Annotated in this window: 36 protein-coding genes (2 of these 36 cut by a window edge); 24 read left to right on the top strand and 12 right to left on the bottom strand. The window is 70.7% G+C overall.

Annotated features, from left to right (window positions below; genetic code table 11):
• The 3 genes from MQV74_RS02785 to MQV74_RS02775 all read left to right on the top strand — a co-directional run.
• Positions 1-219, top strand: partial view of a sulfotransferase gene (locus MQV74_RS02785; RefSeq protein ID WP_242714395.1) — the end only. Its footprint begins 816 nt before the window's first position; the window shows 219 of its 1,035 coding nt (coding positions 817-1,035); the start codon falls outside the window, past its left edge; its stop codon occupies positions 217-219.
• 126 nt (positions 220-345) lie between these two features.
• Positions 346-834 carry a hypothetical protein gene (locus MQV74_RS02780; protein ID WP_242714394.1) on the top strand — a complete coding sequence of 163 codons (489 nt, stop codon included), beginning with the start codon at positions 346-348 and terminating at the stop codon, positions 832-834.
• A 90-nt stretch (positions 835-924) separates the two neighbouring features.
• Positions 925-1,725, top strand: a complete 801-nt coding sequence (locus MQV74_RS02775; protein WP_242714393.1) for a GNAT family N-acetyltransferase — start codon at positions 925-927, stop codon at positions 1,723-1,725.
• A 102-nt stretch (positions 1,726-1,827) separates the two neighbouring features.
• Here MQV74_RS02775 and MQV74_RS02770 read toward each other — a convergent pair whose 3' ends face one another.
• Positions 1,828-3,000, bottom strand: coding sequence for a serine hydrolase domain-containing protein (locus MQV74_RS02770; RefSeq protein ID WP_242714392.1), 1,173 nt, complete (start codon positions 2,998-3,000; stop codon positions 1,828-1,830).
• A gap of 219 nt (positions 3,001-3,219) precedes the next feature.
• Between MQV74_RS02770 and MQV74_RS02765 the strand changes: the two genes are divergently transcribed.
• Positions 3,220-3,912 carry a HalD/BesD family halogenase gene (locus MQV74_RS02765; protein WP_242714391.1) on the top strand — a complete coding sequence of 231 codons (693 nt, stop codon included), beginning with the start codon at positions 3,220-3,222 and terminating at the stop codon, positions 3,910-3,912.
• A 35-nt stretch (positions 3,913-3,947) separates the two neighbouring features.
• Here the strand turns inward: MQV74_RS02765 and MQV74_RS02760 are convergent, their stop codons facing one another.
• Positions 3,948-4,715 (bottom strand): hypothetical protein, encoded by a 768-nt coding sequence (locus tag MQV74_RS02760; RefSeq protein ID WP_242714390.1) that lies wholly within the window; start codon positions 4,713-4,715, stop codon positions 3,948-3,950.
• 245 nt (positions 4,716-4,960) lie between these two features.
• On the opposite strand from MQV74_RS02760, the gene MQV74_RS02755 reads away from it, so the two are divergent.
• Entirely contained in the window at positions 4,961-5,209 is a 249-nt protein-coding gene (locus tag MQV74_RS02755; protein ID WP_242714389.1) for a hypothetical protein, read from the top strand.
• 147 nt (positions 5,210-5,356) lie between these two features.
• Here MQV74_RS02755 and MQV74_RS02750 read toward each other — a convergent pair whose 3' ends face one another.
• A complete protein-coding gene (locus MQV74_RS02750; RefSeq protein WP_242714388.1) occupies positions 5,357-7,705 on the bottom strand; it encodes a hypothetical protein in 2,349 nt (782 codons plus the stop codon).
• A gap of 389 nt (positions 7,706-8,094) precedes the next feature.
• On the opposite strand from MQV74_RS02750, the gene MQV74_RS02745 reads away from it, so the two are divergent.
• A complete protein-coding gene (locus MQV74_RS02745; RefSeq protein WP_242714387.1) occupies positions 8,095-8,754 on the top strand; it encodes a DUF1707 SHOCT-like domain-containing protein in 660 nt (219 codons plus the stop codon).
• Between the two features lie 123 nt (positions 8,755-8,877).
• Here the strand turns inward: MQV74_RS02745 and MQV74_RS02740 are convergent, their stop codons facing one another.
• Positions 8,878-9,489, bottom strand: coding sequence for a DUF4360 domain-containing protein (locus MQV74_RS02740; RefSeq protein WP_308402372.1), 612 nt, complete (start codon positions 9,487-9,489; stop codon positions 8,878-8,880).
• A 595-nt stretch (positions 9,490-10,084) separates the two neighbouring features.
• Here MQV74_RS02740 and MQV74_RS02735 point away from each other — a divergent pair.
• Both MQV74_RS02735 and MQV74_RS02730 read left to right on the top strand, forming a co-directional pair.
• Positions 10,085-10,813: a tRNA-dependent cyclodipeptide synthase gene (locus MQV74_RS02735; protein WP_242714385.1), complete on the top strand. Its 729-nt coding sequence runs from the start codon at positions 10,085-10,087 to the stop codon at positions 10,811-10,813.
• 11 nt (positions 10,814-10,824) lie between these two features.
• Positions 10,825-11,340 carry a DinB family protein gene (locus MQV74_RS02730; RefSeq protein WP_242714384.1) on the top strand — a complete coding sequence of 172 codons (516 nt, stop codon included), beginning with the start codon at positions 10,825-10,827 and terminating at the stop codon, positions 11,338-11,340.
• Positions 11,341-11,351: 11 nt separating this feature from the next.
• Here MQV74_RS02730 and MQV74_RS02725 read toward each other — a convergent pair whose 3' ends face one another.
• Positions 11,352-11,816, bottom strand: coding sequence for a MarR family winged helix-turn-helix transcriptional regulator (locus tag MQV74_RS02725; RefSeq protein ID WP_242714383.1), 465 nt, complete (start codon positions 11,814-11,816; stop codon positions 11,352-11,354).
• 145 nt (positions 11,817-11,961) lie between these two features.
• Between MQV74_RS02725 and MQV74_RS02720 the strand changes: the two genes are divergently transcribed.
• The 3 genes from MQV74_RS02720 (at position 11,962) to MQV74_RS02710 (ending at position 14,684) form a co-directional block, all read left to right on the top strand.
• On the top strand, positions 11,962-12,546 hold the full coding sequence (locus tag MQV74_RS02720) for an isochorismatase family protein (protein ID WP_242714382.1): 585 nt from the start codon (positions 11,962-11,964) through the stop codon (positions 12,544-12,546).
• Between the two features lie 230 nt (positions 12,547-12,776).
• Positions 12,777-13,070, top strand: a complete 294-nt coding sequence (locus MQV74_RS02715) for a hypothetical protein (RefSeq protein ID WP_138957601.1) — start codon at positions 12,777-12,779, stop codon at positions 13,068-13,070.
• A 150-nt stretch (positions 13,071-13,220) separates the two neighbouring features.
• On the top strand, positions 13,221-14,684 hold the full coding sequence (locus tag MQV74_RS02710) for a WGR domain-containing protein (protein ID WP_242714381.1): 1,464 nt from the start codon (positions 13,221-13,223) through the stop codon (positions 14,682-14,684).
• Between the two features lie 67 nt (positions 14,685-14,751).
• On the opposite strand, the gene MQV74_RS02705 is transcribed toward MQV74_RS02710, so the two are convergent.
• Positions 14,752-15,924: an agmatine deiminase family protein gene (locus MQV74_RS02705; RefSeq protein ID WP_242714380.1), complete on the bottom strand. Its 1,173-nt coding sequence runs from the start codon at positions 15,922-15,924 to the stop codon at positions 14,752-14,754.
• A gap of 324 nt (positions 15,925-16,248) precedes the next feature.
• On the opposite strand from MQV74_RS02705, the gene MQV74_RS02700 reads away from it, so the two are divergent.
• Together MQV74_RS02700 and MQV74_RS02695 are read left to right on the top strand one after the other, a co-directional pair.
• Positions 16,249-16,830 (top strand): TetR/AcrR family transcriptional regulator, encoded by a 582-nt coding sequence (locus MQV74_RS02700; protein ID WP_242714379.1) that lies wholly within the window; start codon positions 16,249-16,251, stop codon positions 16,828-16,830.
• Between the two features lie 169 nt (positions 16,831-16,999).
• Complete coding sequence (locus MQV74_RS02695; protein ID WP_242714378.1) at positions 17,000-17,680, top strand: pyridoxamine 5'-phosphate oxidase family protein; 681 nt, start codon at positions 17,000-17,002, stop codon at positions 17,678-17,680.
• 121 nt (positions 17,681-17,801) lie between these two features.
• On the opposite strand, the gene MQV74_RS02690 is transcribed toward MQV74_RS02695, so the two are convergent.
• The 4 genes from MQV74_RS02690 to cynR form a co-directional block, all read right to left on the bottom strand.
• The gene (locus MQV74_RS02690; RefSeq protein ID WP_242714377.1) at positions 17,802-18,932 is read right to left on the bottom strand and encodes an NAD(P)/FAD-dependent oxidoreductase; all 1,131 of its coding nucleotides are present in this window, start codon (positions 18,930-18,932) and stop codon (positions 17,802-17,804) included.
• A gap of 138 nt (positions 18,933-19,070) precedes the next feature.
• The gene (locus tag MQV74_RS02685; RefSeq protein ID WP_242714376.1) at positions 19,071-19,304 is read right to left on the bottom strand and encodes a hypothetical protein; all 234 of its coding nucleotides are present in this window, start codon (positions 19,302-19,304) and stop codon (positions 19,071-19,073) included.
• Positions 19,305-19,512: 208 nt separating this feature from the next.
• Positions 19,513-20,448: a PhzF family phenazine biosynthesis protein gene (locus tag MQV74_RS02680; RefSeq protein ID WP_242714375.1), complete on the bottom strand. Its 936-nt coding sequence runs from the start codon at positions 20,446-20,448 to the stop codon at positions 19,513-19,515.
• Positions 20,449-20,479: 31 nt separating this feature from the next.
• Positions 20,480-21,373 carry a transcriptional regulator CynR gene (gene cynR, locus MQV74_RS02675; RefSeq protein ID WP_242714374.1) on the bottom strand — a complete coding sequence of 298 codons (894 nt, stop codon included), beginning with the start codon at positions 21,371-21,373 and terminating at the stop codon, positions 20,480-20,482.
• 124 nt (positions 21,374-21,497) lie between these two features.
• Here cynR and MQV74_RS02670 point away from each other — a divergent pair, with 124 nt between their 5' ends.
• The 3 genes from MQV74_RS02670 to MQV74_RS02660 all read left to right on the top strand — a co-directional run bounded on the left by MQV74_RS02670 (position 21,498) and on the right by MQV74_RS02660 (position 23,287).
• Positions 21,498-22,097 carry a carbonic anhydrase gene (locus MQV74_RS02670; RefSeq protein ID WP_242714373.1) on the top strand — a complete coding sequence of 200 codons (600 nt, stop codon included), beginning with the start codon at positions 21,498-21,500 and terminating at the stop codon, positions 22,095-22,097.
• 111 nt (positions 22,098-22,208) lie between these two features.
• Positions 22,209-22,679, top strand: a complete 471-nt coding sequence (gene cynS / locus MQV74_RS02665) for a cyanase (RefSeq protein ID WP_242714372.1) — start codon at positions 22,209-22,211, stop codon at positions 22,677-22,679.
• A gap of 110 nt (positions 22,680-22,789) precedes the next feature.
• Entirely contained in the window at positions 22,790-23,287 is a 498-nt protein-coding gene (locus MQV74_RS02660; protein WP_242714371.1) for a nucleoside deaminase, read from the top strand.
• Positions 23,288-23,352: 65 nt separating this feature from the next.
• Here the strand turns inward: MQV74_RS02660 and MQV74_RS02655 are convergent, their stop codons facing one another.
• Together MQV74_RS02655 and MQV74_RS02650 are read right to left on the bottom strand one after the other, a co-directional pair.
• Positions 23,353-23,820: a Dabb family protein gene (locus MQV74_RS02655; protein WP_242714370.1), complete on the bottom strand. Its 468-nt coding sequence runs from the start codon at positions 23,818-23,820 to the stop codon at positions 23,353-23,355.
• The gene (locus MQV74_RS02650) at positions 23,817-24,449 is read right to left on the bottom strand and encodes a TetR/AcrR family transcriptional regulator (RefSeq protein ID WP_242714369.1); all 633 of its coding nucleotides are present in this window, start codon (positions 24,447-24,449) and stop codon (positions 23,817-23,819) included. Before MQV74_RS02650 ends, MQV74_RS02655 begins: the two co-directional genes overlap by 4 nt.
• Positions 24,450-25,336: 887 nt before the next feature.
• Between MQV74_RS02650 and MQV74_RS02645 the strand changes: the two genes are divergently transcribed.
• From MQV74_RS02645 to MQV74_RS02610, 8 genes are all read left to right on the top strand, one after another.
• Complete coding sequence (locus tag MQV74_RS02645) at positions 25,337-28,609, top strand: hypothetical protein (protein ID WP_242714368.1); 3,273 nt, start codon at positions 25,337-25,339, stop codon at positions 28,607-28,609.
• Between the two features lie 37 nt (positions 28,610-28,646).
• The gene (locus MQV74_RS02640; protein ID WP_242714367.1) at positions 28,647-30,545 is read left to right on the top strand and encodes a hypothetical protein; all 1,899 of its coding nucleotides are present in this window, start codon (positions 28,647-28,649) and stop codon (positions 30,543-30,545) included.
• Between the two features lie 430 nt (positions 30,546-30,975).
• Positions 30,976-41,577, top strand: coding sequence for a non-ribosomal peptide synthetase (locus MQV74_RS02635; protein WP_242714366.1), 10,602 nt, complete (start codon positions 30,976-30,978; stop codon positions 41,575-41,577).
• 24 nt (positions 41,578-41,601) lie between these two features.
• Complete coding sequence (locus MQV74_RS02630; RefSeq protein ID WP_242714365.1) at positions 41,602-46,038, top strand: beta-ketoacyl synthase N-terminal-like domain-containing protein; 4,437 nt, start codon at positions 41,602-41,604, stop codon at positions 46,036-46,038.
• Positions 46,031-54,400, top strand: a complete 8,370-nt coding sequence (locus tag MQV74_RS41100; RefSeq protein ID WP_242714364.1) for a type I polyketide synthase — start codon at positions 46,031-46,033, stop codon at positions 54,398-54,400. Before MQV74_RS02630 ends, MQV74_RS41100 begins: the two co-directional genes overlap by 8 nt.
• Complete coding sequence (locus MQV74_RS02620) at positions 54,397-55,461, top strand: ketoacyl-ACP synthase III family protein (protein WP_242714363.1); 1,065 nt, start codon at positions 54,397-54,399, stop codon at positions 55,459-55,461. Before MQV74_RS41100 ends, MQV74_RS02620 begins: the two co-directional genes overlap by 4 nt.
• Positions 55,461-56,708: an ACP S-malonyltransferase gene (gene fabD / locus MQV74_RS02615; RefSeq protein WP_242714362.1), complete on the top strand. Its 1,248-nt coding sequence runs from the start codon at positions 55,461-55,463 to the stop codon at positions 56,706-56,708. The genes MQV74_RS02620 and fabD overlap by 1 nt, the downstream gene beginning before the upstream one ends.
• Positions 56,709-57,169: 461 nt before the next feature.
• A protein-coding gene (locus MQV74_RS02610; RefSeq protein ID WP_242714361.1) for an RICIN domain-containing protein crosses the window boundary here: on the top strand, positions 57,170-57,671 show its 5' portion. Its footprint extends 14 nt past the window's final position; the window shows 502 of its 516 coding nt (coding positions 1-502); the start codon lies at positions 57,170-57,172; its stop codon lies off the right edge, out of view.

The raw sequence follows: 57,671 nt of genomic DNA, 5'->3' as shown, positions 1-57,671 counted from the left end.
GCCTACGAGGACCTTCTCGACGCTCCCCGCGAAGAGCTGACCCGCCTGGCCGCATTCGTCGGCGTCGCACCGCTCCCGCAGTGGCTGGACGGCGCCTGCGCGCTGCTCGACCCCAGCCGGCGCGGCTCCGCCCGGACGCTGACGGACGCGGAGTTCGACGAGCTGAGGGAGAGCTGCGCCGAGGGCACCCGCGTCCTGGCGGGGCACCGGGGCCGGTGAGCGAGACGCGCGATCGCCTTTTGTAGGGCGGTTCTCGGACAGGGGCGGAAGATCCCGTTGCCCCGCCCACGCCCCCGTGTGACGGTCGGCTGGCACGTCCAGCGGATCGAAACGAAGGAGCAAGACATGAGCATGCAGCGGACCCGTCTGGTACCCGCCGTCGCGGCCCTGGTCGTCGGCGGCCTGCTGGCCACCGGCACGGCCTCGGTCGCGAGCGCGGCGGACACGACGGCGGCGCACGGCGCCACGACGGCACAGGGCCCGGCGACGGAACAGCGCGTCCTGCTCGGCTCCCTGCCGCCCGAGGAGCAGGAGCAGCTGCGGCAGATCGCCGCCGCGATCTGGCCCGACCAGGCCGCGGGCTGGGACATGAACACCGACGTCGCCGACGTGCTGTCCCAGGCCACCGGTGAGATCCTGCGCTGTTCCGAGGCGTTCGCGCTCGTGCCCAGACCCCCGGCGTTCCTGCCGGGGCTCAGCTACCTGCGCAACTACTGGAAGCAGCTGCGCGACTATTTCCTCGTCGTCAAGGAGAACCGCACCTACCGCATCTGTGTCGTGAACGTGGCCCGGAACTACCGGACCGCGATGGAGATGGCCTCCATGGGCATCTGACCCGGCGTCCGTCGGAGCTCGTCGGCTCCGTCGATCCCCTCGATACCTTGTCAGCGCCACCGCACAACGCCACTACGCAAGGGGTCACTGATGACGGATCGTACGGAGTCGGTCGAGTCGATGGAGCAGCTCGCCACGGTGTGGCGCGCCATGGTGCTCGACCGCGATGCGGGCGCCGATGTGCGGGACCTCCCGGGCATCGCCGTCCGCTGGGCCGACAGCCGGTTCGCCTTCTGGAACTGCGTCACGCTGACCGAAGTCGACGCGGACTCCGCGCTCGTGGAGGAGCGCCTGAGCCAGGCGGCGGACGTCATGCGCGCGAAGGAGCACCCCGGATTCCTGTGGCTCTTCGAGGACCTGCTCGGGGACGAGGCGCGCACGGGCGTGCGAACGGCCGCCGAGAAGGCGGGACTTGAGTACGCCTTCCCCGGCACCGGCATGGCCGGGGACTTCCTGCCCGTCCCGGACCCGTCCCACCCCGAGCTGACGTTCGTCCGCGTGACCACGGACGAACAGCTGGAGGCGTACGCGGATCTGAACTCGCGCGCCTACGGGTTCCCGCTGGAGGACGGCCGCGCCGGGCTCGTGGGCTCCGCGCTGTGGAAGAGCGAGGTGCACGCCTACCTGGGCGTCCGGGACGGCGTACCGGTGACGTGCGCCGCGACGGTGGCGGCGGAGGGGCGGCTGTTCGTCGTGCTCGTCGCCACGGACCCGGCGTGGGAGCGCCGGGGCTACGGCGAGGCGGTGACCCGGAAGGCCCTGCACGAGGGTGCCCGTGCCACCGGCCTCACCCGGGCCACCCTGCACGCGACGGCGGCGGGGGCGCCCGTCTACCCCCGCATCGGCTTCAGGCCGAACTCGCCGATCCACTTCTACGGCGTGAAGGGCTGACCCCGGGTCCGCCTCGCCCGCGCACTCAGCTGACCGCCCGCTTCACGAGCGCGGCGATCCGCTCCTCCTCGGCGGCGGTCAGCTCGGTGAGGGCGAAGGCGGTCAGCCCTTGGCGCAGAACTCGGCTTCGAAGACGTCCTCGTAGGGCTTGCCGTCCTCCAGCCAGTCGCCGTTGAGGTGGAAGGTCAGGGTGTGCTTGCCGTCGGCCGTCGTCGCCGTGCTGGTCAGGGAGCCCCAGACGATGCCGTCGTGGCCGTAGACCTTCACGCCGCAGGACAGGGTGCGGACGATCAGTCCGGCGCCGTAGTCGAAGAAGGTGCCCGTCTTGACCGTGTCCAGGAGCTCGCGCTGCTGGGCGGTCGGCAGCAGCTCACCCTTGAGCAGCGCGCTGTAGTAGCGGTTGAGGTCGCCCGTGGTGCTGATGATCTCGCCGGTCGCGCCCGACCACGCCGGGTTGTATTCCGTCGCGTCGTAGATCTCGGGCCCGGGGTTCGCCGCGTACAGCTTGGAGTACCCGATCGCGTACGGGGCGGGCATCTTCGGGTCGGTGCCGGGGAAGGTCGTCTCGCGCAGCTTCAGGCGCTTGACGATGCGCCGCTCGGCCTCGTGCGCGTAGGTGTTGCCCGTGACCTTCTCGATGACCATGCCCGCGAGCACGAAGTTGGTGTTGGAGTAGTTCCAGCTGGTGCCGGGCTCGAAGTCGGGCTTGTACTTGAGCGCGAGACCGACGATCCGCTGCGGCGTCCAGGTCTCGTAGCGGTGGGCGAGGAAGCCGGGGCCGTTCATGTACTCCCGCCACTCCGGCGTGGACACCATGTCGTGCACGCCACTGGTGTGGTTGAGGAGCTGACGTACCGTCACCTTGGTGCCGTCGTAGCCGTTGCCCTTGAGGACGCCCGGCAGCCAGCGCTCGACGGAGTCGTCCAGGCTCAGCTTGCCCTCGGCCTCCAGCTGGAGCAGGACCACGGAGATGAAGGACTTGGTGTTGCTGCCCGCCCGCAGGTGGTCCGCGGGGGTGCGCTTGCGCTTGGTCGCGGTGTCGGCGTAACCGGCGGACCCGAACCACTTGCCGCGCGGCCCGCTCACCTCGGCGGCCACGCCCGGCATTCCGGCCCGCTCGAGCGCGTTGAGGGCCTGCTGGGTCGCTTCGTGCCGACCCGACTCCTCGGCCGCGCTCCCGGTGCCGGTGGCGCAGGTGAAGGCCATGGCCGCGCCGATCGCCACGGCCACGCCCCGCAGAACCGCCCGCTTCTTCCGCGTCACACGCTTGGACATCTGTGTTCCCCCAGGGTCAACGAAGATCATTTGACGGAGGAAGTGTACGGGTGCGCGACGACGGGCGGGTGGCTGCGGGGGCCAGGGGGAGGGCTGACCGTGGGCCCTCGGCGTACCGGGCGAGGTGTTTCCGGTCGTTCCCGCGGCGCCCGGCGTGAACGGGGCACCGCCGGGGGAACGTCTTGGCGTCCCGGACGCCTCGACCGTGAAAGAGCAGCCATGACCCGTCTGTTCCACGCCGATGCCCTCGCGTGCCAGTACGACACGGGCGCCGCACGCACCCGCTTCGCGACGGACGGCTACCTCCCCCTGCCCGGTCTGCTCACCCGGCACGGGCTCGCGACCCTGCGCGCGGAGTCACGCAGGCTCGAACGGCGGGCGCGGCGCAGGGACTTCGCCATGGCCTGCATGGACGGCTCGCCCCGCCGCATGACGACGCTGGGCGGCCACGTCATCGCGCGGGAGTCACGGCTGATTCACCGCCTCTACGCGGACGGGGAGCTGCTGGCCCTGCTGGCGGCGGCCGTCGGCGAGAAGCCCACCGCCGTCCCGGAGGCACTGGAACGGCACGTCCTGAACATCCTGCACCGCCAGGACGACACCCACGGCGCACACACCGACGACTACCCCTACGCGCTGGTCGTCTTCCTCGAAGCGCCGCCGGACCCCGCCGACGGCGGCCTGGTCGAGTTCACTCCGCACACCACGGCCCTGACCGCCATGACCGGCACGGGCGCGCGCACGGCTCACCACGCGCCCGGCGACGCCTACCTGCTGCGCAGCGACACCACCGCCCACCGCGTCACACCGCTGACCCGATCCGGAGTACGGCGTACGGTGCTGAACTTCGCCTACGCCCGCTCGGACGCGGAAGTCCGCACCACCCCGTCCGCCCACGAGCTGTACGGCTGAGCACACGGGCGCGGCCACGGCTTTCGGCACGTCGGCTATGGCCGGTCCTGATCGTCAGGGGGTGCCGCGCGGTCGTCGACGGCGATGGTGACGGGCTGGTTGTCGGGGTGTGGTGTGGCGGCGAGGGAGCGCACGGTGGCGGCGACGCGCTCGTACAGGTGGTGGGCGATGGCCGCGGTACCGGGATCGACCCCAGGGGCGTGCTGGGTGTCACGGAGGCGTGTGAGGGTGGCGACGAGGCTGAGGCCGGACACGTCGACGGTCACGGTCCCGTGCTCCTCCTTGACGTCTCCGGGAATGTGGAAGTGGCGGTCCTGCCCGGCGTGCTCCACGAGGAACGCCCAGGTGTCCCGGTGTACTTGGAGCCTGGCGGCGGAGATGCCCGCGGCCTTGCGGAGGAGGTCCGTGTGAGCGGTACCGCTCTCGTCCTGACGGCCGTTGCCCGTGCCGTAGTCCTCTTCCTCGTCGTCCTCGTCGAGCCCGGGCGTGGGCGCGGACACGGTGGGAGGCCGCTGTGACGCGGGCCCCGCACGGTTGAGTTCGGTGAGGGCTGCGCGGATGGCGACGAGTTCGGTGTGGATCTGGGTGAGCGGGTCCCGGACGGTGCCGTTGCCGCGGTCGAGCCCGTCCCGGACGACGGACCGGATCTCGGTGAGCCCGGTGGCAATGGCGGCGTTGGCGTCCTGCCGGGCTTGGTCGACGGCGTGCTGCTGGCTGTCGACGCGCTGCCGCAACTCGCCGAGTTCACGCAGGATTCGCTGCAGCGGCTCGCTGTGGTCGGGCCCCTTGCTGAAGAACGGCATGTGCCCCCCCTGTACCTGGTGGAAAGGGCAAGCGTCGCGAGGGGCGGACACGTCGACAAGCGCGCGATCCGGCCAGGTCCGGCGGCGGTCCTCGTTCGTTCGGGTGCGCGGTGCCGGGATCGCCTGTGCGGAGGGGGCTTTTGCGGTTGGCTGAGGTCGTCTTGGCCGTAGCGGTGAGGAGGTGCGGGCCGGTGGATGCGGAGTCGGATCGCAGGTTGGCGGCGCTGGCGCCGGAGATTTCCGGGGTGACCGCCGCACTGATGCGGTCGGTGGCCGGAGCGGAGCCGCCGGAGCGGGTCCCCGCCGAGGCGTGGCGGGTGTCGGGGCGGGTCCTTGAGGAGCACGGCGTGGACGGCCTGCGCCTGCTGCTGATGTGCCTGACGGGGTGGGCCGTGGCACAGACCGAGCGGGTGGCGATGCTGCAGGGCCGGTCGCTGGATGCCGTCCTGGACGAGCTGGACGTGGCGCGGTACGAGATCCTCGACGAGGACTGAGGAGACCCGGGGCCCGGGAAGCGGGGTGGGCGGCGCAGTGCCTCCCGGCCGAACTGACCCGGGGCCTCCGGGGAGGTGACGCGACCCCTGCGCCAAGAGTGATGTACGGCTCAGCCTTTGGGCACCGCGCACCGGGGTCCGTCGCCGTCATTGCCGGGCGGAACTCTCCCCGGTCTCGTCCTGGGCGTACTTCTCCTTCATCTTCTTCACCCGGCGCTTGAACGTCTCCTGCGGGATGAACAGCTTGTCCGCCACGGAGTTGGCGGACACCGGGTGCTCACTCTCGAACATGATCCCGTACAGCGAGCGGTCGAATCCCTCGGTGAGCAGATTCTCCTTGGGATTCCACTTCTCGATCTCCTTCCCCTCCTTGCCCTGGTTCTTCGTCCTCAGCTCCAGCCAGCCGCTGCGGAATCCCTCGGGCATGGCCGCCTCGATCGCGTTCTCCGCCCCCGGAACCTCCTTCATGGGGCGCGCGAGCCTGCGCGTGTTCTGACCGGTCCTGCCGAGCTGTTTCGTCATGGCCTGAAGGGAGACGCGCAGTCGCTGCCGGATGGGGTGGATGAGTTCGGGGTCCGCCGCCGTCAGTTCCGCTATCTTCCGGCGCAGGGCGTCAGGGAAGACCGTCCCGAACTTCCCTCCGCCGTCCGTGCGTTGTTCGACCACCTTCCAGAACTCCGCACCGGCCGCCGTGCGCAACTGGGGCACGATGTTCCCTTCGAACCACGCCTGCCGCCTTTCCTGCTCCTCCCGCGCACGCTGTTCCCTGTTGTCGGGCGCGGACTCGAGGTCGCTCGTCCCGGCTGTCTCCTTGGTGTCCCGGAGGGACAGCTGGCGGAAGGTGGCTTCCAGGGCGCCCCGCGTGCCCGCTGCCGCGGCGGGGTCGTCGGCCTCGCTGGTGGACGGGGTGTCCAGCGGCCCCTTGAGTCCCGCGTTGCGCGGGTAGAGCCGCCCGGTCCTGCCGTCCGCCGTCGTGTACTTCTTGAGCTGCTTACGCTGTTCCACGCCGCCCTCGGCACCCATTTCGGGCTCGTGAACTCCCTCTGCGGGGAAGGCGGGTGCGGGCGTGGCTCCGCTGGGTGCCGCGGCGAACATGCGGCCGTGACGCAGCTGCTCGCCGAGGTGGCCGTCCACGGACTCGGTGTTGACCGCGGCCTGCCCCGGGAAGCTCTGCGTGGCGGTGTCGACGGCGTTGATGAAGTAGTGATTGCCCCTGTCGTTGTAGCGGATGTCGATTCCCATCTCGCTCTTGAAGTAGTTCAGAAGACCGAGGCAGGCCTGGCACGGTCGTTTCCGGCCGCGGATCAGCACGTCGCCCTCGGCGTTCTCACCGGTGATGTCCGCGTTGTTGAGCAACATCAGCAGCTTCTGCTCGGCGTGCTGCACACCGTCGGATCCGCTGTTGTACAGCAGGTACGCATATCCCGAAGCCTTGGCGGAGAGCAGCATGGCCAGGTGCTGCCGGTAGGCGGGATCCTCCGCGAGTTCATTGGAGACGTCGACCTTGCGGACGTGCTTCACGCTCCGCAGGGCCTGGAGCGTGCGGTTGTCCCGTACGAACGAACCGGACTGCGCGTCGGCGCCGCCGTCCGCGTCCATCGGTGTGCCCGGCTGTTCCCGCTCCGGTGGACGGAGGCCCTCACCGATCTTCAAGCGCGCCTGCCGGTCGCGGTAGGCGCGGTCGGGGTCCTGGCCCTTCGACGGCGCCCGCGCGGTGTCTCCGCCCTCGGTCCTGCGGCGCTTGCTGCGCGTGTGGCCGCTCGCCGGTGCCGGGCGCTTGCCCCGCTCCGCCGGCGCCTCCTCCGCTTCCTCCTCCAGGTCCGGCTCGTGGCCTGCGTCGTTGAAGTCGGTGGTCAGGACCTGCCGCAGCCGGTGGCCCGGCGCGTCCTGTGCGGTCGCCTTGCCCTGCTTGGCATCGTCGTCGAGGAGCCACTGGTGGAGCAGGTCCAGGGAGGCGTCCTGATTGGCGGTGATGACCAAGTGGCCGTTGTACAGCATGACCTGTACTTCCTGGTTCGGGTCACCCACCATCTGCACGCCCTGCGGCTTCGCCTGCTTGCCGTCCGTCTTCCGGCCCCTCTGCTGGGCTTGTTGTTCCTGGTGTTCGACGGCGTTGTACAGCGCCCGCGCGATGTGCCGGAGGCTCTGTTCGTCCGGCTGGTGTTTGTAGGAGCGCGGGTACCGCACGGTGATCTCGTCGCGGACCCGGCCCCACGACTTGTTCGGCTGCTCGCAGGTGTGCTGTCTGCCGATCTCGGCGATGGCCTTGGCGCGCTGCTCCCACGAGGCCCCGCCGCCGCTCCCCGACGCCTTCCCCTTGCCTTTCTTGTCCTTGGCCCGGGCCACGACCGGGGCGCGCCGCCCCTTCGGAACGGTCTCCTCCACGCGCGGGTGCCCGCAGCCCGCGCCGTGAGTGTGGCGCTCCTGGTCGACCATCCGCGCGATCACGTGATTGCCCACCAGGCCGGTCAACGCCACGGTCCGTGCCGGGGTCATGGGCCCCTGGCCGACACCCGCCTGAGGCACGGCCGCTGCCTGGGGCGGAGGCTGTCCCTTGCCCGCGCTCTTGTTCTCGTTTCGCTCTTCGTGCCGCCGCATGACGTGTCCCGTCCGCTCGACTCCGGGCCCACAGCCGTACGGAATGTGCCCCTTCACGAGGCCGGACGGACAGCTCCTGGTCCGGACCGCCCTCGTCACGCCGTTCTAGTCAGGCACGCCCGGAGGGCGGGAGGCCCCCGAGGGCACGCCCGAGGGCAGACCGGCCGCGCCGCAGGCCTTCCGCTGACAGGGCCTGGCCGGGATCAGTGTCGCGATATAGCGTTAGTCTTCAGCTCGCGTGGCCGCCGGTGTCGCGCGGAGACGTTCGACAGGACCAGGACGGAAGCATGTCGGGAGAGATCTCACCCACCGGAAAGTCCGCCGGACCCGGCTCGTCGCCCGCGCTGCGTGCTTCGCACGCGGACCGGGACCGTGTGGTGGAGGTGCTGCGCGTCGCGGCGGGGGACGGCCTGCTGACGGCCGACGAGCTGGACGAGCGCCTCGAAGTCGCCCTGTCTGCGCGGACCCTGGGCGAACTGGCCGTGCTCACCGCCGACCTGCCGCCCGCGTCGGCGACGGTCGGCGCGGCCGCGGCGGAGGCCAAGGACGTGGTGCGGTTCGAACAGGTCCACAGCAGTGCGATCGAGCGCACGGGACGCTGGGTGGTGCCGCGGAAGCTGGAGCTCGCGGTCATGTACTGCGCCGTCACCCTGGACTTCACCGACGCGGTGATCACGCACGACACCCTGCGGATCGACGTAGGGATGACGGGCAAGACCCTCACGCTGATCACACGGCCAGGTGTCGTGGTCGACACGGACGGGCTGCACCTGGTGCACAGCAAGGTCAAGCACCTTCAGGCAGCCACGGACCCCGGAACGCCGGTCACGCTGCGGGTGGAGCTGGTCGGCCAGAAGGCGCACGGCCGCGTGGTGGTGCGGCCTCCGCGCCGGACGTTCGGGCAGTGGCTGCTGCGCAGGCCCGCGTCCCTCGCCACGGGCGCGTGACGTCATCACCGGTAGAGCGGGAGGCCCGGCCCACAGGCGGGACCTCCCGCTCACCCTCGGCTCAGAGTTCCACGCCGAGCGGTCGTACGCGTACTGCCGCGCTGGTGCGCTCGGGGAAGCCGGTTACGTGCTCGGGCACGGCTTCCAGGCGAGTCGGTAGACGCTGCTGACCTTGGCGTCGGTCGAGTCCATGGTCATGAAGCTCGTCCTGCCGGGGTCCGAGGACCCGAGCAGGACCCGCAGCTCGGTGTTGACGTTGAGGTTCCGCCTGGAGCCGCACGGTGCCCAGTCCAGGTCTTCCCACGGTTTCGAGTCGGTCGCCTGCCAGTTGTCGGCGTACGGGCCGCGCCATCGGTGACTCTCGGACGTGGTGTCGGACGAACCCTGGAAGTAGTACGACGCCTTCTCGACGCCGTTGGCACCGGACTGCAGTGAGGCGTAGCCGCGGTAGTCGACGCTCGCGATCGCGTAGGTGTAGTCCACCGGGGCGTGCACGATCAGGCTGAGCTGGCAGTTCTTGCGGTAGTCGACGGGGTCGGACTGCTCTCCCGCACTGGCGAGGTAGTCGCTGTAGGTGACGGTGAACGCCGAGTTGTCCGGGGCGGCCGCCACGGCGACCGTTCCTTCCCGACAGCCTGATCCGTTGACTGTGGCGACCTCGACCCGGATTCTCTCGGCGGGTGATGGGGGAGTCGTGGGGACGTCTTGGGACGTGCTGGGTGGAGCCAGAGCCATGGCGAACAACGCGGTCAGCGCGCCGCTCGCGAAAAGTCCACCGGCCATGGTTTTCCTATCGCGTTGATGGAGCCTGGATCCTGAAGGTGAGGTGAGCGGCTTCAGGAGCGGGGGCATGTGCCCACGAGGAATCAGGTGGGGCATGCCAAGCGGGCGGGCATGGGGGACGAGCGGGCCGCCCGCTGACTGAGGGCCTCAGGCGACACGAATGGTACGTACCAAGAGTGCGGGTGCCTAGGGGAAGTTCGGCCAAGTACGGCGCCGGAAGCGCCCTCAGATCCGTGGGCGCTCTGCCGGTGCGCGACGGGGCGCAGGAGGTGTGGCATGTGCTCCTGGTGAGGCTCCCGTGCTCCTGGTGAGACTCCCGCACCGCCTGTCGAACCGGTCCGTCCTCCCGTACGGATTCCGCAGGCGTACGTGATTACGTGATTCGAGGGGCACCGGCCCGGTACAGCCGGCGTGGCGGCCGTGCGGCGCTTAGGGTACGCGGGTGATCGCCGACCGGAACGCACTCTTCGGCGGCTGCGGCTGTAGCTGTAGCTGTGGCCGCGCAGGAGACGGCGAGCGCGGCGGCCGCGGAGGACGCGGAGGATTCGTGGCCGAACCCCTCACCGCCCGCTGCCGCGGCCTCGCCGAGCTGGCCCAGCACGCCTGCGTGGGGATCAGCCCGTTCAACTCCTACTTCAAGCGGGCGCGCGTCGCGGAGCTCTGCCAGTGGGTGCTGCCCCGCTTCGACCGGGTCCACTTCCACCTCCCCGACGGACCTTCCCAGTACACCCTCACCGCCACGGGCATAGCGGCGGACAAGGCCCGAAGGCGGGCGCACGAGAACGGGCTGAAGATGCGCAACCGGATCCGCGACGGCCTCGCCCACGCCGCCGGAAACGCCACCGGAGACGCCGCCGGTCACGCCATCGGGCACGTGGACACCGACCCGTTCCTCCTCGACTGGGAGCACCTGCGCCCGAACGAGGCCTTCCAGGAGCTGCACTGGCAGGCCCGGCACTGGTTCGCCGCCGACCCGGCCTTCCGTGCCATGTGCCTGGACGCCTCGCGCAGCGTCCTCGCCCACCGCATGCCCGGCGAGCCGACGGAGGGGCAGGTCGAGGAGGCGGTGCGGTACTTCCTCGCCGACATCCCCCTGCTCATCGACACCCCGCGGATCGCGGGGGTGGAGACCTCGGTGTACGTCTACCACCGCACGACGCCGTTCGTCGAAGCCCTCTTCGCGCACCGCCTGCCCTGGTCACCCAGCCCCCGCCAGGGCTATCTCGTCCTGCGCCCGGAAGAAAACCGGGCGACAGCGGGGGCCCCGGAAAACTAGCGTCCCCGGGCATGACCCCTTCACTCGAACGTCCCCCCTTGCAGGCCGACGAACGCACCGCGCTCGTCGGCTGGCTGGATCTCCAGCGGCAGATCCTGCGCCGGAAGTGCGAGGGCCTGAGCGAGGCGGACGCGCACCGCTCCGTCCTTCCGACCTCGCCCGCGATGACGATGGCCGGGCTCGTCCGCCACATGCGGTGGACCGAGCACACCTGGCTCGAGGTGCTCTTCCTCGGCGGCGACGAGACGCGGAACCCGTCCTTCGACGAGACGGTCGAGGACGCCGACTGGCGGGCCGACGGCATCCCGCTGGCACAGCTGCTCGCGGAGTACGAGGCCCAGTGCGCCCGGAGCAACGAGATCGTGGCCGCGGCCTCCCTGGACGACGTCGGCTGCCACTCCGACTACCGCTCCGGCGGCGCCAACCTCCGCTGGATGCTCATCCACCTCGTGGAGGAGACCGGACGGCACGCGGGCCACGCGGACATCGTGAGGGAACTGCTCGACGGGACGAAGGGGTACTACTAGGCGCGGGCCGCTCAGGGCTGCGGCGACCGCGGTTCGGGTGCGTAGAGCCCGAGGGTGCGGGTGATCTGGCCCAGCAGGGCGCGGAGTTCGCCCTGCTGCGCCGGGGTGAGCCCGGCGACGGCGCGGTCCTCGACGTGCTTGGCCGCCGCCTGGGCACGTTCGACCAGGTCCAGCCCCTCGGGGGTGATGCGGACTTCGAGGATCCGGCCGTGCGTGGGGTGCGGGGTGCGGGACACGAGCCCCCGGTCGAGCAGGGACGCGACCGCGGCGGACATGGACTGCGCGGTGACGCCCGCGCGGTGCCCGAGCTCGGCTCCGGAGAGGCCACCGGGCTGCTCCAGGCCCAGCTGGGCCAGTGCGGCGAACTGCGCGTGGTTGAGGGAGAACTGCCGGAGCGTGCGCTCCAGCTGCTGCGACAGCGCGTTGCTGACCATCCGCATGATGTACGGCAGTCGCTGCCCGTAGTCCGTGACCATGGGTGCCGCACCTCCTCTCCGAGCGCCCGAGGGCCTCAGGCTACCGGCTCATGTCTTCTCCACCTTATAAGGTGCCTGATACGTTCCTCGGTGTGTTCGCCATGCGGGGCCCGCGCGCGGGTCCCCGGTCCGAGAGAGGACGATCATGCCGTTAGAGATGCTTCCGCCCGGCGAGACCGCCGTCCTGCTGATCGACCATCAGGTCGGCACCATGAGCTGGGTCGGCTCGACCGACCGCGACGTCCTGAAGGCCAACGCCCTCGCGCTGGCGAAGGCGGCCAAGGCCCTCGACATGCCTTTGATCCTGACCTCGTCCATGGAGGACCGGGCGCAGGGCCCGCTGGCCGACGAGTTCGAAGAGATCGCCCCCGCCGAATTCGCCGCGCGCGTCCGGCGGACCGGCGTCGTGAACGCCATGGACGACCTCGCTTTCGCCGATGCGGTCACCGCGACCCAGCGGGGCATCCTGATCGTCGCGGGCGTGACCAACGACGTGTGCACCGTCTACCCCACGCTCACCGCGCTCGAACAGGGCTACACGGTGTACGTCGTCGCCGACGCGGGCGGCTCGACCAGCAGGATCGCCGACGACGTGGCCCTGCGTCTGATGGAGCAGGCCGGCGCCGTGGTCACCTCGACGAACATGGTCCTCACCGGCCTCGCGCGGGACTGGACCAGCCCGGCGGGCCAGGCCCTCGTCCCGGTCGTCGGCGCGCTCGTCCCGGCGTGATCCGTCCGTACCGGCCCCGGTGGCGGCGCGGCGTGCGCCCGGGGTGGCAGTCGGCTCACCAGGGGCGTGGGAACCCTCGGCGCGCCTCAGCTGCCCCGGTCCACCGCTCGCAATCCGTCGACGCCCGGACGGCGGTCGGGTAGGCATGAGGAGGTCGCGCCGACCGGAGCGATCTCGCCGCACGCCACGAGCGAGCGGCGGACCCAGTGAACGGGCAGTGGGGGGACCACATGGCCATCATCGTCACCTTCGAAATCCCCGGCGTCGGGCAGGAGCTCTACGACGCCGTCATCGACCGCCTCACCGACGGCGGCGAGTTCACCTCGCTCGCCGACATTCCCGCACCCGGACTGATCTCCCACGTGGCCGGGCCGGTCGACGGCGGCTGGCGGGTCGTCGACGTGTGGGAGTCCGAAGAGGCGCTCGAGAACTTCTCCAAGATCCTCCAGCCGATCCTCGCCGACCTGGGCCACGCCGACGGCGAGCCGCAGATCATCCCGGCGCACAACGTGGTCACCGGCTGACCGCACCGCCGGCACTCCACCGCGGCCCGGCGCGCACGCGCCGGGCCGTTCGCGTGTCCGGTCAGGGCCGATTGTCAGTGGGACCTCCTACGGTTCGAGCAGTGGGACCCGCCGGAACGGCCGTGGGTCCGCTCTGGGGAGGGGTCTGCCATGTCTGGGTCCGCCATGTCCGGTGCGCCGGAGTCGACGACGTATCTGGAGCTGTCGCAGGACGGCGGGGGCGCGCACAAGTTCTACGAGGTGACCGTCGCGGGCCAGTTGGTGACGGTGCGGTACGGGAGGATCGGCGCCGACGGACAGACGCAGAGCACGACGTTCGCCACGGCGGAGAAGGCCCGTGCGGCCGCCGCGAAGAAGGTGGGCGAGAAGGTCCGCAAGGGGTACGCCCCCGCGATCCCCGGACAGCGCGCCCCGCGTCCGGTGACCCGGCGTCAGGTGGCCTCCGCCCCGTCCACCGCGCGGTCCGTGGCTCCCGTCCTGTGGCGATTCCGCACCGGCTCCTCGGCGTTCGGCATCCACGTCGACGCCGACCACTGCTGGGTCGGCAACCAGTCGGGGGACGTGTACACCCTGGACCACGACGGCGGCGTCCTGGCCAGGTTCAGCCTGCCGGACGGTGTGAAGTGCCTGGTCGCCGACGACTTCTGGATCTATGCGGGCTGCGACGACGGCCGGGTGTACGACCTGTCGTCGAAGCTGCCCTTCGCCGCGTACGACATCGCTGCGGACGTCGACATCTTCTGGCTCGACATCCACGAGGGCCTGCTGAACGTGTCGGACCGCGAGGGCCGGCTCACGGTCATCGACCACGAGGACGAGCACCAGTGGGCCCGCCGCAGCGGGGGCGAGCACGCCTGGATGGTCCGCGCCGACGACCGGGCCGTCTACCACGGCCACTCCCGGGGCATCACCGCCTACGCGCCCGACGGGGGCGGCGAGTTGTGGCACACCGCCACCCGTGGCGGCGTCCTGTTCGGCTGGCAGGAGGACGAGGCCGTGTACGCCGGGACCGCGCACCGCGCCGTCCAGCGCCTCGCCAAGGCCACCGGTGCGATCGAGGCCACGTACGCCTGCGACAGCGCGGTGTACTCCTGCGCGACCTCGCCCGGCGGCCGGTTCGTCTTCGCCGGTGACGCGGCGTCGTCCGTGTACTGCTTCGACCGGGACGGCACCCGGCTGTGGAAGCTCGGTACGGGCGGAGGCTCGGCCCTGTCCATGCAGTACCACGACGAGCGGCTGTACTTGGTGACCACGGACGGCTCGCTGGTGTGCGTGGACGCGAGCGACGCGGCCGTCTCCGCGGCGGAGCAGGGCACGGTACCGGTCGCCCGGGACGTCAAGCTGGCCGCCGCGGTGCCCACCTACGCGCCGGACAGCGCGGCGGCCGCGGTGACCACCGTCGCCCACGCCCCCGCCGGAGCGGTCGTCGTCGAGTGCGTCCAGGAGGGCGGCCGACTGCGCGTGCACGTGGTGTCCGAGGGCTACGACTCCTCCTGGAGGGTCCAGTTCCCGCGCGCGATGCGGGAGCCCGGGGCCCGTTACGCCGTGGGCGCCCTGCACGCGGCGGCGGGCGGGTTCTACCGCGTGCGCGGGGAGATCCAGCGGCTCCTGTGACCGGACGGGCGGGGCGGGGCCGCCCGCGCGGGCGGCCCCGCCCCGCCCGTGGACCGGTGCCGGTCCGTCAGTCGGCGGGCTTGCCCGGCTCGTCGTGGGTCGAGCAGTGGATGCCGCCCCCGCCGGAGGCGATGGTGTCGATGCGGACCGGCACGATGTCCCGCTTGGGGAAGTGGTCCTGGAGGATGCCGCGCGCACGGTCGTCGGCCTTCCGATCGCCGAACTTCGGCATGAACACGGCGTCGTTGGCGATGTAGAAGTTGGCGTACGTCGACACGAAGTCGTCGCCCTCGCCCGTGATCTTGTCGAGGTCGGGCTGCGGCAGGTCGACGATCTCGAAGCGCCGCCCCCGGGCGTCGGTGGCCTTGCTCAGCACCGACCGCGCCTGGTCGGCGGAGCGCGACCAGGAGTCCGGGGGAGTGCCGGGGAAGGCCTGGTCCAGGAGGACGACACCGGGTGCGGTGAACCGTACGAGGCTGTCCACGTGCGCGTCCGTGATGTCCTCGCCGCGGACACCCGCCAGCCAGATCACCTTCTCCAGGCCGAGGGTCTCGAGCAGCTCGTCCTCGATCTGGTCGCGGGACTTGCCGCGGTTGCGGTTGTCGTTGACGATCGAGCTCTCGGTGATGAGCAGGGTGCCCTCGCCGTCGGTCTCGAAGGAGCCGCCCTCGGAGACGAGCGGCGCCTTGACGCGGGGGATGTCGTACTCGCGCAGCAGCGTGCGTCCCACGCGGCCGTCGTTGGTGTGTTCCTGCTTGTTGCCCCAGCCGTTGAAGTTGAAGTCGACGCCGACGGTTTCGCCGTCCTCCTCCACGAAGACCGGGACGGTGTCGCGGGCCCACAGGTCGTCGACGGCGAGCGGGATGACCTCGACCTGCGAGCCGCACGCCCGCTGCGCCGCCTTCTGCTGGTCGGGCCGCGCCATCATCACGACCGCCTCGTACTCCCCGACGGCCCGTGCGATGCGGGCGATGTCCTCGCGCACGTACGGCAGGTCCTCCTCCCAGACGGACGCCAGCGCGGGCCACGACATGAACGTACGCGTGTGGCTCTCCCACTCGGCGCCGAAGCGGCGCCCGCTGTCCGTGGCCTTGGCCCGCTTGGTACCGGTACCGGTGTCGGACCCCGTCCGTGAGGACTTGTCGGAGCCGCAGGCGGTGGTGGCGCCGAGGCCCAGCGCGCCGCCGATCACGGCGAAGGCGCGCAGGGCCGCGCGGCGGGAGGGGGAGAGGTGGGACACGGTGCGCTCCGATTCATGGACCGACGAGCCGTCCAGTGGTGGGGGACAGGCGACTGTGACCCCACTGTGGACCTGACTGGATTTTCAGTCAAATTACTGGGATAGTGTGTCCAAGTTTATGGTGATTCACGGTGGCGTTCGTCGAGGCCGGGCGGCAGGGTTTTCGGGGTCGCTCCGCCCTCGACTGAAAAGTAAGTCAGTCCGGTGATTCTCGGTGCGGGTGAGGGTGTGCCCGTTCCTGCGGACGGTGACGGCTGCTGGTGAGGGCGGTTCTGGCGGCCCGTGGGGCGGACGGTGACAGCTGTCCGGATAGGGTTCATGGTCATGGCGTCACGCAGTACTCAGATCCTGGAAGCGGCCGCGCGGGTGATCGCCCGTCGCGGTGTTCGCGGGCTCCGTGTGGAGGAGCTCGCGGCCGAGGCCGGGGTCTCCACCGGCCTGATCTACTACCACTTCAAGGACCGCACGGGCATCCTGCGGCACACGCTGGAGTTCATCAACGAGCGGGCCGAGCGCTACACCGCCGCGCGCGCCGAGGGCGGCGCGCCGCTCAGCCCTCGGGAGGAGCTGGACGAGGCGCTCCTCCTCGAGTTCCAGGACTCCCCGGAGGTCCGGGAGAACAGCACCGCCTGGGGCGAGCTGAGGGCGAGCGCCGTCTTCGACCCGGCCCTGCGCGAGGATCTGGCCCGGGCGACCCTGGTCTGGGTGCAGGACGTGGCCGGGCTGCTCGGGCGGGTCCGGCCGCTGGTGCCTGCGGCCTCACTCGCCGCCGCGGCGGAACGCCTGACGGCCCTGTTGGAGGGCCTGAGCATGCGCTGGCTGAGCGGCGGCCTGTCCCTGGAGCACGCGCGCGGTCTCGTCCGGGAAGCCGTCGACGCGGAACTGGCCCGCCTCGGCCAGCCGTGACGCGACCCGGCCCGTACCGGCGGTGCCGGAAAGGGCACGGCTGTCGCTTGAGGGGATTCCGTTTCTAGTAGGGGAACTTGGTGCGGATTTCGTTGTGCTCTAGGGGTGTGGCGGCGGATATCGTAAGCCCACGATCCGTGCCGAACGCCGGTGTTGAGAAAGAGGCGACGTGACCGACGAACAACTGCCATCCGTGCTCCCGGAGACGGCCCGTACCCGCCATCGCCGCCTGCGCGAGCAGGGAAGCCGCGAGCGCGCCCTGCTGGACGCCGTTCTGGAGGCCGGATTCGTCTGCCATCTCGGCGTCGTCGTCGACGGCGTCCCGATGGTCGTGCCGACCGTCTACGGCAGTGACGGCCGGAATCTCTACTTCCATGGCTCCGTCGCCAGCCGCAGCCTGGTCGCCTCGCCCGAGGCGGCGGTGTGCGTGACCGTCACGCACGTGGACGGCCTGGTGCTCGCCCGCTCCGTGTTCGAGCACGGCGTCAACTACCGCAGCGCGATGATCTACGGCGTCCCGCGCCTGGTCACGGACCCGCAGGAGAAGCTGGCGGGCCTGCGCAGGCTCACGGAGCAGGCGACGCCCGGGCAGTGGGACTACGCCCGCCGGCCCAACCGCAAGGAACTGGCGGCGACCGCGCTGCTCGCGCTCTCGCTGGAGGAGGCGTCGGTCAAGATACGCACCGGCGCGCCCGAGGACGGGGACGGGCCCGACGCCGCCCTCGGCATCTGGGCGGGCGTGCTGCCGCTGAACTCCAGCTGGGGCGAGCCGGAAGCCGACCCCCTCCTGCCCGACGGCATCGCGCCGCCCGCGCACATCGCGGTCCGCGGCAACACCCGAGCGGGATAGCGCGCCCCTGGCCGGGGAGCAGCCGGGCCGTGCGCGGAGATCCGCGGGTGGCTGACGACTGCTCCCGTCGCGCGTCGGCTCAGGCCGTCACAGTTCGTGGGCCCTCACGGCTCGTGGGCCCTCACAGTTCGCGGGCGCCGGGAATGACGACGTACACATGCGCCGCCGCGTTCAGGATCTCCTCGGCTTCGTCGACCGGCGGGTGGATCTTCTCCATGATCCACTGCTTGACGAGCTTCCCGTCGGCCCCGGTGGACTCGACCCGGCGGTCCCAGCCCCGGGTGAGGACCGCGCCCGCCCCGCCGAGGTCGATGTCGGTGACGTAGGGGCCGGGGGCGAAGTCGATGAGCGGAAGGCCGAGGAGGTCGGCGGCGGCGTTGTGACCCGCCGTCTTTCCCAGCGGGACCGCGTACTGGCAGCTCTGCACGGTGACATGCCCGGCGTCGAGCCGCGCGGCGGCCGTGTCGCCCGCCGCGAACACGTCCGGGGAGACCCGCAGTTGGGCGTCCACCTCCAGGCGGCCGAGCCGGTCCCGGGGACCCTCGACGCACGCGGTGAGCGGACTGGCCCGCAGCCCGGCGGTCCAGATCACCGCGTCCGCCTCGGTCCAGGTGCCGTCCGCCCACCGCACGGAGCCGTCCTTCACCGCGGTCACGGTGGTGCCGAGGCGCCGCTCCACGCCCAGCCGGTCGAGGGCCGCCTCGATCGCCGGGCGCGGCCCTTCGCCGAGCTCCGGGCCGACGACGGTGCTCCGGTCCGCCAGGATCACCCGGCCCCGCCCGGCCAGCTCCGTGGCGACCTCCAGGCCGGTGAACCCGGCGCCGACGACCACGGCAGTGAAGTCGGCGCGGCCGCGCAGATGTTCCTTGAGGGCGAGGGCCCCGTCCAGGGTGTCGACGTCGAAGACGCGCTCTGCCCCGGGCATCCGCGGACGGATCAGCTGACTGCCCGTCGCGAGGACCAGGCGGTCGTACGTGAGCACCTCACCGTCGTCGGTGACGACACGGTGGCCCGCGGTGTCGATCTCCGTCACCGTGGCCTGGACGTGCGCGACTCCGACGGGCTCCAGGATCCGCTTCAGGGGCACCACCGCCCGCTCCGGCTCGGCTTCGTACAGGCGCGGCCGCAACACCAGGTCCGCGGCGGGCGATATGAGAGTGATCCGCAGGGTGGCGTCCCCGCGCACCCGGGCGGCTGAGGCGGCGCTCCAGACGCCCGCGAAGCCGCCGCCGACGATCACTATGTGGTTCATGCTCTCTCCTTGGTCCGGATCCCTCGATGGGTCCACCGATGGACCCGCCGATGGACCCGTTGATGGGTCCGCCAGGGAGACAACACAGGAGCGTCAGGTGTGACAGGTGTGCGCGAGCTTCTCCGGATTGGCCACCCGTCAGACCGTGGTGATCCGGCCGTCGACGACGTCGAAGCAGTCGATCCAGCGCAGCACGCCGTCGTGGTACGTCGCCAACGCCCGTTCGCCGCCCACTTCGACGGGGTCGATGCGGGCGCCCGAGAGCTGACGCGCCAAGTGGGCCGACAGGTTGGCGATGGTGCCCGCCCCGCCCTGGCCGAGGCCCGCGGCGGCTGGTGCTACGGCGCGCCCGGTGTCGCCCGCGCCCTGCAACTGGCCGCGCTCGCGCTGAAGGAGCCGGACTGGAACCGCCAGCCGGTCGCCGCGGTCGCCGCGGTCTGCGACCGGCCGGGCGGAGTCCGGCCCTGCGCTGGGCGGCGAACCCCGATGCCCCGCTCGGCGAACTGCCCTGGCAAGCGGCGCTCTTGCTGTGCTGAGCCGCCGAGCGGCCACCCTGGAAGTGCGACACGGAGGGCGTTGATCACCGAGGCGGAGCGTCCAGCGCGCCGAGGAGGAGCCTGCGATCGACCTGGGCCGTACCGCCGACGTGGACGAGACGCCCTCGCGGGCCCGTCCTGCTGCCCGCGGAGATCGTGGCGGGGTGGCCGAGGGAATCACCCATGTCGACCGCGACGCGGTCGATCCCGCGCGTCGCCAGGAGCGCGGCGAGGCACGCGGTGCTGTTGGCGTTCGCGATGTCTTCCGGGACACCGATGGACGGGGCGAACAGGCGCGCGGCGGCGCGGCCGTCGGCCCCCGGCTCGCAGTGGACGTAACAGCCGAGCAGCCCGAACGCGTCACACGCGGCGCGCAACCGGTCCGGATCCGGGGCCAGATCGGCCAGCGCCGCGCGGGACGGGAGCGGGAGCAGCATCCGCGGCCGCCCGAGGGTGGCGACGTACGCCTCGCCGACGGCGGCCGCGTCGAGGCCCAGCGCGGGCAGGACGCGTTCGAGTTCGGCGGGGTCGGCGGCGCGCAGCGTGACCGAGTCCGTCTCGAAGGAGGCCTCGACGAGCCCGCCCGGGCGGCGCACCGCGCGGCCTGTGAACGTGGCTGTCACGGTCCGGAGCACGGCTCGGTACTCCGCCGTGGACGCGCGGTCCGCGAGGGCCGCGAGTGCGGCCACCGTGCCGTGGCCGCACGCGGGCAGATCACCCTCAGCGGTCGCGAACCGCAAAGACACAACGGGCAGGCCGCCCTGATGACCCTCCTCGGGCCCTTCCTCGCGTACGAACACGGCGTGGGAGGTGCCGAGGAGGGCCGGTATCCGCCGCCGCTCGGCCTCGTCGGCGGGCATCCCGTCGACCACGGCGGTCGGGCTCCCGCCGCGCCCGTCGCGCAGACACGCGCCGACGACGGCGACGGGCAGGCCGCTGCCGCTCGTACGGGGGCCTGCGGAACCTTCGGTGATGGGCATGGGCCGTAGCGTAGACGGGACGGCAGTGGCCCTATGTGAGGGCCTGCGCCCACGCGACGGCCCGTTCGGCGAAGGCGCGGGCTGCGGCGCTCTGGTAGGTGCTCTCGCGACGCAGGAGCGTGACCGTGCGGGAGGGGAGCGCGGGGGTGAGGGGGATGGGGGTGAGGTGGGGGTGGTCGTGGGCGATGGCGTCGGGCAGGACGGTGGCCAGCGGGGCGCGCGCCACGATTTCGGTGAGGGCGTTGATGGAGTTGGCCTCCAGCGCGATCCGCAGCCGCACGTGGTGGTCGGCGAAGTGCTGGTCGATGTGCCTGCGGGTGGCGAAGTCCCCGCTGAGCAGCGCGAAATGACGTTCGCCGAGGCCGGTGACGGGCAGGGGCCCGGGCGCGCCGAGGTCGGGGTGGTGGGGGCCGACGACCAGGCTGAGGGCCTCGGTGAACAGGGCGGTGGCCTCGATGCCCGGAAGGTGGTCGCCGCTGAAGGCGATCCCGAGGTCGAGCCGGTCGGCCAGGAGGTCGGCCTCGATGCGGTCCTGGGTCATCTCGCGCACGTCCAGGGTGATGCCGCGGTGGTGGGTGTAGAAGCCGGCGACGAGCGGGCCGGTGAGATACGCGGTGAAGGTGGGGGTGACGGCGAGGCGGAGGTGCCCGCGCGAGAGGTCTTGCACATCGAGCACCGCACGCTCGCCCGCCGCGAGGTTCCGTAGCGCGCGCCGGGCGTAGTGGGCGTAGGTGGCCCCGGCGTCGGTCAGGCGCACGGTGCGGCCGGTGCGCTCGAGGAGCTGGACGCCGACGGCCTTCTCCAGCTGCTTGATCTGCTGGGACAGGGTGGGCTGGGCGATGCGCAGCTCCTCGGCGGCGCGGGTGAAGTTGGCGTGCTCGGCGACCGCGAGCAAGTAGCGCAGATGACGCAGTTCCGGCTTCATACGCCCAACTATAGATGAGAGCAATAGGAGTGAGTGATAGTGCGTCTTGGACGCTATAGGTGCAGGTCGTGCACAGTGAATGACGTCGGCCCGACCGACAGACCGAACGAAGGGAGTCAGGGCCATGCGTCACCTCGCTCAGGGCGTCGACCGGTTCCAGCGGGAGGCCTTCCCCGCCAGGGCCGGACTCTTCGCCCACTTGGCCACCACCCACCAGCCCGGCACGCTGTTCATCGGCTGCTCCGACGCCCGCGTCGTCCCCGAGCTGATCACCCAGACCGACCCCGGCGAACTGTTCGTCATCCGCACCGCGGGCAACCTCGTCCCCGCCCACACCCCCGGTGCCGACGGCGTCGCCGCCAGCATCGAGTACGCGGTCGCCGTCCTCGGCGTACGGGACGTCGTCGTCTGCGGGCACTCCGCGTGCGGAGCCATGACGGCCCTCGCCGAAGGCCACGACCTCGGCGGCGCCCCGGCCATCGCAGGATGGCTGCGGCACGCCGACGCCGCCCTGGCCCGTACGAGGGCCACCGGCGACGGCCACGGGGTCGCCGCGCTGATTCGGGAGAACGTGGCCGCCCAGCTGGCGAACCTGGCCACCCACCCGTCGGTGGCCCGCGCCCTGGCCGAGGGCAGCGTGCGGCTGCACGGCTGGGTCTTCGACATCCCCACCGGCACCGTCGAGGAACTCACCGCCGACGCGCGCCCGGCCCTCGCGGCCTGACCTGCCTCTCCCCCCCCCACTCCCGGCCCGGTCCGACCGGTTCACCGGGACCCCCTCCGCCCGATCCCCGCGACAACCAGGGGACGGACCGTACGAAAGGAAACCCCTCTCATGGTGCACGCCCAGTTCGACAACAGCGCCCGTCAGCAGCTCGCGATCGCCGCGGTCGAGGCCAAGACCCGCCGCGACCTGTCCTGGCAGCGGATCGCCGACGCCGCGGGCCTGTCCGTCGCGTTCGTCACCGCCGCCGTCCTCGGCCAGCACGCCCTGCCCGAGCCCGCCGCGAAGGCCGTCGCCGAGCTGCTCGGCCTGGACGACGATGCGGCGCTGCTGCTGCAGACCATCCCCACCCGCGGCTCCATCCCCGGCGGCATCCCCACCGACCCGACGATCTACCGCTTCTACGAGATGCTCCAGGTCTACGGCACCACCCTCAAGGCCCTGGTCCACGAGGAGTTCGGCGACGGCATCATCTCCGCGATCAACTTCAAGCTGGACGTGAAGAAGGTCGCCGACCCCGAGGGCGGCGAGCGCGCGGTCATCACCCTGGACGGCAAGTACCTCCCGACCAAGCCCTTCTGAGACACCCGGACACCGGGGCGGGCCGGAACACAACCCCGACCGGCCCGCCCCGGCCGCCACCCGCCCCGGCTGTCGACGCGGCAGCCCCCACTCCCGTCCGGAGAACACCCGTGGACTTCGCACAGCGCACCATCGACATCGCCCGGCAGAACGTCGCCGAGGGCGGCCGCCCCTTCGCGACCGTCATCGTCAAGGACGGCGAGATCCTCGCCGAGTCCCCGAACCGGGTCGCCCAGACCAACGACCCCACCGCCCACGCCGAGATCCTCGCCATCCGCGAGGCCTGCACGAAGCTGGGCACCGAGCACCTGACCGGCACCACCATCTACGTCCTGGCCCACCCCTGCCCCATGTGCCTGGGATCGCTCTACTACTGCTCACCGGACGAGGTCGTCTTCCTCACCACCCGCGACGCCTACGAGCCCCACTATGTGGACGACCGCAAGTACTTCGAACTCGACACCTTCTACGCCGAGTTCGCCAAGGACCACACCGAACGCCGCCTGCCGATGCGCCACGACGCACGCGAGGACGCCACCGCGGTGTACCGGCTCTGGCAGGAGCGCAACGGAGGGGAGCGGAGCGTGGCGGGTGCCCCTACCGCCTGACCGACCTTCTCTGGGGTGATGGCCGACGGAAGGCGGGGCTGGCGGAGTCACCGCCGTGCGCTCCGTCAGCCGGAGTCGGGGAGGGTTTTCGATCCCGCGGCGGGCTGGTGTGCGCCGGCAGGGCTGGTGGGGGTGGGTGCGCTGCTGCCGGTGTAGGAGGGGAGGTCGGCCACCAGCTTGGTGAGGGCCGGGTCACCCGCGTAGCGCCGCGCGTGCAGGTCGGCGATCTTCTGGGCGATGTCGGGATCGTCGCTGTCGGTGGTGTCGTAGGAGACGAAGGACTCCACCAGCGGCAGGCCGATCCGGTCGGTGTGGGCGTGCGAGGGCGCCATCAGGTACTGCCAGTAGCCGTCGAGGTCCTCGATGACGAAGACGGCGCCGTACTCGAACTCGCCGCCGATGTCCCTGCCGACGACGTACCGCGTGACCGCGTCGATCGACTCGCCCTGGTTGCGCAGGCTGGCAAGTGCCTCCTCGCGCTGTTGGGCGGTGGCGGTCGTCTTGAAGGTGAAACGGTTGTGGTGATAGATCATTTCTCTCCCTCGGCGGTCTGCGGGCGGCCTTCGGGGCTCGCGGTCGGGGAGGACCAGTAGCCGAGCAGTGCCGTCACCGCCTGGTCGGCCAGGCGCAGGGCGCGGTCGAAGCCGATGTCCTCGATCGACCCGATGCACGCGAGGCCGTGCAGCGTGCCCCACAGCAGGTCGCAGGCGTCCTCGACACTGGTGGGCTCGGCTGAAGTCTCGGCCGCCCACGCGCCGATGAGCTGTCTGGTGAAGGCGATCACGTCGTCGGCGGCGGCGCGGCGGGTGGAGGCGTCGACGTCCGTGCCCGGTGCGCCCGACATGAGCTGGTACAGGCCGGGCCGCGACCGGGCGAACTCCAGGTACGCGACCGCCGCCAGGTGCGGGCCCCGTGATGCCGGTTCATCGGCCACCGCGGCACGCATCCGCTGCGCCAACTCACCGTTGACCCGCTCAAGGAGCGTGCGCAGTACGGCCTCTTTGTTCGGGAAGTGCTGGTAGATCACCGGCGCGCTGTAGCCGATCTCGGCAGCGATCCGCCGGATGGTCACTGCCCGCCAGCCCTCGGCCTCGGCCATCCGGCCGGCCGCCTCCAGGATCTCGGCGAACGTCCGCTGACGTACCTCTTCCCGCTTCCCCACCACGAACTCCTAACAGCGTTAGAAAATCTAACGCTGTTAGTGTTCTGCGCGTTCCCCGAACCTGTCAAGCAGGCACAGTCAGAGGCGTCAGCCGACCGCGTCATCGACCACCTCGGCCCCGGGCTCGCGCTCCAGGCATGCAAGCGACCCAAGCCGCGCCAGGGGGAGCCGGGTCCAATCCGAGCGGAAGACCAATTGCGGGACACCGAGCGTGAGGCGATGCATGATCACCAGGGCCCCTGTGCTCCGCGCCTCCTGCCTTGATGCTTCGGGCCCCCTGCGGTACTGAGTGAGGTCCGGGTCCGCCTGGTACGCGAAGGCTCCCCGCCGAGGAGGACGCGCGCTCTGGCATTGTCGCTCCCCACGACGGGTAGGCCTGCAGCTTCCTCACCTGATCGAGCATGGTTGTGATCACCTCAAGGCTGTCTCGTTGCAGGCCCACCGCTCGCAGGGCGACTCCGCGGACACCTGCTTGGCCCAGCATCTCCAACCCCGCGAGCTGGGCGTTGACTCGTTCCACGTGGTCGGGATCTACGAAGTGGGCTGGCGAGACGCCGAAGAACTCCGCGAGCGCTGACAGGAGTTCCTGTGAGGGCGGCTCCTGCGGTCATCGGCGGCTGGCTGCAAAGGACGCCTGAGCGGGTTACCCGGCGCGGCCCTGCTGAACGAGCCCCCGCACAGCGCCCGACGGCTGAAGTCGTCTGCGCATGATGGCGGCCTTGGTGCTGAAGGTTGCGTGTTCCGTTCAGCGGAACGGGAGTTGCCCGGGTTTCCAGTGTGTCGCAACGCTGTCCTCGACATATCAGAACTTGCTGTCGATTCGTGGCTGGTGCGGCGCAGGGCTGCCTTGAGGCGAGTTCTTGCCTACACACGTTCAAGGGGGCTTCATGGAACCGCTGTTCCGTATGTCGTTGGTCCGTCCCGCGGTGAGTCAGGACGGTGACCGCCCGAGCGTCGACCTCTCTCAACAGTCCGCTTTCCAGAACGCGTTGGCCTCCGCTGCCACCTCCACGAAGCCGCGTGTCGAGGCGCGCAAGGCCGCGGCGCAGTTCGTGGCGTCGGCCGGGTTCGTCGGCGATCCGTCGCGCACTCCGCTGGCCGCGCAGACAGCCGCCTTCACGGCCATGCTCAGTCGGCTGCTGGGGGCTCCGCCCAGCCAGCCCGGCGCGTTGCGTACGGCCGCGGTGAAGGCCGTACGCGACACCTACGGCTCCGAGCCGTCCGCCCTCGTCGCGTCCCAGCCCTACCTGGACGCCGTCACCAAGCTCCGGGACAGCCTGCTGGCCATCAAGTACTTGCCGGGGGAACACGGCCGGCCGCTGGCCGCCCTCACCGAGCAGCTGCGCCACCTGGACCTGATCGCCCGGCTGGCGACCGACACGTCCTTCCCCGCGAAGGCGGACGACGCCCGTCGCACCCTGCGTCGCCCCCTGCGGTTACCGCGCCCCACCGGGCTCGAACCCGAGCTGTCCACGAAGGCGGCCGAACAGCGGCAGCGGGAGCGGGAGGCCCAGGCCGCCGCGGCCCGCCGCGAGCGCGCCGCCACGCTGCTGACCGCACACCGGCGGCTGCGGGAGGCGGTGGGCGAGCTGACCGGGCTCGGCGGGGAGCACCTGCTGTCCACCCAGCAGACCCAGGGAGCAGGCACCGTCCCTCCGGAGGAGTTCCAGCCGCCGGCGGCGCTGACCCGGCAGGTGCACTTCCACAACAAGCTCGGCGAGGCCAATCTGCGGGCGCTCGGCGGGCCCGTGCCCCCGGCGGCATCAGCCGATGCCTCCGGGAACGGGGTGCGTCCGGCCGACGGTCCGGACTCGGCGGGCACCGGCGAGGAGCCCCCCACGGACGGCGGCACGGGGCCGGCCCCGGCCTTCGGCGATGCGCCGGGCGCCGCCGCGGCCGGTGAGGGTGACCCGCCGACCCCGCCCCCTCCGCCCGTGGAGGGAGCGGCCCACCTCGCAGGCCAGCTCTTCGGCGCCCGCCCCGACCTGCTCTCCGGAACCCCGCCCTTCAAGCCGTCCGCTCTGTCCGACCTCGGTTTCCGGCTGCACCAGGCGGCGGCCGACAAGCTCAGTACCGGCACCAAGACCGTGCTGGCCGATCGGGGCATCAGCCCGGTGGGTCAGCCGCTGGACCGCATCGTGGACACGCTCAGGGACGAACAGGACGTGATCGGCGCTGAACTGGAGACCCTGGTGGGCCGGCCCACCAGGCGCAGCGTCAAACGCGTGGGCGACACCCTCGTCACCGTCTCCACCCCGCTGCCCTCCCCGTGGACGGCCCTGGTCGTCGGTACGACACCGCCGCCGGAGCAGATCCCGCTGGAGGACGACCGCGTTCCGCGCAGCCGCGGCACGGTGGCCCCCTCCGGGGTCGCCGACCTGATCCTGGTCCGCCAGCAGTTGGTCGGGTACGAGGGCGCGGACATCGCGCACATCGAGAACGTACTGCGGGGCGAGAGCAAGCAGCGGGAGCACACCCGCCGCCAGGAGACCGAGCAGATCACCGTCAGCGAGTCGGAGGTCACCACCACCGAGGAGCGGGAGCTGGAGTCCACCGACCGCTATGAGATGACGCGCGAGGCCAGCACGGTCATCAAGGAGGACGCGCAGCTCAAGGCGGGTCTGACGGTCTCGGGCAAGTACGGTCCCACGGTCGAGTTCACCGCCTCCGCCGAGGGGTCGCAGTCCCGGAACAAGGAGGAGGCCACCAAGTCGGCCGCGGTGTTCGCCCAGGACGTGACGCAGCGCAGCGCCAACCGGATCTCCGAGCGGGTCCTGGAGCGCACCTCGCTGCGCGTCACCACCGAGGTGACGGAGAAGAACAGCCATGGCCTGGACAACCGGACCGGTCTGAACAACATCTCCGGGGTGTACCAGTGGGTCAACAAGGTCTACGAGGCCCAGATGTACAACTACGGCCTGCGCACCATGTTCGACTTCATGATCCCCGAGCCGGCCGCGTACTTCGTGGAGACGCTGCAATCGGCGCACGCCAGCGCCGTGGACCTGGACAAGCCCCAGCAGTTCACCCTGCGCCCCGACCAGATCACCGAGCTGAACTACGCCCAGTGGGTGCAGCTCTACGACGCGACGGACGTCTCCCCGCCGCCGGAGCCGTACCGGACGAAGTCCTTCGACTACAAGGCGGGCGGCGGCGACAGCAAGACCGACTACACCCACTCCGGCCAGGTGGCCGTCGACGACGGCTACATGGCCGTGCAGGTCTCCTGTGGGGCGCTGTTCAACCTGTGGGAGCAGGGCTGCTGCGTCGACGTGCTGGTGGGCAACCGCACCCACCGGTTCAGCAATGACGGCCACTGGCTGTGGACCACCTCGCTGGCCGAGGAGCGCGACTCGGTACCGGTCGCCATCCAGACCTGGCGGCTCGCCCAGGTCGCCGTCGGCATCGAGGTGAAGTGCCAGCGCACCGAGCGGGCCATGCGCAAATGGGCGCTGGACACCCACGCCAAGCTCACCAACGCCTACCGGGCCCGGCTCGCGGAGTACGAGGAGAAGCTCGCCGCCCTCCAGCTCCAGGCCGGGGTGCCGATCCACGGCCGCAACCCCCGGGCCAACCAGCTCCTCATCGCCGACGAGCTGCGCAAGAACTGTGTCAGCATCCTCACCGACCAGCACTTCGACCTGTTCGGTGCGATCGAGGTGAAGCGGGGCCCTGACGGCTCTCCCATCCCGCAGATCGACGTCCAGGAGGCCGCCGCCGAGGGCGCGTACGTGCGCTTCTTCGAGCAGGCCATCGAATGGGAGCACCTGACCTGGGTGGCGTACCCGTACTTCTGGGGCCGCAAGGGCCAATGGGACGAGCGGTTGAGCTACGACGACCCGGACCCGCAGTTCAACCAGTTCCTCAAGGCCGGCTACTGCCGGGTGACCGTGCCGGTGCGCCCCGGCTTCGAGGGGGCCATCGACCACTACATGAACTTCGGCGAGCTGTGGAACGGCGGTCCGCTTCCCCCCATCACCAGCCCGCTCTACCTGCCCATCGCCGAGGAGATCGCCGAGCGCCTCGACCGCCCCGGAGCCGAGGTGCCCCAGGGCGACCCGTGGCGGGTCCGCATCCCGACCACCCTGGTCAAGCTGCGGCAGGACGACAAGCTCCCGACCTGGCACAAGGACGGCTCGGGAGAGTGGGCCGAGGACTGAAGGCAACGCGAGGGCAGGACAGGAGAGGAGACCGTCGATGCCGGTGAACGCGAGGCCGTTCCTGGAGCAGCTGGCCGCCGCGGAGCTGCGGCTGTTCCAGCACCTGCTGCGCCCGCGCACGCCCGCCGACGAGGTCGCCGTAGCGCGCCGCACGGTGGACATCATGCGCGAGGACGTGGCCACGGGCCCGGCCCTGGCACAGGCGTACGCGGGCGGCGGGCGGGGCCGCGCCACCGGCCTCAACGGCCCGGAGCGCTGGTACGCCGCCGTGCTGGAGCGGGCCGGCCGCGAGGTGAACCGGCCCGTCGACGCCGACCTGCTCGCGCGCAAGCACCTGGAGTACCTCACCTTCGCGAACCGGTTGCGCACCCAGGTGGCGGTCCAGCAGTCCTACACCAAGGACCCGCGCAATGGCATCGACTACCTGATCACACCCAACGAGAAGACCTCGAAGCTGTACATGACCGCCGTGGCCGACGAGTTGATGACCTGGTTCCGCGCCCAGCCGTACGACACCGCCTTCCTGCAACTGTCGGCGGAAACCGGCTACTACACGGTCTTCCTGCCCCAGCGCCCCGACGTCGTCGCCCTGCTGCGGGCTGCCCAGCGGCTGCTGCCGGACGTCGAGCGCGGTGAGATCCCCATCGAACCGCCGCTGGAGGCAGAGCTGTTCGAGACCGCCGTCGGCTCCCTGCCCCTGATCGGCAGCATGCTCGCGGCGTACGAGGCGTACGAGGGCCGCGACCTCTTCGGCTACCGGCTCGGCGACATCGAGCGCGCGGTCCTGCTCGCCACCCTCCTGCTGCCGTTCGCGGGCCGGATGGTCAAGGCGGGCCGCCTGATGTACACCGAATCCCGGCTCGCCCGCCTGTACGGCCACGACGGCGCCGCCTGGCGGCGCCTGGTCCTCACGGCCGACCGGATGGCCGTCAACGGCCCGGCCGTCCACTCCGTGCGGCAGGCCGAGGAGGCCCTGCGCGCCGAGGGCCGCGTCACGGGGAAGCTCGGCCAGGAGGCGGCCGACGGACTGCCCAAACTCCTCCGTGGTGGGCGCGGCGCCTCCGGCGGTGGCGTAGGCAGGGTGGCCGGGGACCTCGATGACGAGATCGAGGCGCTGCTCCGCCGGATGACCGGTCGGCACCCCGTGCTCGAGGACCTCGACGTCCCCGCGGTGCGCCGGGTCCTGTCCAAGGGGCCGTACATCAACAACCTCAAGGGTCAGTTGCTGGAGGAACTGGTCGAGAACCGCATCGTCCCGTGGCTGCGACTGCGCACCGGCCCCCAGGCACTGGGCATCAGGGCCGCCCGCGAGAAGCTGGAGTTCATCCCCGGCCACCTCATCTCCGACCGGAGCGGCCGCGCGGTCACCGACGGGATCCTGGCGATCCGCCGGAACGGCGTCCTGCACATCGAGGCGATCTTCGAGGCCAAGGCCGGCTTCGGCCAGACCGCCCGCGGACTGAGCAGGGGACGCGGCGGTCTGTCCTCCCTCAAGAGCGCCGAGGACCGGGCCACCTTCCTGAGCCTCGTCAAGAACAAGTTCCGCAGCGAGCGCGAGATCGCCCGCGTCACCGGAAAGCCGTACCAAAAGACCTTCTTCGACCTGCAACAGGAGTACCAACTCGCCGAGGCGGGCGGGCAGTTCCGCAAGGACGTGGAGCGGCTTTCGCCCAGCGACATCGGAAAGCTGGAGCAGATCTACATCGGTGAGGAACTCGTCAAGGTCCGGATCTCGGCGACCAAGGTGAAGCTCTTCGCGGTCGTCCCCGGCGACCTCCCCGTGGCCCAGGCCAAACTCATCCACGACGAGTTGAAGGCGGACCACTTCCAGTACGTCGAGATCATCGGCGCGGACACCACCCGCGCTGAGCTGAACCAGATGGCCGGGCAACTGAAGGTCCTGGCCCAGCGCCTGGCGGAGGAGGAGGCGCCCTGAGCGCAAGCGGCCCACGCCGGGGCTGGCCGAAAAGTGATGTGTCCCATAGCGGGAAAACCGTGTGAACACGCAACCGTCTGCGGGCCATACTGATTGCCATGACACCGACGGCCACATCCGTGGGCGCCTACTGTTCGCTGCTGCCTACAGGCCTCAAGCACCCGGCCGAGATGTCGCGTTCGATCGACCTCCCGGGGTTCATGGACCTCCTGGGGTTCATCGACCTCCCGGGGTTCGTCGATACCGAGGGCGGACTGGTGGGCCGTGGCGTGTTCACCGATGTGGAACTCCACGGCCAGGAGCGGGGCCGCGTGTTCGTCCGGTTCCGCGCCTGCCTCGCCCCGTGCGAGCTCGGGCAGAGTCCTTGCGTTCGCTCGCGATCTTCTGGCGCAGCGTCATGCCTGGGCGGCGTGGCAGGAAGGAGTCAGTCATGAGCCTTCGTGCGCTCGCCCGCATGTATGCCGACGGCGAGTTGTCGACGACGGAGGTACTGGCCGAGCTCGGCAGACGAGTGGACATTCCTTTGTCCGAGGGGCAGCGCGGTCTGTGGGCACTTGCCAAGATGGAGCCGGAGACGTATGCGTACAACGTTCCCGTGTGCTTTTCTTTTGCGGACGTGGATACCGCGGCGCTTCAGGCCGCGTTCCGCGACACGCTTTCCCGGCATCCGCTTCTCTCGGCCACGGTGCGCGAGACGGATGACGGGCCGTGTCTGTCCCACGGAGACGCGGACGGCTTCTTCGTCGAGTACGTGGACATCTCCGATGTGCCGTCCGGTCGAGTGCTGGACTTTCTGAAGGAAAGGGCGAGACGGCCGTTCGACGTGGCCGGTGATCCCTTGACCAGGCTGGCTGTCCTGCGTCGCTCCGCGTCCGAGGCGTACGTTCTGCTGGTCGTTCATCACCTCGTGATCGATGCAGTGTCGGGGCGTCTCGTCATCGACACGCTGTTCCGTTCGTACCGGGCGCGGGCCGAGGGGCGGGACGTGCCGATCGAGGTGGGATCCGCCTCATTCGGAGACTTCGTCGCGTGGGAGCGGGACGTACTCGCCGGCGAACGCGCCGAGGACAACCGCGAGTTCTGGGTGCGGGAGCTCGCCGGGGCGGACGTCCTCACCGGGTTGCCCTCGCAAGTGGCTCTGCCGCAGGACGCGCCTCATGTGGGCGAGGTACACACCAGCCGGCTGCCGAGAGAGCAGGCTGCGGCCGTCGCAGCCTTCACCGCTTCGCATGAGATCAGCCCGGGGATCTTCTTCCTGACGGCCTTCCTGACGCTGCTGCACCGCTACAGCGGAAGCGAGGACCTCGTCGTCGGGATGCCGGTGGCAGGTCGCCCGACGGAGCGGTTCGACCCGATCGTCGGCTACTTCGTCAACACGCTGCCCGTCCGGAGCAGGCCGGAGGCCTCCGAGGGGTTCACCTCGTTCGCCCGGCGGGTGCAGTCCACGGTGCTCGACGTACTGGAGCACGGGACCTACCCCTTCCACCGGATCGTGGACGATCTCGGTGCCCGGGGTGCGAATCCTCGGTCGCCTCTCTATCAGATCGTGTACAACTATCAGGACTCCGCGCTCTCCGGCTATCTGGGCGAGCGGGCCCGCGCCACTGGCGAGACGGACTTCGAGCTCGTCGACGGGCTGTACCAGCTGGGTGAGTACGACCTCACGGTGGACGTGGCTCCCGGTGACGGGTTCCTGGTGAATTGGAAATACCACCCCGACGCCTTCTCGGCCGACGCCGTCGCGGGCATGGCAGCGCACTTCACCACCTTGGTGGGCAGCATCCTCGACGTGGACGGGGGTGCGCCGATAGGCGGGCTGAACCTGCTCGGCGACGAGGAGCGGCGCTTCGCCATCGAGGCGTGGAACCGCACCGAGGTCGACTTCCCCGCGCATCGGACGTGCTGGGACCTCTTCATGGAGCAGGCACAGGCGCACCCGGATGCCCCGGCGGTCACCTGCGGGGAGCGGACCCTCACCTATCGCGAACTCGCGGACCACAGCACGGCGTTGACGCACAGGCTGCGGGGTCAAGGCGTCGGACCCGGGGACGTCGTAGGAGTCTGCTACGAACGGTCGCTCGACCTCATCGTCGGCCTCCTCGCCGTCATGAAGCTCGGCGCGGTGTACCTGCCCCTGGACAGCCGACTGCCGGTCGAACGCCTCTCCTACCTGGTCGAGGACAGCGGCGCACAACTCGTCATCTGCCACGAGGCGGTGGCGGACAGGCTGGCCCCCCTGGGGACGGCGAGGGTGCGTCCGTACCCGACAGACCGCCAGGATGATCAGGCCACCCAGGCATGGGCAGCGGTTGGGAAGACGGTCGCCGATTCGCCGCGACGCTCGCGAGCCTCGACACCTCAAGCCGCGTACGTCATCTACACCTCGGGCAGCACGGGCAAGCCCAAGGGCGTCGTCGTTCCGCACACGGCACTGACCAACTTCCTGCTGGCCATGGCGCGCACGCTCGGTACGACCTCCGGCGATCGGCTGCTGGCCCTCACCACGCACAGCTTCGACATCGCCGCCCTGGAGCTCTACCTCCCGCTGATCACCGGCGGGCAGGTCTACGTCTGCGAAGCGGCCACGACCGCCGACGCCACCTTACTGGCCGAGAAGATCGCCGACTGGCGGCCCACCATCATGCAGGCCACTCCGGCGACCTGGGCCATGCTGGTGCGCGTCGGATGGCGGAACACCGAGGGCGTCAAGGTGCTGTGCGGCGGCGAGGCGCTGCCCGACGGCCTGAAGGACCAACTCGTGGCGCGCGGCGAGGCCTGGAACCTGTACGGGCCCACGGAGACGACCATCTGGTCAGCGGCCAAGCGGCTGCGCCGTGAGGAGCCGGTGACCATCGGCAGCCCCATCGCGAACACCCAGCTGTACGTCCTCGACCAGAACCTGAGCCCCCTGCCCGTCGGCGTGACCGGCGAGCTGCACATCGCAGGCGACGGGCTCGCCCTGGGCTACCACCGCAAGCCGGGGTTGACGGCCGAGCGCTTCCTGGCCAACCCGTTCGCGCCCGGACGGTTGTACCGGACCGGCGACCGCGCGCGCCGACTGCCGAATGGCGAGATCGTCGTCCTGGGCCGGATGGACAACCAGGTCAAACTGCGCGGCCATCGCATCGAACTCGGTGAGATCGAGGCGGTGCTCGACGCCCACCCGGAGATCGGCCGAAGCGTCGTCCTGCTCGAGCACGTCGGCCTGTCGGACAGGCTCACGGCCTATTACACCGGCAAGGGGGACGCGCCGGTCGACGCCGCGCTGCTGCGCGCGGAACTCGCCAAGACCCTCCCCGCCTACATGCTGCCCGCCGCATTCGTGGCCCTGGACGCCTTTCCGCTCACGGCGCACGGCAAGGTCGACCGGGCGAAGCTGACCGAGGCCGCCCGGACGGTGCCGCTCCCGGCCGCCGAAAGGCCGGGAGCCGCGCCCGACATCGAGCGGACCGTGCGCGGGATCTTCGAAGAGGTGCTCGGTTCGCGCGATGTCGATCGAACCGCAGGCTTCTTCGACATCGGCGGAGACTCGTTCGCGGCCATCGAAGCGGCGGCGCGCATCAACCGCGAGTTCGGCTGCTCGTTGCGGCCCACCAGCGTTTTCGCGCACCCGTCCGTCGCGGCGATGGCCCGACACCTGACGGGGCTGCTGCCCGCTGGGCAGGCACCTGCGGCGCAGCCGGTCGAGCCCGAGCGGCAACCTGATCCGCGCCCCACCACTGCGGCGGCCGACGACGCCTCGCTCGGTGACGCGATCGCGGTGATCGGCATCTCCTGCCGGTTTCCGGGAGCCCTGGACCACCGTGAATTCTGGTCCGCGCTCGTGGAAGGCCGCAGCGGCGGCACGTCGTGGTCAGTCGAGGAGCTGCGCACGCTCGGAGTGCCGGAGGAGCTGATCAACCGAGCCGGATACGTGCCGCAGCGGTCGGTCGTGGACGGCAGGGCGGAGTTCGACGCGGCGTTCTTCGACATCTCCCCCCGCGACGCCGAGTTCATGGACCCACAGGCGCGCTTGCTGTTGCAGCACGCGTGGCAGGCGCTGGAGGACGCCGGTTACCCCCCGGAGGATGTTCCCGAGACCAGCGTCACCACGTCCACGAGCACGAACTTCTACCAGGCCCTGCTCCCGGCTGTGATGGCGAACGCGTCGGGCCCGCGGGTCCTGGCGAGTCCTGAGACCTATGCCGCGTGGCTGTTCGCCCAAGGCGGCACGGTGCCCACCATGATTTCCACGAAGCTGGGCCTGCGCGGCCCCAGCATGGCGGTGAGCACCAACTGCTCTTCGGCGCTGAGCGCGGTGCACGTCGCCTGTCAGGGGCTCCTGGCCGGCGATGCCGACCAGGCGATCGTCGGCGCGGCCAGCCTGTTCTCCGCGGGGGAACTGGGATACGTGCACCAGCCGGGCCTGAACTTCTCCAGCGACGGGCGCAGCCGCGCGTTCGCCGACGGCGCCGACGGCATGTCCGGCGGTGAAGGCGTCGGCGTGGTCGTCCTCAAGCGCGCCAGTGAGGCGATCGCTGCCGGCGATCATGTGTACTGCCTGATCCGCGGCGTCGCGGTGAACAACGACGGCGGCGACAAGGCAGGGTTCTACGCGCCCGGTGTGCGCGGCCAGGCCGAGGTGATCCGCAAGGCGCTGGACAAGGCGGGCACGGACCCGTCGACGATCAGCTACGTCGAAGCGCACGGCACGGGCACGAGGCTCGGCGATCCCATCGAGGTCGCGGCTCTGACCGAGGCCTACCGCCACTACACGGCACGCAGCCAGTACTGCGGCATCGGCTCGGTCAAGAGCAACATCGGCCACCTGGACGCGGCCGCGGGGATCGCCGGTCTGATCAAGGTGGCCCTGGCCTTGCAGCACGGAGAGGTTCCGCGGACCCTGCACTGCGACGTGTCGAGCTCGGAGATCGACTGGGACGCGTCGCCGTTCTTCGTGGCCGACCGGAATCTGCCGCTGGACGGCGACGAGCCCGCGCGGGCGGGACTGAGTTCCTTCGGGATCGGCGGCACCAACGTGCACGCGGTACTGGAACAGGCACCGACCGGTGCGCGGGCCGCCGGACGCCGCGGCCCCCAAGCGGTGGTCCTCTCGGCCCGCGACGGGGAGCGGCTCGGCGTCCTCGCGCGGCAGCTTCTGGAGTTCCTGCCGGGGTACCGGGACGCGCACGGCGATCTGGCGTCGCTCGCGTACACGCTGCAGGTCGGGCGGCGGGCGATGGCCGAACGAGTGGTCTTCGTCGCGAACGACGTCGTCGGGCTGATGGCAATCCTTCAGGACTACGTCGAGCGCGGGGCGCGCGGTGGGGTGTTCGAGGGTACGGCCCGACGGCCTGAAGACCAGCTGCTCGGCCTGTTCGATCGCCCCGGGGAGCTGCGAGACCTGGTCGCCGGGTGGCTCGAACAAGGGGAGTGGGACAAGATCGCGCCCCTGTGGGTCAACGGCATCGACGTCGAGTGGCACGTCCACCACGGTGCGCATCCACCGGTGCGGGTGAGTCTGCCGGCGTATCCGTTCCTTGCGAAGCGGTATTGGCCGACTGCCGAGGCGGTGCCGGTTCCTCGGGCCACTGTCCCGCTCGACGCGGAATCGTTGCTCCTGGCTGCGGCCAGGCCTGAGAGCGTCGAGACGTTCCTGTCCGGGCGCACGTCCGCCACGGACGAGATGGACAGCCTCTCGCGCCCGCTCGTGCTCGCACAGCTGGTGGCGGCGGGATTCTTCGACGCGCCCGTTCGTCGCGACCTGATCGGGCGGAGGATCACGCCGTCCTTCGCCCAGTGGCTCGACCATACGGTGACCGTGCTGCTGAGCCACGGAGAACTCGTGCGCGAGGGCGAGTTCGTGGCGCCCAAGAAGAGTGCGCCAGGCCTCGAACAGGCGTGGCACACCTGGCGCGCGTGGAGGGACGCCCGTGCCGAGGATCCGGAGCTGGCGGCCAAGACCGGCCTGACCGAGCGCATGGTCGAGGCCTTGCCCGCGATCCTGTCCGGGCGGACGAAGGCCACGGCCGTCATGTTCCCCGGCGGCTCGTTCGAACTGGTCGAACCGGCGTACCGGGGGAACGCGACGGCCGACTACTTCAACGACGTGACGGCTGGCGCGGTGCGCGCGGAGGTGGACGCCCGCCACCACGACGGGATCCGGCTGCTGGAGATCGGAGCGGGCACCGGCAGCACCAGCGAGCGCGTCTTCGCCCGGCTGACGGGCCGCGACATCGCTGAGTACTGCTATACGGACATCTCGAAGGCGTTCCTGATCGGCGCGGAGCGGCGCTTTGCCGACCGCGTGCCGTACGTGTCCTTCACGACGTTCGACGTGGAGCGGGAGCCCGGTGCACAGGGGCTTGCCGTGGGCTCCTTTGACATCGTCATCGCCAACAACGTCCTGCACGCCACCAAGGACATCGTGCAGGCAGCGCGTCATGCCCGAGCACTGCTGCGGCCCGGCGGAGTCCTCGTACTCAACGAAATCGCCCGGAACGACTGGTGGTCGCACCTGACCTTCGGACTCCTCGAAGGGTGGTGGCGGTTCACGGACGGAAGGCGCATCCAGGGCGGACCGGCGCTGTCCGCGGACGCGTGGCGCGACGTGTTGCGGGAGTGCGGGTTCGACATGGTTGAACTGCTCGCGGAGCCCGCCCGCGACCTGGGCCAGCAGGTACTGCTGGCACGCGCCGGTTCGACCGTCCCGCGCCGGGACCCGCGACCTGCCGCGCACGGTTCGCACGGTTCGCCCGAGGAACACGTCCGCGCGAGCGTCGAGCGGATCCTCGCCGAAACGCTGAAGCTGACCGCGGACGAGCTCGCGGCCGACAAGCCCTTCGCCGACTACGGACTGGACTCGCTCACCGGCGTCTCCCTGGTGCACGGGCTCAACGACTCGCTGGGCACGGACCTCGATCCGAGCGTGCTCTTCGAGAACCCGTCGATCAGGCGGCTGACGCGTTTCATCATCGACGAGGAAGGCGCCGCCGTCGTGGCCGCGGTACCCCAGCCGTCTGCGGCACCTGAGCCGTCCGTGGTGTCCGAGCCGTCCACGGTGTCCGGGGCGTCTGGCGGTGGCCGGGAGCCCGTCGCGATCGTCGGCATGAGCGGCCGGTTCCCGGGCGCCCGGGACACCGACGAGTTATGGGACCTGTTGGCCTCCGGCCGGGACGCCGTCTCGAAGGTGTCCCGCTGGGACCTCGCGTCGCTGGGCAGCGTGTGCCTGGACGGCGGTCTCCTGGACGGCGTCGACGAGTTCGACCCGCTCTTCTTCGGGATCTCCGGTGCGGAGGCCCTCTACATGGAGCCGCAGCAGCGGCTGTTCCTCCAGGAAGCGTGGCGGGCGCTCGAGGACGCGGGCCACGCGGGCGAGTCGCTCGACCGCGACCGGTGCGGTATCTATGTGGGCTGCGCCGCGGGCGACTACCTGGATCTGACGGGGCCGTCCGACTACCCGGGCCAGGCGCTGTGGGGCAACATGAACTCGCTCGTGCCGTCCCGCATCGCGTACTACCTGGACCTGCACGGGCCGGCGATCGCGGTCGACACCGCGTGCTCCAGCTCGTTGGTCTCCCTCTACCTGGCGTGTCAGGCGCTGTGGGCGGGCGAGGTCACCACGGCGATCGCGGGCGGGGTCTACGTCCAGAACTCGCCGCGGCTGTATCTGGCGGCGTCGCGGGCCGGGATGCTCTCCCCGACGGGCCGGTGCCGTCCGTTCGACCAGGCGGCCGACGGATTCGTGCCAGCCGAGGGGGTCGGTGCGCTGATCCTCAAACGGCTCTCGGACGCCGAGGCGGACGGCGACCACATCCACGGGGTGATCAGTGGAATCGGGATCAACCACAACGGCACTACGAACGGCATCGCCGCGCCGAACGGGACCTCGCAGGAACGGTTGATCCGGCAGATCTATCAGGACTTCGACATCGACCCCGCAGGGATCGGGTTGGTCGAGGCACACGGCACCGGAACCAAGCTCGGCGATCCGGTGGAATTCCGGGCGCTCGATCGCGCGTTCCGCGGCTTCACGGACGCCGAGCGGTTCTGCTCGCTCGGCTCCACGAAGGCCTCCGTCGGCCACGCGCAGGCCGCGGCCGGCGTGATCGGCGTCATCAAGGCACTGCTGGCGATGAGGCACGAGGTGATCCCCGGTCTGCCCCATCACACCGCGACGAACTCCAGTGTCACGTTGGCCGGCAGCCCGTTCTTCGTGCACACGGAGCCGAGGCGGTGGGCCGTGCCCCAAGGGGGCAAGCGGCGCGCCGCGGTCACGTCGCTCGGCGCGAGCGGAACCAACGCCCACGCTGTCATCGAGCAGCCGTCGCAGCCGCCCACGCCGCCGCGGAGCAGGCAGGACGGGCCCCGGTTGATCGCGCTGTCGGCGGCGACGGAGCACGCCTTGCGCGAACAGGTGGTCCGGCTCGCGCGCCACTGCCGCGAGCACCCGGACCTCGACGTGGGCGATGTGAGCCACACACTTCTGCTCGGCCGCAAGCACCTGCGGCATCGATGGACGAGGGTGGTCCGGGACATCGCAGAACTGGAAAGACAGTGCACTACCTGGCTCTCCGGGCAGGACGTTCCGGTGCAGAGCGCGGACTCCAGGGCGCAGGCACTCGCCCAGCAGTTCCTTGACGGTGAGGCACCGGATTTCGCCGGGTTGTTCCGCGACAGCCGCTACCGCCGCGTCCCGCTGCCCGGCTACCCCTTCGAGAGGGAGCGCTATGCGCTGCCGATCCGGGCGGCGGCAGACGAGGGACCGCAGCGCGATGGGCGGGTCCTCACCGGCGACGAGTTCTACTTGCGTGAACATCAGGTGCAGGGGACCGGGATCGCCCCGGGGGCCATGTATCTGCAGTGGGTCGCAGCAGCGGCGAGGCGCACCGCGAGCGACGAGGTTCGCTTGCACGACATCGTCTTCTTGCGCCCCCTGTCGGTGTCAGGGGTGCCGCGCGCACTGCGGGTGGCTCTTCGCGCGGACGGCGACGTCACCCGGTTCACGGTGTCCTCCACGGAGTCCGCCGGAGACGAGCCCGTTCTCCACTGTCAGGGCGAGGTGTCCGCTGCGGCGCCGACGTCGGCGCAGGCGCTCGATCTGCCCGCTCTGCTCAGGGATTTCCAGTCCACCGCATTCGACCCCCCGCGGTTCTACGCCGAGTGGCGGGATCGCGGAATCGCCTACGGCCCCACGTTCCAGGGGGTCGTGGCGGTGCACCGCGGCGACAAGGTTGTGCTCGCCGAACTGCGGCTGCCCAGCACGGCGTCAGGAACCATGGACGGCCATGTCCTGCACCCGGCGCTGGTGGACTCGGCGATGCAGTGCATGCGATTGCTCGACAGCGACGATCGGGTCGGGTTGGTGTTCAGCATCAAGTCGGCCGAATTCCTCGCCCCCGGCGCGACCACCATGTGGGCCCTGATACGCCGTGCCGAGGACACGCGCGGCGCGGACCGGATCGACATCGACCTCGTGACCGACGACGGCACGGTGTGCCTGCGTCTGCGGGGCATCGCAGGCCGTCGGGCCGAGCAGACGCCGGACGCGGCGGACGACGCCGTCACGCTGCTGCCGGTGTGGGACCCCCTTCGGCAGACGGAACCCACGACGTGGCCGCAGAGTTCCGAATCAGTGGGCGTCATCGCGTCCCCAGGGAAGGCGCGGGACGTTCTCATCGCGCGCTATCCAGGCGCTCACGTGGTCGCGGACCCGTCGCGGAGTACGCACGACGACGATCTGGAGGCGTCCGTCCGGTCGGTCCCGGAACTCGACCATCTGATCTGGGTGGCGCCCAGCGCCGTGGACGACCGGTCCGGCGCGAGCGTCGTCGAGAGCCAGTCCAGCGGCTCGCTGCATGCCTTCCGCACGGTGAAAGCTCTTCTGTCCGCAGGGTACGGCGATCGCTCATTGGGCCTGACCCTGATCACAGAGCGGGCACACGCCGTCCATGAGGCCGAGGCCGTCGACCCGGCGCACGCCGGCGTGGCCGGCCTGGCGGGGTCGACCGCGAAGGAGTACCCGAACTGGCGGGTGCGGGTGGCGGACGTCCAGGACTACGACGCGCCTTCGCTCGCCGCGGTGCTCGACCTGGCCGCGGCCCCGGACGGCGACCTGCTTATCCACCGCGACGGCTGGTGGCACGAGCAGCGGCTGATGACCGTTCGGCCGGCCGCATCGACGTCGTCCCGGCTGCGGCAGGACGGCACGTACGTCGTCATCGGCGGGGCGGGCGCCCTGGGCACGGTCATCAGCGAGTACGTGATCCGCCGGTACCACGCCCAGGTGGTGTGGCTCGGACGCAGGCCGCAGGACGCGCGAGTCGACGCCGCCATCGCTCAGGCGACCGGCGCGGACGGGCCTGCGCCGCTGTACCTGCGGTCCGACGCCACCGATCTCGCGTCCCTGCGCGCGGCGAAGGACGAGATCGTACGACGGTTCGGCGCGGTGCACGGCGTCGTCCACTCGGGCCTCGTGTTCTCGGGGGCGAGCCTGGCCCGGATGAGCGAGGCGCAGTTCGAGGACGTGCTGCGCGGCAAGGTCGACGCGAGCGTGCGGTGCATGCAGGTGTTCGGCGGCGACTCGCTCGATTTCGCACTGTTCCTGTCCTCGATCAACTCCTACCTCAAAGCCATCAAGCAGGCGAACTACGCGGCCGCCTGCACGTTCCTCGACTCGTTCGCACTGACGGTGCAGCGCCGCTACGGCGCTGTCGGCAAGGTGTTGAACCTGGGCTACTGCTTCAACAACGCACCCACCGAGGGAGAGCGGGGCGCGGTGGTCGCAGCGCAGGCGCCGCTCATCCAGCCGGACGAGCTGACGGCGGCGATCGAACGGCTGTGCGCGGGACCGGTCAGCAGGATGACGTTGATGAAGTTCAGTCCCGCGCTCAACAACCGGGGCATCGTTCTGGGCGACGACGAAATCACCCTCCCCCCGGCCGCGCCGCCGGACGCCGTGCTCACCGACGTCCAGGAACCGGCGGTGGCGCCGGGCGGCGAACTGGAGCGGCTGCGCGCCCGCATCGCAGAGCTGACCGCGCTCGCGATCTGATCGCGGCCTTCGAAGGGACTGATCGTGAAAAAGCTGCTGCTCGACTTTCTCTGGTCCCATCTGTGCACGCTCGGCGCGTTCCGTGAATCCGGGCAGACCCCGGAGGCCGCACGGGAGTCGGCAGGCCTCGCGCCGGGGTACGGCGCCTGGTTCGACGAATGCCTGCGCGTCATCGAGGGGGCGGGCTACATCGATCGGCGGGACGGCAGGATCCTGCTCGACGACGCCGTAGGGTATCGGCCGATCGAGCAGCTGTGGCGCGAGTGGGAGACAGCAAAGCCCGCGTGGCAGGAGAATCCCGACCTCGCGGCCACCCACCTGCTGGTAGAGACCACCTTGCGGGCCTTCCCCGACATTCTCAGCGGACAGCGACCGGCCACCGAGGTCATCTTCCCCGGGGGATCGCTGGAGCTGGTGCAGAACGCCTACGCGACCAACCCGGCGTCGGCGTTCTTCAACCAGGTGCTGGCCGCCGACGTGGTGGCGCGGCTGCGACGGCGGGCACGGGACCCGGCGGCGGACGCCGCGCGGATCCTGGAGATCGGCGCCGGCACGGGTGCCACGAGCGCCGTCGTCCTGGAGGCGCTGCGGTCCGCGCAGCTGGACGTGCGCGAGTACTGCTACACCGACGTTTCCAAGGTCTTCCTGAACCACGCGGAGCGTTCGTTCGGTGCGGAAAATCCCTCGCTGACCTTCGCAATCCTGGACATCGAGCGCCCGGTGGCGGATCAGGGCCTCACCCTCGGCGGGTACGACGTGGTGATCGCAGCCAACGTCCTGCACGCCACCCGGGACATCCGCCACACCCTGCGCAACGCCAAGGCGCTTCTCCAGCCCGGTGGACTGCTGGTCCTGAACGAGCTGACCGCGAACAACCTGCTCAGCCAGTTCTCGTTCGGCCTCCTCGACGGATGGTGGCGCTACGAGGACCCGCACCTGCGCATCCAGGGCAGCCCGCTGCTCTCCACCGCGCACTGGCGGCACGTCCTGACGCAGGAGGGCTTCCGCGCGATCGCTCTGCCCGCGCGGGATGCCGAGGATCTGGGACAGCAGATCATCGTGGCCGAGAGCGACGGCGTCATACGGCAGGCGACGGTCCTACCGCGCCCGTCCGCACCACACGTGACGCCGGTGCCCGAGAGTCCGGCGCGGGCCGTGGCCGATCCGAGCGCCGGGACTGAGCCCGGAGAGCGGCTGCGCGCCCGCATCGAGGCAGTCGCGCTCGATGTGCTGGCAGAGGCGTTGGACATCCCGCGGACGAGGATCGGGCGGGGCGAGCCCTTCTCGAACTACGGGCTCGATTCGATCTTCGCGGTGAACGTGGCCCGGACCCTCGGCGGGACGCTCGGCATCGATCTCGACATCACCGTGCTGTTCGAGCACGACACACTGGCCGAGCTCGGCGAGTTCATCGTCTGCGAATACGCCGAGGACCTGCGGGACGTGCTTCCGCCGGAGCCCGCACCGCCGGACCGGGCACCCGATCCGGTGCGGCCTCAACCTCAACCTGAGCCTGAGCCTGAGCTCGACGAGGCCGCGCTCGACGGCATGGCGGTCGTCGGCATGTCCGCACGCTTCCCCGGGGCCGACGACGTCGACGAGTTCTGGCGGATCGTCGAGCAAGGCAGACGGTGCATCACCGCACCGCCGCAAGAGCGTGCGGACTGGGCGTGCCACGGCGACGAGGCGGCCGCGCTGCGGGGCGGATTCCTCGACGGGGCGCATGAATTCGACCCTCTCTTCTTCCGCATGTCGATGACCGAGGCGCGCCAGGTGACGCCGGAGCTGCGCCTGCTGGTGATGACGGCGTGGAACGCCGTCGAGGACGCGGGCTATCGCCCGGCCGAACTGCGCAACCGGCCCACGGGCGTGTTCGTCGCCACGACGCAGAGCGAATACCGGCCCGCGGCCATGGACCTGATGAGCCTGCCGTCGCCCGCGATGGTGCCCAACCGGATCTCGTACCTGCTCGACCTCAACGGCCCCAGCGAGCAGTGCGACACGACGTGCTCGTCCTCGTTCGTGGCCCTGCACCGGGCGATCCGGTCCATCCGCGACGGCGAGTGCGAGCAGGCGCTCGTCGGCGGGGTGAACCTGGTGATGTCGCCCGCGGGCTTCGGCGGGATGCGGGCCGCGGGGATGCTCAGCCCTCGCGGCGACGTCCGGCCGTTCCAGGAGGGCGCCGACGGTACGGCCCGCAGCGAGGGCGTCGCCGCTGTACTGATCAAACCACTGAGTCGGGCCGTGGCGGACGGGGACGTCGTCCACTGCGTGGTGCGCGGCACCGGTGTGGCCCACGGCGGCAGGGGCGTGTCCTTCACGGCACCGAACATCAAGGGCATGAAGACAGCCGTCGCGCACGCCTACGCCGACGCCGGGATCGATCCGGGCGCCGTGGACTACATCGAGACCCACGGCATGAGCTCGATGCTGGCGGACAGCGCGGAGCTGGCTGCGCTCGGCGCCGGACTCCGCAGCGAGGACGACAGCGATGACGTGACGTATCTGGGCAACGTGAAGCCCTGCATCGGGCACACAGAGGTGGTGTCCGGCCTGGCCGCGCTGGTGAAGACCGCGCAGGCGATGCGGCACGGCGTGATCCCGGCGCTCCCGGGCTTCGGGCGGCTGCACCGCGACCTCTCCCTGAAGGGGACGCGGCTGCGCATCGCCGAGCGGAACCTGCCGTGGCCCGAGCGCACCGACGACGCCGGTCGGCCGCTACGGCGCCGCGCGAGCCTGCACAGCTTCGGGATCGGCGGCGTGAACGCGCATGTGGTGCTGGAGCAGCACATCGGCTCCGCGAACCTGGACGACGACCCGGGTGCGCAGGTCCTCGTGCTCTCGGCGCAGAACGTCGACGCTCTGCACGAGCGGGCGCGCCGGCTGACTCATCGGCTCGCCGAAGCGGATCCGCGCTCCTGGGCGGACATCGCGTACACGTTGCAGGTCGGCCGGGAAGCGATGAGCTGCCGACTGGCGTTCGTGGCGCGGAGCACGGACGAGGCCGCTCGCGTTCTGGGCGGTTGGCTGGACGGCGACCCGGACGCGCTCACCCACGTGGCATTCGCCGAAGGCGTCGATACCGCTGTCGGCGCCGAGCACGACGGGAAGCCTACGCAGCTCGACCACGTACCAGAACGCTGGACCGCGGGCACGTCCATCGACTGGGACCTGATGCATCGCGGCGCTCGACGCAGGCGGATCGCACTGCCCGGTTACCCCTTCGCACGCCTGACGTGTTTTGCCGAGCAGGCGCCGCGGTCGGATCAGGCCTCGCACACAGGCGTCGGCCCTTTGGACGGCGAAGCCTTCGTCGCCGACCTCGTCGCTTCGGTGCTCGGCCTGTCGCGCCACGAGATCGACGGAACGAGGCCGCTCGCCGATTACGGTCTCAACTCCCTGCTTCTGGTGGCGATGCTGGGCCGGATCAGCCACGTGTTTCCGGGTTTCCAGCCTGAATGGTGGCAGCCGCAGGACACGTTGAACGACGTGGTCGCGCGGCTGCCCGCAGCGGATGCCCGCTCCCCGCGCGTGCCGGCCCCGGAGCTGGTGCGCCTCAACGGCGTGACCGGGGGCAGGCCGGTCTTCTGGATCCACGGCGCCCTCGCCGGCGTCGAGTCCTACCGCACCATCGCCGAGCGGATCGACCGCCCGTTTTACGGCATCCAGGCCCGTGGGCTGCTGACCGAGGACGCGCCGATCGAGGGCGTCACGGCCATGGCCGAGTACTACGCCGAGGTCATCCGCTCGGTGCAGCCCGAGGGGCCGTACGACGTCGGCGGGTTCTGCCTCGGCGGCATCGTCGCCTATGAGGTGACCCGGCGGCTACAGGCGCAGGGCCAGGACGTGGCCTCGCTGACGATGGTGGACTCGCCGGACGAGACCGGCCTGGCGAAGTCGAACGCGAACGGGTTCCAGTCGGCGCGGAGCGCGGCTCTGCAGGTCGTCAATTCCCTGCTCTGGCCGGCGGGGGAGAAGGACCCGGCGGTCCTGCGTGCGCGCCTCGTCCACCGGGACGAGGTCGTGGAGGACCTGGACGAAGACGCGTTCGTAGTGCGGCTCGCGGAGTTGGCGGCCGCGCGCGGGCTCGCCATGAGACCCGCCCGGATCGCGGGGTTCGTCAGGCGCAACATGGCGATCCAGCTCGCCTACCGGCTCGGCGAGCACACCATCAGGCCCCTGCCGCGGCCGGAAGCCGTGGTGTGCACCTACTTCCGTAACCGGCACGGGCTCTTCCTGGGCGAGGTCGAACCCTACTTCCAGGTCACCGGCGAGACCTTCTCCCTCGACCACGTGAACTACCAACAGGACTGGGAGCGCGAGCTGCCGGGCCTTCGCCTGGTGGAGATCGACGCCGCGAACCACATGACGATCCTGAACGACGCGGGGCCGCTCGCCGCGATCGAGGAGACATGCCTGGCGCTCTACGCGTCCGACGAGATCGGGGCTTCCCGTGACTGACCAGACCGCCGCCCGGACGTACGACCGCCACGAGCCGGTGGCGATCGTCGGCATCGGTTGCCGACTGCCGACGTCGATCGAGGATCCGACCGCACTCTGGCAGGCTCTGCTCAAGGGAGTCGACGTGGTGCGCCAGGTGTCGGCCAACCGGTGGAACGCCACCGCATGGGCCGCCGCGGAGGCGTCCGGCCAGGCGGCGAACCGCCGCGGTGGATTCCTCGACGACGTCACGGGATTCGACGCGGAGTACTTCGGCATCCCACCGGCCGAGGCACGGCAGATGGACCCGCAGCAGCGGATCGCCCTGGAGGTGGCGTGCGCCGCGGTCGAGGACGCGCGGCGTTCCACAGCGAGTCTCGCGGGCACGCGCACCGGCGTCTTCATGGGCGCGATGTGGCAGGAGTACCCGCTGTTCACCCAGGGCGCCGCCGAGGCGATCCACGCCCACTCGGCCATCGGCTGGGACAACTCGGTGATCCCGTCCCGCATCGCCTACGCGCTGGGGCTGCGCGGCCCCGCGCTGGGCGTGGCGACCGCGTCCAGCTCCTCTCTGGTCGCGGTGCACCTCGCCGTGCAGAGCCTGCGCTCCGGCGAGTCGGACTTCGCCCTCGCCGGCGGCGTCAACCTGATGCTGCATCCGAACACCTCGGTGGCCTTGACGAAACTCGGCGCGCAGAGCCCTGCCGGCCTGAGCCGGGCCTTCGACGGCGAGGGCGACGGCTACGCCCGGGGCGAGGGCTGCGCGGTGGTCGTGCTGCGCCGACTGTCCGACGCGCTCGCCGACGGCGACCGCGTCTATGCGCTGGTGCACGGCAGTGCCGTCAACAACGACGGCGCGACGGACGGACTGACCGCCCCCAGCCACGAGGCGCAGACGGAGGTGCTGCGGTCGGCGTGGGAGAACGCCGGTGTCGCGCCGTGTGCGGTGTCGTACGTCGAGGCGCACGGCACGGGCACGCCCCTGGGCGACGTGACGGAGGCGGGCGCGCTCGGCGCCGTGTTCGGCCCCGGCCGGGCCGCGCCGCTGCGCATCGGCTCGGCGAAGACGAACTTCGGGCACCTCGAGCCGGCTGCCGGTGTGCTCGGGCTCGTGAAGGCCGCCCTGGCGGTGCACCACGGTGTCATTCCGCCGAGCCTGCACTTCCGCACACCGAACCCGCGCATCGACTTCTCCGCCGAACGTCTGGACGTGGTCACCGAGGCAGCCGCGTGGCCGGCCGGTCCGCGGTTCGCGGGAGTCAGCAGCTTCGGATACGGCGGCACCAACGCGCATGTCGCCCTCGGCGAGGCGCCCGAGACACCCCGGGTACGGGCCGCAGCGGATGCGGGCGGTCCGGTCTGCCTGGCGGTGTCCGGCACGAACCCGCACTCGCTCGCGCGCAACGCCGCACGGCTGGCGAGCCACCTCGGCCAGTCGCCCGGGACGAGGCTGTCCGACGTCGCCTACTCGCTGGCGACGACCCGCACGCACCACCCCGCGCGCGGGGTGGTGATCGCTGCGACGACGGACGAGGCGGTGGCCGGTCTGCGGGCGCTCGCCGCGGACGAGAGCCACGACGCGGTAGTGACGGGCGCGGCTGCCGGTCGTGGCCGCGTCGCGTTCGTCTTCCCCGGCCAGGGCGCCCAGTGGTGGGGGATGGGCCGGTCGCTGTGGGAGCAGAACGACGCGTTCCGCGAGGCCGTGACGGCCTGCGACGAGGCCCTCGCCCCGCACACCGGGTTCTCGGTCGCCGCAGTCGTGCGGGGGCAGGACGGCCTCGCGCCGCCCTTCACGCGGACGGACGTGGTGCAGCCGGCGCTGTTCGCGACGTACGTCGGCCTCGCCGCGATGTGGCGCGCCTGGGGCGTCGAGCCCGCGGCGGTCGTCGGCCACAGCCAGGGCGAGGTGGCCGCGGCGGTCGTCGGCGGGGCGTTGAGCCTGGCGGACGGCGCTCGCATCGTGGCGTTGCGCGCCCGGGCCGTGCACGATCACGCGCCGGACGGGGCGATGGGACTCGTGGAGCGCCCGGTGGACGACGTCGTCGAGGAACTGGCGGCCTACGGCGAGGCGCTGTCCGTCGCGGTGGTGAACACCGCGCGCTCGACCGTCGTGGCCGGAGACGCCGAGGCGGTGGACCGCTTCCTCGCGCGGATGGAGGCCACCGGCGCGTACTGCCAGCGCGTGGACGTGGACTACGCGTCGCACAGCCCGCACATGGACGCGTTGCTGCCCGCGCTGCGCGAGCAGCTCACGGGCCTTTCCGCCGCGGATGCGGGCATCGCCTTCTATTCGAGCGTGACGGGGGAGCGGGCGGCTGGGCCGGAGCTCGACGCGGACTACTGGTGCCGCAACCTGCGCGAGCCGGTGCGTTTCGATCGCGCGCTGGAACGCCTGCGAGCGGACGGGTTCGGGGTCTTCGTCGAGGTGAGTCCGCATCCGGTGCTCCAGATAGCCCTGGCGCAGGGAACCGAAGCCGACGGGGCGGCCGTCGTGGTGGGCAGCTTGCGCCGCGATCGCGGCGGGATCGAACAGGCGCTGCGGGCGCTGGCGGAGCTGCACGCCCAAGGGGTCCCGGTCCCGTGGAAGCGTGTGTACGCGGCCTCGGACACGCGCAGGGCGGACCTTCCGACGTACGCGTTCGAACACCGTAGCTACTGGCTGGACGAACACGACGACGCGATCCCGGCCGTCGACGGTGCTTCGTGGCGCGCGGACGTGAGGGCACTGCCCGAAGCCGAGCGTCCGGGCTCCGTGGTCGCACTCGTCACGGAGGAGGCCGCGGCCTTGCTCGGCCGGCCCGCGGAAGGCGTGCGCCCCGACACGACGCTGCGCGAACAGGGTTTTGACTCCCTGATGGTGGTCGAGCTGCGCAACCGGCTCAGCGCACGGACACGGGTCTCGCTGCCCACCGTCCTCGCCTTCGATTACCCCACGCCGCAAGCCATCGCGACCCTGCTGCTGACGCACGCCGGTGCGCAGGACGAGGCCCCGGAAGTCTCGCCCGCCGTCGCCGCGGGGCCCGTGCGGCCCGACGATGACGACCCCGTCGTGATCGTGTCCATGGCCTGCCGGCTTCCGGACGGAATCGACACGCCCGAAGCGTTCTGGGACCTGCTCGTCGACGGCCGCGAAGCCTCCTCCGCGTTCCCGCAGCGCTGGGACGGGTGGGACCTCAGCATGCTGGAGGAGGCTGAGCGCGCCGCCACCGGCCGGCGCTTCGAGCGCAAGGGCGGCTTCGTACGCGACGTCGAGGACTTCGACGCGGCGTTCTTCGGGCTCAGCCCTCGGGAGGCGCTGTCCCTGGACCCGCAGCAGCGGCTCGTTCTGGAAGTCGTATGGGAGGCATTTGAACGGGCCAATCTGCGCACCGCGTCCCTCGAAGGCAGCAACACGGGCGTCTACCTCGGCGCGATGAGTTCGGACTACGACGTCGCTCGGCGCTGGGACGTCGGGAGCAGCGACGGCTACAAGATCACCGGCAACGGGTCGAGCCTGATCTCCGGGCGCGTGGCCTACACCCTCGGCCTGTCCGGTCCTGCGCTCACCATCGACACCGCGTGCAGCTCGTCGCTCGTGGCCGTGCGCCTGGCGTGCGAGGCGCTGCGCAGCGGCGAATGCGACCTGGCGCTCGCCGGCGGAGTGACCGTGATGAGCACCCCGCAGATCTTCGTCGAGTTCAGCCGCCTCAACGGACTCGCGGCCGACGGCCGCTGCAAGAGCTTCGCCGACGACGCCGACGGGACGAGCTGGGCAGAAGGCTGCGGCGTCCTGGTGCTCAAGCGGCTCTCGGACGCGCGGCGCGACGGTGACCGTGTGCTGGCCGTCGTGCGGGGCACCGCCATGAACCAGGACGGCCGCAGCCAAGGGCTCACCGCGCCGAACGGCCTCGCGCAGCAGCGTGTGCTGCGTGGGGCCTTGGCCGACGGGGGACTGGCCCCGGCCGACATCGACGCCGTCGAAGCGCACGCCACGGGCACCGTGCTCGGCGATCCCATCGAAGTCGGCGCCCTTGCCGCGGTGTTCTCGGGCCGGGTGCGACCTCTGCACCTGGGGTCGGCCAAGTCCAACATCGGCCACGCCCAGGCGGCCTCCGGCGTCATCGGCGTCATCAAGATGGTGATGGCGCTTCAGCACGAGTGGCTGCCCCGCACGCTCCACGCGGAAAGGCCGAACACCCGGATCGACTGGAGCGGCGGCGAACTGGAGCTCCTGCGGCAGCCGAGGCGGTGGCCGCGGACACGGCGGGTGCGTCGCGCCGGCATCAGCTCCTTCGGTATCAGTGGCACGAACACGCACGTCATCATCGAAGAAGCACCGCAGACCGCCGTCGCGGACCGGCCTGGCGACGATCTCGTCCACCCGTTGGTGATCTCAGGCACCGACGCGGCCGCCCTGCGTGCGCAGGCCCGGCACTGGGCCGAGTGGCTCGACGCGCGGCCCGCCGCGTCGATGCGAGACATCGCCTACACCTCCGCCGTCGGCCGTACGCACTTCGAGGCGCGTGCCGTGGTCTTCGCGGGCAACGCCATGGATGCCGCCGAAGCCCTGCGGGCGGTCGAGCCCGGCTGCGGCACGGCGCTGGGGGAGATCGCCTTCGTGTTCGGCAGCCAGGACGCGCAGCCGCAAGGGATGAACGGTCAACTGCTGGAGCAGAGCGCGGTGTTCCGCGACACGGTGACGCGGTGCGACGCGGTCCTTACGCCGCTGACCGGCTGGTCCGTGCTGAAGGTGCTGCGCGGCGAGGAGGATGTGAACAGTCCGGATGTGCTGCCGTGCACGCTGTTCGCGACCTACCTCGGACGTGCGGCGCTGTGGCGCAGTTGGGGTGTGGAGCCTGTGGCGGTGGTGGGCGACGCGCACGGTGAGGTCGCCGCCGCCGTGGTGTGCGGGGCGCTGAGCTTGGAGGACGGCGCCCGCGTCATCGCCCTTCAGGCTCGCGCGCGCTCGGGGGACGCGGTCGGCGGTGCGATGTCGGGGATTGTCCCTGCCCGGGCTTCCATCCCCTTCTATTCGTGCCGGACGGGCGAGGTCGTGCCGGGCACGGAGCTCGGCGGCGACTACTGGTTCCGCGACCTGGCAGAGCCAGAGCCCATGGGGCTCGACCGCGCCTTGGAGCGGCTGCGCGGGGACGGCTTCGGAGCGTTCGTCGAGGTCGGCCCGCCCTCTGAAGATGCGTCGGGCGGCGTGGACCAGCTCTGGCGAGCGGCCGCCACGTTGTTCGCGCGGGGCTTCCCTCTGGACTGGGAGCGAGTACTCGGGTCCCGTGGCGCCGGCAAGGTCGACGTCCCGACGTACGCGTTCCAACGCCAACGCTTCTGGCTCGGTGAGCTTCCGGCCGGGCCCGCCGCGGTGACGGCACGCCAGCCCGCACATGGCCACCCGTGGTTCGACGCGATCACGACTCTCGCCGGCAGCGGCGGTTACCTGTTCACCGGCCGTCTGACGCTCGACGACTGCCCGTGGCTGGCCGACCACGTCGTCAGCGGGCACGTCTACGTGCCGGGCGCGGGCCTGACCGACGCTGCGCTGTTCGCCGCCCGGACCGCAGGTGCCGACGCCGTGGCAGACCTGACGCTGCTGGAGCCGGTCGTCCTCCTTCCGGGCCGCGCGCTGCGGATCCAGGCCACCGTCGGCGAACCGGACGCGCACGGACGACGCCCCTTCGCGTTCTACAGCCAACCCGAGGACACGGACGAGCCGCTGATCTGGCAGCAGCACGTGAGCGGAGAGTGCGCGACCCGCGCGTGCGATGGCGCCACCATGCCGCCGGACATCGATGACTGGCCGGTGCCCGATGCCCGGGCCCTCGACATCGAAGCCTTCTACGGACGCGCCCTCGCAAACGGGCTCGACTACGGCCCGGCCTTCCGAGGACTGCGCGAACTCGCCTGCCGCGACGGCGTCTACTACGCGCGGGTCTCCCTTCCAGGCGCACTGGATCCGGCCGACCACGGCCTGCATCCGTCGCTGTTCGACGCGGCGCTCCAGGTCGTCGTCGCCGGTCTGATGAAGGCGGGTGCGCCCCCTGGGCCGCTCGTCCCGTTCATCTGGTCGGACGTCGAGCTGTGTCGTGCCGCAGGCAGAGAACTGACGGTGCGCGTGTCGTTCGAATCCGGCGGGGACGAGGACCTCGCGCCGGCCACCGTATGGCTGGCCGACCCGGCAGGCCACTTGGTGGCCCGGATCGGCAGGCTGAAGTTCCAGCGCGGCAGGCGCCGCGGACACCCGTTCGCCGAGCACCTCTACCGCGTCGCCTTCGCACGCCTCCACCCTGTGGCCGAAACCTCCGACCCCGCGGGCACCCTCGTGGTCGGCGACGCGGAGTTGGGCGCGGGGCTCGGCGCCGACGTCGTACCCGACCTGGACGCCCTCCTGAAGCGGCTCGACGTCGAGGCAGACACGCCTCGGCGACTGCTGTTCGCGCTGCCTGACCGCGCGTCCGCTCAGGAGCACGCTGCGCAGCGGAGCGCCGCCGAAGCGCTGCGGACGCTTCAGGCGTGTTTCGGCGATGCCCGCCTCCAGGGCACGGAGCTCGTCTGGATCACCCGTGACGCGGTGTCGTCGAGCCCGGACGACCAGGTGGGGAACTGGGCCCATGCCGCGGTGTGGGGCATGGTGCGCACGGCCCGCACGGAACAACCTGAGCGCGTCCTGCGTCTGATCGACCTCGATCCCGGTACCCCGGACCTCCCGCTCCTGGCGCGAGTGATCGAGACCAAAGACGAGCCGGAGTGCGTGCTGCGCGGTGAGACCGCCCACGTGCCACGAGCAAGGCCGACCGTCGAGGAGGTCGACGCGCTCGTCCTGCCGGACGAAGCCGGCTGGCACCTGCGTCAGCGGGAAGACGATCAGCTGGACATCATCGCCGCCCCGCACGACGAGGGCGTGCCGGAGCCGGTCGCGCCGTGGGAAGTCCGCGTCGAGGTGCGCGCTGCCCGGATGAGCCCGCAGCACACACAGGTCCTGGAGTTCGCAGGGATCGTCACGGAGGTCGGCAGCGGCGTCACCTCCGTACACGCGGGTGACCGGGTCAGCGGCGGTGCGGCCGGCGCGCTCGGCCATCAGATCCGCGTGAGCGGAGCCACCCTCAGGCCGATGCCCGCGAACCTCACCTTCGTACAGGCGGCCGCTGATTCCTCCGCCCCCGATCCGAGGCAGGACAAGGGGTCCTTCACCGCCTACGACGTACGCGACGCGCCGTATGCCCTGCGCCACGCGCAGCAGACCGCCGCGCACAAGAGCGTGCTGACCTTGCCACGCGCCCTCGACCCGGACGGCACGGTACTGATCACCGGCGGTCTCGGTGAGCTCGGCCGCGCGCTCGCCGCACACTTGGTCCGCGCGCACGGAGCGCGGCGGCTCGTGCTGCTGTCGCGGCGCGGTGGCAGCACCCCCGAAGCCAGCTCGTTCGTACGGGAACTCCGAGCGGCGGGCGCCGAGCGAGTGGACCTGATCGCGGGCGACGCCGCGGACCGGACTGCATTGGCCGGGGTACTGGCAGGGATCCACCCGAGCCATCCCCTCACGGCCGTGTTCCACCTGGCCGGCGTGCTCGACGACGGCCTGGTGGAGGGCTTCACCGCAGAGCGGCTGCACCGGGTGATGGCACCCAAGGTCCAGGGCGCGCGCTGGTTGGACGAGTTGACCGAGCGCCTTGACCTGGCCGCGTTCGTCCTCTTCTCCTCGGCGGCCGGGACGCTGGGCACCGCCGGACAGAGCGGGTACGCGGCGGCGAACGCCACGCTGGACGCCCTGGCGGCGAACCGCCGCAAGCGGGGCCTGGCCGGACTCAGCCTCGCCTTCGGGCTCTGGGAACAGGCCGGAGTGGGCATGACCGCCCACCTCGGCAAGGCGGACCTTGGACGCCTGCGGCGTCAGGGGATCGGTGCCCTGACCTTGACCGAGGGCCTGCACGCCCTGGACGTCGCACTGGCGCGACCGGAGGCCCAGCTGATGCCCGTACACCTGGAGCTGGCGTCGTTGCGACACGCGCTCGGCGATGGGCAAACGCCTCCCCTGCTGCGCGACTTGCTACGACGCACAACGGAAGGGCACCGAGCCGAAGCTCCCGAGACCGCGCAGTCGCTCGGTACGCGGCTGGCGGACGCCTCCGAAGCCGAACGACCGGCTCTGCTCCTCGACCTCGTCCGCAGCGAAGTCGCCGACGTGCTCGGCCTGCCCGGACCCGACAGCGTGCCGACCGACAGAGCACTGCGTTCCCTCGGGATCGACTCGCTCACCATGGTCCAGCTGCGCAAGCGCCTCGCCAAGCGGCTGAACACCACGCTGCCCGCCACACTGGTCTTCGACTATCCCACCGCCGAGGCCATCGCCGGGCTCCTGCTCCACGACGTCACCACCCTGAGAGGGAACGAGAAGTGAAGACAGAGGCCCTGTTCATCGCGGGTACCGCGACCTACCTGCCCCCGGCGACCAAGGTCGAACAAGCCGTCGCCGACGGCCGGTTCGACGCCCAGGACGCCGAGGACACGCAGCTCGAGTCGGTCTGCGAGGCCACGGACGAAGCTCCGCCCGAGATGGCGGTGGCCGCTGCCAGAGATGCCCTGGAAAGGTCGGGTCACCGGCCCGAGGACATCGCGCTGCTGCTGCACGCCTGTGTGTACTTCCAAGGCCTCGAGCTCTACCCGACGGCTTCCTACATCCACCGCGAAGTACTCGGGGACCATTCCGCGCTCGCCTTCGAGGTCAAGAACGCTTCCAACGGCTGCATGACCGCGTTGGACATCGCGGCGCTCTCCCTCACGGCCACCGACGACGTGGCGGCCCTTGTGACCACCGCCGACAAGGTCAGTCGGCCGGCGATCGACCGCTGGAACAGCGACATCGGCATCGTCCCCGGCGACGGCGCGTCGGCAATGGTGCTCAGCAAGAGGTCCGGCTTCGCACAGGTGCTGAGCACGTCCACGGTCTCGGATCCCACCCTTGAGCGCCTGCATCGCGGCGACGCGCCCTTCACCCCTCACCACGACCCCACGCTCCCCATCGACCTGCGTCTGCGCAAACTGCAGTACCTGGGAGACGTGGAACTCGACGAGTTCACCCGCCGGTTCCGGGCCGGCCTCAGCGACTGCGTCAACCGGGCCCTGCACGACGCGGGCATTCGGCTGGGCGACGTCGCCCGGTTCGTCGTTCCGCACTTCGGACGCATCGTGCTGCAACGCGAGGTCCTCACCGCACTCGATGTCGACCTCGACCTCACGACCTGGTCCTGGGGTCGCACCGTCGGCCACCTCGGCGCGGGCGACCAGATCGCCGGACTCGACCACCTCGTGCGGGAGCGCGCCGTAGACGCCGGTGACCTGTGCATGCTGCTCGGCGTCGGCGCCGGCTTCACCTGGACGTGCGCCGTGCTCCGGATCACCGAGCTTCCCCAACGACCGACATCGCCGCCCGGATCCGGCCTCGGAGGCGGGCGGACCTGATGCGCTGCTACGTCTTCCCGGGACAGGGCACCCAGAAGAAGGGGATGGGACGAAGCCTTTTCGGACGGTTCCCCGACCTCCGTCGCCGCGCCGACCGAGTGCTCGGATACTCTATCGAAAAGCTCTGTCTGGAAAACCCCGAACGACAACTGTCCCAGACCGTGTACGCGCAGCCCGCGATCTACGTCGTCAACGCGCTGCACTGGTCAGCGGCGCAGGAAAACCTGCCCCCCGCGGACTTTCTCGCGGGCCACAGCCTCGGCGAGTACAGCGCACTGCTCGCGGCCGGTGCCTTCGACTTCGAAACCGGCCTGACACTGGTGCGACGCCGCGCGGAACTGATGGGCCACGTCCGCGATGGTGCGATGGCCGCAGTCATCGGCGTGTCCGCACAGACCATCGAAAAGACCCTGAAGCAGCACGATGCCACCAGCGTCGTCATCGCCAACTACAACGCGCCCGAGCAGTTCGTGCTCTCCGGCAGCCACGAGGAACTGGCGCGGCTCAAGCCGGTCTTCGAGAAGGTGGAGGGCGTCCGAGGCTTCGTCCCGGTCCGAGTCAGCGGCCCCTTCCACGCACCGGCGATGGCCCCGGCGGCCGCACGCTTCCGCGACGTACTGGCCTCGGTCGACGTGGGCGAGCTGCGGACACCGGTCATCTCCAACGTGACCGGCCGGCCCTTCGGCCCCGACGCGCAGCGAGTCCGCGAATTACTCGCCGAACAGATCGCCAAGCCCGTCCGCTGGACCGACTGCATCCGCTACCTACGGAACGCGGGCGTGTCGGTCTTCACAGAACTGGGCGAATCGAAGGTGCTCACCTCCCTCATCGACCGCATCACCACCGCACAAGAGCCCGCGCCCGACCTACGCCGAAACATGATCGAACGCATCAAACGCGAGATCCTCCAACCGGAAATCGGCGACGAGGCACTGGACTTCGACGAAGGTGCCTCGTTCCGGCAGCTCGGCCTGAACTCCATCATCTACGTGCGCCTGGCCCGCCGGGCCGGGACGACCCTCGGCATTCCGATCAAACCGGATATCATCTTCCAACACCGTTCCTGCGCCGCCCTGGCGGACTACCTCCTGACCCGCGACGACAGCGCCCAAGCCGCGGCGCCCAAGGCCCCACCCGAGCCCGTGCGTGAATACCAGGACGAACGGGTGACGGCCCTGCTGACCGACTGCGCGAACGGCACCCTCAGCGTGGACCGGACCATCGAGGCAATCCGCGCCCTCGCCTGACGAGCGCCGCGTGCGACACCACTTCGTCTTGCCGTAGGGGAAGCGCACGAACACGTGGACGCCACCCCGCTGGCCTACCGGGGCACTGAATCGCTCCCGACCTGCGTGAGGGGGAGGTAGTCCGGAGCGTGTCGGCGTTCTCGTTCGTCGTCGTGCCAGCGCACCGGGTGCCCTGCTTGGCCGTTCAGGCGGTGTGGGCCGGGGGCTACACACTTCGGACCGGTGTCTGCTGCATCGAATCTTGATGGGCTTGTTCTGTCGCGGGTGAGCAGATGCCGTTGCGGTATCGCTTGACCTCGGGTGGGGGGCGACCGGGAGGGCGAAGGCGTGCGTCTTCGGGGTGGGCCGAAATGAGCCGATGCCGACATGGGGGTGTCCCGCTGAGTGGAACAGAGCTTGTCGTTCACTGAAGGCGCCGAGCACGCTGCTTCTCGACATGTTCCTGTGGTGAGGAGAGAGACATGCGCAGACCGAACCGGCGTGCGGGGTTACTGGGCTCATTGGGGCTGTTGATCGGCAGCCTCGCCTTCACGACCTCGGCGTCAGCTGATCCGGCCCCCGAGAGCGCGAAGGCCGCCGTCGGCGTTCCGATCGTGGCGATGAAGAGCAACAAGTGCCTCGAAGTGCGCGACGGCAACCGTGGCAACGGTGCGCTGGTGACGACGTGGGACTGCAACGGCAGTGCCCAGCAGCGCTGGAAGTGGGTCAACGACCAGCTCGTCAGTGACCTGTCGGACAATGGCCCGGCGAGGTGTCTGGACATCGTCGCGGCCAACCGCGACCGGGGCGGCGCGGTGAACATGTTCGACTGCCACAGCGACTGGCCTGCCCAGCAGTGGAGCATCGCGGGGAACCGGATCGTGAGCAAGCTGAGCGGCATGTGCCTGGACCTGTCCGGCGGCAACCCTCACTCGGGTGCGGTGATCCAGATGTATGAGTGCAACAACAGCAACGCTCAGGACT

The sequence above is a fragment of the Streptomyces sp. AN091965 genome (assembly GCF_022698285.1).
Lineage (GTDB): Bacteria > Actinomycetota > Actinomycetes > Streptomycetales > Streptomycetaceae > Streptomyces.
This window is presented reverse-complemented; position numbering and strand designations above follow the sequence as displayed.

Coding starts and splice junctions, on each gene's coding strand:
- MQV74_RS02770 (WP_242714392.1), bottom strand. CDS start 3,000: ATGTCCAAGCGTGTGACGCGGAAGAAGCGGGCGGTTCTGCGGGGCGTG.
- MQV74_RS02720 (WP_242714382.1), top strand. CDS start 11,962: ATGCCGTTAGAGATGCTTCCGCCCGGCGAGACCGCCGTCCTGCTGATC.
- MQV74_RS02750 (WP_242714388.1), bottom strand. CDS start 7,705: ATGACCCCGGCACGGACCGTGGCGTTGACCGGCCTGGTGGGCAATCAC.
- cynS (WP_242714372.1), top strand. CDS start 22,209: ATGGTGCACGCCCAGTTCGACAACAGCGCCCGTCAGCAGCTCGCGATC.
- MQV74_RS02715 (WP_138957601.1), top strand. CDS start 12,777: ATGGCCATCATCGTCACCTTCGAAATCCCCGGCGTCGGGCAGGAGCTC.
- MQV74_RS02780 (WP_242714394.1), top strand. CDS start 346: ATGAGCATGCAGCGGACCCGTCTGGTACCCGCCGTCGCGGCCCTGGTC.
- MQV74_RS02745 (WP_242714387.1), top strand. CDS start 8,095: ATGTCGGGAGAGATCTCACCCACCGGAAAGTCCGCCGGACCCGGCTCG.
- MQV74_RS02640 (WP_242714367.1), top strand. CDS start 28,647: ATGCCGGTGAACGCGAGGCCGTTCCTGGAGCAGCTGGCCGCCGCGGAG.
- MQV74_RS02670 (WP_242714373.1), top strand. CDS start 21,498: ATGCGTCACCTCGCTCAGGGCGTCGACCGGTTCCAGCGGGAGGCCTTC.
- MQV74_RS02635 (WP_242714366.1), top strand. CDS start 30,976: ATGAGCCTTCGTGCGCTCGCCCGCATGTATGCCGACGGCGAGTTGTCG.
- MQV74_RS02730 (WP_242714384.1), top strand. CDS start 10,825: ATGACCCCTTCACTCGAACGTCCCCCCTTGCAGGCCGACGAACGCACC.
- fabD (WP_242714362.1), top strand. CDS start 55,461: ATGCGCTGCTACGTCTTCCCGGGACAGGGCACCCAGAAGAAGGGGATG.
- MQV74_RS02740 (WP_308402372.1), bottom strand. CDS start 9,489: ATGGCTCTGGCTCCACCCAGCACGTCCCAAGACGTCCCCACGACTCCC.
- cynR (WP_242714374.1), bottom strand. CDS start 21,373: ATGAAGCCGGAACTGCGTCATCTGCGCTACTTGCTCGCGGTCGCCGAG.
- MQV74_RS02680 (WP_242714375.1), bottom strand. CDS start 20,448: ATGCCCATCACCGAAGGTTCCGCAGGCCCCCGTACGAGCGGCAGCGGC.
- MQV74_RS02655 (WP_242714370.1), bottom strand. CDS start 23,820: ATGATCTATCACCACAACCGTTTCACCTTCAAGACGACCGCCACCGCC.
- MQV74_RS02775 (WP_242714393.1), top strand. CDS start 925: ATGACGGATCGTACGGAGTCGGTCGAGTCGATGGAGCAGCTCGCCACG.
- MQV74_RS02645 (WP_242714368.1), top strand. CDS start 25,337: ATGGAACCGCTGTTCCGTATGTCGTTGGTCCGTCCCGCGGTGAGTCAG.
- MQV74_RS02725 (WP_242714383.1), bottom strand. CDS start 11,816: ATGGTCACGGACTACGGGCAGCGACTGCCGTACATCATGCGGATGGTC.
- MQV74_RS02700 (WP_242714379.1), top strand. CDS start 16,249: ATGGCGTCACGCAGTACTCAGATCCTGGAAGCGGCCGCGCGGGTGATC.
- MQV74_RS02690 (WP_242714377.1), bottom strand. CDS start 18,932: ATGAACCACATAGTGATCGTCGGCGGCGGCTTCGCGGGCGTCTGGAGC.
- MQV74_RS02765 (WP_242714391.1), top strand. CDS start 3,220: ATGACCCGTCTGTTCCACGCCGATGCCCTCGCGTGCCAGTACGACACG.
- MQV74_RS02760 (WP_242714390.1), bottom strand. CDS start 4,715: ATGCCGTTCTTCAGCAAGGGGCCCGACCACAGCGAGCCGCTGCAGCGA.
- MQV74_RS02710 (WP_242714381.1), top strand. CDS start 13,221: ATGTCTGGGTCCGCCATGTCCGGTGCGCCGGAGTCGACGACGTATCTG.